Below are 57,671 nucleotides of genomic sequence, written 5' to 3'. Positions count from 1 at the left end.
AAATCCACGTTAATTCGGCGTAAGAAAATTGAGAAAGGTTTTTTAAGAATGTGAGTTCTTATAATTTTAGAATTTATATGTAAAATCGTGAATTGCAGTAGTTCCCACAAATTAAGTCACATTACAAATTTTTAAACATTTACTTTTTGTATGAGTTCCCACATTTTAGGGATTGATCCATAAAGTTCAGATCCAACTTTTTTAGAAAAATAAATTCCTTACACTCTGCTCACGTTAAAGTAACGTGAGTTCGGCATAACAAATGCGAAAGCGATTGTAGCGGAAATTCCGAAGGAATTGGAGCGAAAAGCGCGGTCGTGAGCCATTTTAACTATGAAATTTGCGAGCGATTCGCCCCAATTTTCTTACGTTGAACTCACGTTAAAGTAGGGTTTTGTAATAAAAATTTACGATACTCAATTTTATAGAACGAATAAGAAAAATTTTGAATTCGAAGCGCGATCGCTCGCTTTTGATACGAAAAAATTTTGCGAGCGAATTGCTTCTTAATTTAAAGAGGGAGTTCTCACAACTCCCAAAAAATTTATTTTGTAGTAGTTCCCACACTTTACTCAACTCGTCTATTTTTTGTAATATAAATCAATCCTTTACGGTTCCTGCAATTAGAAGAGAAGCTCCTAAAAGAGAAACATCTTTCAGAAGGGCCACTGTAGAAGCTTGATTGCCTGCAGCCGCGCCCGGAAGATGCACCAAAACGACAAAAATTCCCAAAAGAACCGCCAAAAGTACAGTGGCCAAATGTGTTTTGATTCCTGTAATGATAGAAACCGAAGCCGCAATCAACGCCAATCCGGTTATATAAACCCAAATAATCGGAAAAGGAATGTAAGAAGGAACGATTCCTGACATCGCGGGCCCCGAAATAAAGTGAAATAACCCGAAAATCGCAAATGGAACCGCGTATATAATTTTACCAATTTTTTTCATAGCAACTCCTTGATCATTTCTTTCAGATTTGAATTTCCAAAATCGGTCATTTTATCTGAAAGTTAAGTTTTGAATCTTGATTGAAATATTTGAGTTCTGCAACTATAATTTGACAAAAAATTACAAATGAGTTTCCACCTTGAACATAAAAATTCTAAATAAATCAGACTTAGACTGGCTTTTCAACTTAGAACAAAACTGTTTTGGTAGCCGGGCCTGGACAAAAGAAATGTTATACTCCCATCTTGAGGAGTTTTCCGGTATCGGTTCTACTGACCTTTGTTACATCCTCTACAAGTTGGTAGGCGAAGAAATTGAAATCTTTCGGATCGCGGTTTCTTACCGGAAAAGAAAACAAGGAATTGGAAAAGAACTTTTAGAATCTCTTTTAAATTCCGAAAAAGAAAAAACGTTTTTTCTTGAAGTCGATTCTACAAATTATCCTGCAATCGCTTTATATGATTCCTGTGGGTTCCAAAGAATTCACGTAAGAAAACATTATTACGAAGACGGTTCAAACGCTTTGATTTATAAAAAAGCTCCGGTTGACGTTTTTGAAAGTTTTAGTTTTGAAGTCCCCGAGCCCGATTAAGATCACTTTAAGAATTTTTTATTTTATATTCAAACGTAATTGAAGTTTTTTAGAATCCATTCCAAAAGCTGAATGGAGATTATATCGAGTCGTCTTTTTGTAAGGGAGGTATAAACTTTTAAAACTTAAAGAAGAATCATTCTACAAACGCCTAAAAAGATAATAGTTAACAGAAAGATTTGTTATGGCTTAACTTGATTTTAAATTTTCTATCAACTTTTTAATTTAACAATAGGTTATAATATTTGATTAACTTTTAATTTTCTTAAATACTTTTTTACCAATTCCGAAACTACTAAGACATATAAAAATAACTACGCGTTTATTTTTAAATTTAAGATCTACTTCAAAAAAGCCAACATTTCCGGATTAGATGCAATGAAAACTTCTGCAACTTCCAAGATTGATCATTAATTTTTATACTACTTTTATAAGTACATTTCAGACTTCTTATTCATAACTACATAATAAGTACCTACTTAACACTTTAATCATGTGAATTCAGAAAAAGAAAATCTGAGCGAATAAAAACTCAATGCAACGACTCCCTAAACTCAACTAACTCTTTTTATAGGTCGCAACAAACAATCTCTTTCGGATTGGATTTTATAGAACTTACGTAAAACGACATTTTATAATAAAACATTTAAATAGAGATCAGTAGTAATAATCTTTGCTTGAAAAACATTTAAAATTCATTTTATAGAAATTTTTTAAAACTAAAATTTACTGTAAAAATGCTAAGAGTTTGTCCCAAAACATCAAAATGTAGGAACTACTACGAAAATTGAACAACTTTAGAACTGCTAGAAAGTTTGCAAATTCCCAAATGCGACTTAATTTGTGGGAACTACTGCATTTTATTAAAAATTTCTAAAGAATGATCGCGCAAAATTCTTTGAGATTTTGAGACAAACTCTAAAATGTGGGAACTATTACAAAAATTATAATAGAGTTGTTGAAAAATTTCATAGATTAGATCAACAAAACTGTTTTAATCTACCGTTTTCATGAAACTGATGAAGAATTAGTTTTTCAACAACTCTAATAACAAAAGAATGTTAAAAAACTGTAAATCATACGATATAAGGATTTTTGTAGGAACCAACACATTTTACCCAAAAATTCAAAAACGATTTTTTCTAAGGTTTTGGGTTGATATCATTTTCATATATCCGAGTATATTTCAAGACCTCTGTACTAAAAGAACCGAACAAAAAGTTCCAATTCCCTCTTGTCTACCCAAGGCACCCATTTTTTCGGTTGTGGTGGCTTTTACAGAAACACAATCCAAAGGGAGATTCAACAAACTACTTAAAGATTTTGTAATTTTCTCCTTGAGAGGAGCAATCTTAGGTTTTTCTCCGATCACGGTACAATCTACATTGACAAGATTAAAATTCTTTTCCTTCATCAGCTCGATGCATTTGGCAAGAATCACCTTACTGTCCATGTTTTTTAGACTTTGATCTGTATCCGGAAAATACTGACCAATGTCGCCTAACGCAAGTGCTCCTAAAATTGCATCCGAAATCGCGTGTAAAATGATGTCAGCATCCGAATGTCCAACAAGAGCAAATTCTGATTCACATTCCAGCCCGCCCAACATCAAAGAACGGCTTGAATTGATTTCTAATTTATGAAAATCAATTCCGTTTCCAATTCTATACATTCAATATTCCTAAATTATATTATTTTTATCGATTTGGTTTAAAAAAATGTCTATAATTTTTTCTTTCCACCTTAGTTCCTTTCTCAAGTAATCCTCTTTAGAAAGATTAAAATTGAGTTCAATTGATCTTTTTTTATTTTCTTTTGCTTTATTCCATTCCAAAAGATGATAATTGCAGATAGATAAACCTGCATATGTTTCTCCCAATAAAAATGGCTCCGATGGTTTTAATTCAATTGAACGTAGAAAATATTTTTTTGCTTCCGAAAAATCGTCTTTTTGTATATAAATAAAACCTAAATTATTTACCGGATATGCAAACGTAGGATTGAGTTGAATTGCTTTTTCAAAGTGTGAGATTGAGTTTTCTATTTGCCCGTCGTTATAATAACTAATTCCAAGATTGTTCCAAATATCCGGATAATCGGGATCTATCTTTAGTGCGGACTTGTAGTATCGAATCGCAGATTTAAAATTTCCACTCGAATCGTATAAATAACCTAGAGATAAGTACGAAAGAGAATATCCCGGATCACTTTTAATCGCATTTTTAAAAAGATGGATCGCCTCCGCAGACTTACCTAGATAAAAATAAATCCATCCAGTAGATATATCAGCGCTTGCAGACGAGACTACTAAAAAAGTATCAGGAAAATTCTCCCGAGTTGCTTCTAGTTTTTCCAAATTTTTTGCAGAGATCGCATTCTGAAGTAGAATATAATTTTTTTCCGCAATTTTATAATTTGGATTTTCTGTTTTAGAAAGATTAAAATAATAAAGCGAATTTTTGTAATCGCCTATATAAAAATAACAAGCTCCAAGATTGTTATAGATTTCATACTTGTAAGGTACATCAGGCAAAAGTTTTAAAAACTCATCCAAAGCATTGTTATATTCTTTTAATTGAAAGTAAGAATGAGCACGAGTATAATTTAAGGCTAACTTTTGAGAATCGGTCAACTTTCCGACTCGGTTCATTAACTTGAGAGTTTCACTAAAATTCTTTAACTTATATTGAGTCAAAATTTCACTCAGAGAAATTTCTCGATCGGAATAAGGTGGGGCGTAAAGAAATCTTCCGAAACAAAAAAGAAGAACAAATAAGTTTTTTTTATAATTCATTGAATGCGATTAACAAGATCAAAATGGATCTATTCTTTGTAGGAGTGTTCGATTGTAAAGAGCTTAAAGTTTCTAAAAACTTTCTAAGAAACTCCCATAGAATCAATTTCTAATTTGTTAGAAATCCCTAAAACGACGCCTTGATACAGATCGGGTTTTTACTTTTAAATTTTATAGAGAATCTCATGATAAAAATACAAAAATAAATCAGCGTATATCGATCTAACCGCTTCAAAATCAAAAAATAAATTCTACTTGATTCTTCAAAAAGCCAATCTTTCGAAATTTTTTCAGCCGGAATAGAATTGGATTTGATTTGAGAATCTCCTCCACTGTAAGAACCTGGACAAATTAAGAGACGTTTTCAGTTGGAAGGAGGTCCTTTGGAACCTTTAGAGGATTTATCTGGAATTGAAGAAAATTCAATCATTCCATTGGATTCAATTTTACCGCCGGAATTATTTTTAGTTCCGATTAAGTCCAGACCCGTGTTTCCGGGCATTATCACTCCTTTGATCGTTCCCAGCGGCAAATTTGCAAAAGCCGTAGAGGAAACCGTCAAAGGAAATTCTTTTTTGGGTCTTGTTCTTTTAAAAGACGAAGAAAACGAAAAAGAAACTTCCGAAAACATTTATCAGTTCGGTGTTGTCGCTAAGGTATTAAAAAAAGTGAATCTACCCGACAATGCCGTCAACATTCTCGTCAATACAATCCGTCGTTTTAAAATCGAATCTTTCGTAAGTAAAGATCCTTTGGTCGCAAGAGTTTCGTATCCGGAAGAAGAACCCGGAGCTCCGAAAAACATCACTAAGGCGATGATGAGAACCTTACTCGTTATGACCAGAGAACTCGCGCAAAACAATCCTCTGTTTACAGAAGAAATGAAACTTACCATGCTCAACGTAAATGAGCCCGGAAAAATGGCCGACTTTGTATGTTCCATTCTCAATTTAGAAAAAGAAGAATATCAATCCGTAATCGAATCCAATATTCTCAAGACTAGAATTGAAAAGGTTCTTCTCTTTTTAAAGAAAGAAATCGAACTCGTGTCCATCCAAAGAGAGATTTCGGACCAGATCCAAGACAAGATAGACAAACAACAAAGACAATTTTTCTTAAGAGAACAACTCAAAGCGATTCAAAACGAACTCGGTATCAAAGACGATAAGTTTGAAAAGAAATACGAAAAATTTTTAGAACGACTCAAAAACCTAAACGCAGATCCGGAAGTAATCGAAGAAGTAACTAGAGAACTGGATAAGTTTTCTTATGCGGATCCTAACACAGGAGATTATAACGTTATCCGAAACTACTTGGACATCTTAGAATCTCTTCCTTGGGAAGCGGCGCCGGTTCGAGAAATCGATTTAGAAAAAGCTAAAAAAACCTTAGACAGAGATCATTATAAACTCGAAGACGTAAAAGACAGAATCTTAGAATTTCTAGCGGTTAAAAAACTTAAAAACGACGAAAAAGGCACCATATTGCTGTTAGTCGGACCTCCAGGCGTGGGAAAAACTTCAATCGCGAGATCGATCGCCGAGGCCATGGGAAGAAAGTTTTTTCGATTTTCAGTCGGGGGAATGAGAGACGAAGCAGAAATCAAAGGACATAGGAGAACTTACATAGGATCTATGCCTGGTAAGATCATTTCAGCACTTCGCATAACAAAAGAAAGAGACTGTGTCATTTTGCTGGACGAAATCGATAAACTTTCGGTAGGTATTCAAGGTGACCCCGCTTCCGCTCTTTTAGAAGTTTTAGACCCGGAACAAAATAAAAATTTTAGAGATCATTATTTAGATCTTCCATTCGATATTTCGAATGTATTTTTTATTGCTACCGCCAACACGTTAGACTCTATTTCCAGAATTCTTTTAGACAGAATGGAAATTATCAATCTTTCCGGTTATATCACGGACGAGAAGGTTCAAATTTTTCAGAAATACCTTTGGAAAAAAGTTCTCCACAAAAATGGAATTACTCCCTACGGCATCGAATTTGATAAAAAAGCGATCGTAACTTTGATCGATTCCTATTCGAGAGAATCCGGAGTTAGAGGTCTGGAAAAAGTAACAGATAAATTGGTCCGTAAAATAGCGATCAAAATCGTTCGTAAGGAATCGTTTCCTAAAATCATTCAGGAAAAAGACCTGGAAACTTTTTTAGGAGTTCCAAAATTTACGGACGAAAGAATGGTTCGTGCTTCCGTTCCTGGCACTGCTCTCGGTTTGGCCTGGACTTCGGTCGGGGGAGCAACCCTTCTTATCGAAGCGCTTTTTGTAAAAGGCAAAGGTGGAATTCTTCTTACGGGAATGATCGGTAAAACGATGGAAGAGTCTTCCAACATCGCCTTGAGTTATATTAAGAATTTCTTACATAAGGACGAGTTATTCAACGATCGAATGATTCATTTACACGTTCCAGACGGAGCGACTCCCAAAGACGGTCCTTCCGCTGGAATTACGATGGCGTCTGCAATTTTATCTCTCGCTCTGAATACAAAAGTAAAATCTGGTTTTGGAATGACCGGAGAACTTACTCTTACAGGAGAAGTTCTTGCGATCGGTGGTTTACGCGAAAAAATCGTAGCCGCCAAAAGAGTGGGGATTCATAAGATCATCTATCCTAAGGATAATCTTCAACATTTGCAAGAAATACCGGATTACGTTAAAAAAGGAATGTATTTTTTTCCTGTGAGTCGTTACGAGGAAGTCGCCTTATTGTTGTTTGACGAAAAAGTTATCTCCAAAATAAATCCATCTTTTCTGGAAAATTTGAAATCGAATGGTGATCCGATCAATAAACTTTCCCCTAAGAAAAAGACGACCAAAAAACGAAAAACGCCTCTTTCCAAACAAAAAGGAATCAGTCGAAAGAAGAAGTAGTATTTTAGAATATTCTTAAACATAAATTAACTCAGGAGAGCCAAAATGGGCGTTCCATTTATAGACATTAAAAGATTTGAACCGGGTTTACTAGAAGAATGGGAAGAAAAAGTAAAAGTTCTTAGTAAAAACGCTAGTTTTATTGGCGGTGAAGAAATTTCTATTTTAGAAAAGAATTTATCTTCCCTTACGGAAACTAAGTTTTCCATTGCTTGTGCGAACGGTACGGACGCCCTTCAACTCGCTTTACGTGCATTAGGTGTTGGTAAAGGAGATTCCGTCATTCTTCCTGATTCTACTTTTTGGGCTACTTTTGAATCCGTAGTAAACGTTGGCGCTGACCCTTATACAGTTGATACCGATCCAAACGATCTTCAGATGGACTTTATAGAATTTGAAAAAGCTCTGGATAAGGTCAAACCCAAGGCGGCAATTATCGTACATCTTTACGGCTGGGGTTCTTCCCGCATTGAAGATTTTCGTAAAATCTGTAAGTCAAAAGGAATTCCTTTGTTAGAAGACGGAGCCCAATGTTTCGGCGTAAAATACAAAGGAAATTCCATCTACAAGGACGCTCTTATTTCTACCACTTCCTTTTATCCGGCAAAGGTGTTAGGTGGTGCGGGAGACGGTGGCGCAGTTTTTACAAACGACGAAACACTCGCCAATAAAGTAAAAATGCTCGCTAATCACGGTAGAATTTCTCATTACGCTTACGGGGACGTGGGTTGGAATTCCAGACTGGATACCCTACAAGCAGCATTTCTAAACATCAACCTAAAACATCTAGAAGTTAGAATCGCTTCTCGTAAAAAAGCTGTTCAAAAATATTATGATATACTCCCAAACCTAGGCATTCAAGTAATCCACCCACCTAAGGATTATGAAGAAAACGGTTATTGCAACGTTACACTTTCTACTCCTGAAGAACGTCCTCTGATTCAAGAAGTTCTCAAAGAAAATGAAATCGGTTTTGGTAATATTTACCCAGGTGCTATGAGCGATCAACCAGGTGCAAAACCTTATATCAAAGGAAAATTCGGTGATAAACATACAACCGGTAGAATCTGTTCTTCCGTCCTCAACTATCCTTTATTCCCTTACATGAAGGAAGAAGAATTGGAAGAAGTTTTTTCCGCAATTCGGGTGTACAATTCTAGGAAAAAATAAAAATCTGAATTTGTCCCGAAAAACGTAAGCGCCAAAGATACGAGACGCTGAATTGTCAGTTTTATCTCTTTGTTAAATTAAAACTGAGTTTCGGGACACGTTCTCAATAGAGTTTTGTTAAAAAATTCCATAGTTCAATTGAACAAACTGCTTCAATCGACCGTTTCCATGTGATAGAAAACAGTTGGAGAATTAACTCTAATTTCCATTTTCTCTTTAAAATCCTCGCGCAAGGGATCGAAGCGGGGTCAATAAATTTGTGACTCGTGGCATTTTGATTTTCCAAAAGTTTTGAAATTTATTGACCAGAGCTGAGAGCCTGGTGGTCGGACGGTTTTGAAATCTTTTTTTGTATTTCTATAAAACATGACCGACCATGCGCCCCGATTTTTACAAAGTATTACTTTATTATTGTATTTTTTATTTGGTAAAAAAATTATTTTTTGATTGATAACTTTAAAGCAAAACTATGAACGAACGATTATTTGAAATATGTTTTTGGACAGGTAATAAGTTTTTTCTTGTTCTTTTATGTTTTCAGTCTATTATTAACAGGGGGATTTGTATATGAAAGAAATAGATATAGGGATATCCGAAAAAAATAGGGAAGCAATCAACTCGGGATTACAAAAACTTTTAGCTGATACTTACATTTTATATTTTAAAACGCATAGTTATCACTGGAATGTTACCGGTCCACAATTTAACACTCTTCACCAGATGTTTCAGACTCAATACAACGAACTCTGGCTTTCTATCGATTTGATCGCTGAAAGAATTCGCGCTCTCGGTTTTTACGCACCTAGTTCTTCGCATCAATTAGGAAAGCTCACTTCCATTCATGAAGAAGGTGGAGTTCCTCACGCTGATGATATGATTCGTCATTTGGTTAGCGGTCATGAAACCGTTATTAGAACTGCGCGTTCTTTACTTCCTGCCGCTGACGAAGGTGGGGACGAGGTTACTTTAGATCTTCTGACCCAAAGATTAGAAGTTCATGAAAAAACGGCTTGGATGCTTCGTAGTCTTCTGTTCGTTGATAACGCTTAAAAAATTATAACGATAATTTTTTAGCTTCGATAGTAGTTATAGTTTATTTAATAAGTTGCAGAAGTTTTTTTATTTCGTGGAAAGATATTGCAGATTTGAATCGTTGTAGTATTTTTCCACAACGACTGATTTTCGTTTAACGCCGGTTAATCTTATTTCCCCAACAGCCAATCTTAGAAAAATATTCGTTGAGTTTCTATGATTGTTTCAGAAATCCGATCGATTTGATCCAAACACAGAATATTATTTTTTTCTTCTATAAAATTTTAAGCCGGACCATATTTCTGATACCGCGCAGACCTTTACGTCCACAATCCCTAATTCTAATCCTATTTCACGAACGACATTTTCGTTTATGTCGGTTGGAACCTTCGACGATCCTTTGGGCCAGGAAATCCAAATCATTCCTTTCTCCGCCAGATTTTCTACCAATTTCGGAAATTGCTTTTTTAATTCTTTGATTTCTTTTTCAAATGTATGCAAATAATCGAATGAACCTTTTAAGGTGTTTTTGATTTCCACCTCTTTCAGTTGATCTCTAAGTTCTTTTTGAACTTCTTCTGGAAGGTTCTTGAAATATACTTTCATCCCCGCTTTGAGTCCTAACTTATCCCCTAAAGATTTTGCTGAATACCCTGACATAATTTCCCTGATCTATTTTTTAATTTCTACCGCGCATTCTCAAAATTTTTCTGTGAAATCTGAATTTGCAGTAGTTCCCACAGATTTTGTCTCATTATAAATTTTTAAACATCCATTTTCCGATACCGTAGTCTTATGAGTTCCCACATTCTCAAAATTTTTCTGTGAAATCTGAATTTGCAGTAGTTCCTACAGATTTTGTCACATTACAAATTTTTAAACATCCATTTTCCGATACCATAGTCTTATGAGTTCCTACATTCTCAAAATTTTTCTGCGAAATCTGAATTTGCAGTAGTTCCCACATTTTATGAAACTAAAGCAAACACTTCCTGAACTCAGCATCTCGCTTCTATTGGCGCTCGAAGTAACTCAGCAAACACCTATCGGTGTTTAGGTTTTGGGACAAGCTCTTATATTTTTACTTCGTTTTTTGAATCTCCTGAATTTTCTGATCCATAAAGCCTAGATATTCTTTTATCGTAGAGGAATGACCAAAAACAAATTTAGAAAAAAAACGAAAAACTGGAGAATACACTTTTCCGTTTTCTGTGATTTTTAATTTTGTTCCTTCGGGAACAGAACTCAATTCGAAAGTCCAAGAGCCGCCAAAAGGTTTATCTTCGTCCATAATTTTAGATTCGAGAAACGTATTTTTACGATCTTGAATGAATGCAAAAGTTATCACATCATCGTGAGCATCCGTTTCTTTCCAAGAAGTAGAAGTAATTTCTTTTACCTCTTTTACGTTCTGTCTCCAAGACGGATATTGTTTAAAATCGCGGATTGACGAATAAACATTTTCTGGAGAAACTTTGTAAATACGTTCCATAGAAACGGAATGTTCAATCGGTAGACTTGCACCAACCGCATAAATCATCAAAACCAAAAGAACTAAAAAACCGATTAGATATATTAGAATTTTATAAACCATTTTAAAACCTCCAAATTCAAAAAATGTAAATTGTATTTACTAGACCTTACACTTTTATTGCAAAACATAGTTTAACGTGAATTCGACGTAAGAAAATTGGGGCGAATAATAAACTCAATGCAACGACTCCCTGAACGCTGACCCATAGGTAGGCGTTCACTGAGTTTCCCGGGTCGTCGCAGCAGCTCGCAAATTTCATAGTTAAAATGGCTCACGACCTGTCGAGCGACCGTAGAAGCGAGACGCTGAGTTAACGCGACCCATAGGAAAGCGTTGTGCTGAGTTCTTTTCGCTCCAATTCCTTCGGAATTTTTCAAACTCAATGCTGCTCGCTATGGATCGCAGCATAATAATCGCTTTCGCATTAGTTATACCGAACTCACGTTAGTTTAAATGCAAAATATCAGATACTCTATTATACAGCTCTGAGTCAAATTCCCAAATCTAAAATCAACCGTTTTTGAATCTTCAATAAAATTAGAGTTGTCGAAAAATGATTCTCCATCTGTTTCATGGAAACAGATCAATTGAAGAAGTTTTATTAAATTGAATTTTTCAACAAATCTATTAAAACAGTTTTGTTAATCTGAACTCAACAACTTTAATATGTGAGTTCCCACAGATTAAATTGTATAATGGATTTCTAAATACTTTCTTCACTGGCTTACAATAGAACACACCTGCCCCTCTTACACTGATTTACGGACGCGCTGGTTGGGTATTGTCCCGAACCTCTTCTGTCTTCCCCTTCTCCAGTACAATTCCTATTAGAAACCATGATACTAAAAGCATTTTCATAAGTCCCTACCGGTTGTATAGTTGTAAGTCTTATCATAGTCCTTCCTTGTTCTAGCAAATTCATTATCTGGTTGGGATCCATAGTAGGAGTTAATAATTGAATATAGGTATTCAAAGATGTGTTAGTTAAATTCGTTGGAATAACCACTATCCCCCGAGAGGTTCTTAGAATGGGAACGGCATGCCCCGAAGATCCGCTTACACCTTGCCTCCTCAACAATGCTAACCAAATGCTTCCAGGGGGAGAATTGATGAGAGAATTAATATGAGATAACATTTCAGACCGAATATTGAATTGAGAAGAAGACACCCATTCATACTGAGGTAACATGAGTATAGTAGATATAAATGAACGGGGTCTAGTTCCGTAAGAGTTAATCTCAGGTACATTCGTCAGTAATTCTTCTAATTCTGGAGAATGTTGTCTAAAAGAGTCAAAAGGATCGGTATCAGTAGCTGTATCAAAAAAATAACCTCCACTCGTAAGAGGTCCTTGAGAATGATATTCTAGTATTTCTGCTATCATTTGTAAACTATGAAGCATACAAATACCGCATGACCCAAGCCTCTGTGGAGCTGCAACAGAACCAACATTAGTTGATCTAGCTATCGCATAAAGTCTATTCATCCAATCTTCAGTTAATTGAAAATCAGAAGGTAAGGTCCTTTTAACTCTTTTATATCCAAGACTTTCTTGATTACCAGCCGGACAATATAGCCCTGTTTTTCCAAGATTAGAGGACGTATAACGTGTCCAATCCAGTAAGCTTCTATCAACAGCAAATAAAGAAGTGGGGCTATGGGTAGTGTCCTTTTCTAAATAAGAAGGTTTGGCAGCATAAGCAACACCCTTATTGAATCCGTATCTGGTAACTCTGAGGATATTACCTTTATAGTCAGTAATCATTCCTCCTTCTTTCGTTTCAAAAAATACATTCCAAAAAGCTGGATTATCCTTACTGATCGCTGCGTCACTACAAGATGCCCATTTCACCCAATTCCAATTCGATTTTCCCACCTGAGAATACATACAATAGAGTAAACCACTTACTGGATCATACTGAGCAAGATGCCCACTTTCAGGATTGTAATAGAGAGGTGTAGTATTTTTATCCGAACCTCCCCAACGAACAAAGTAACGTTCATTTCCTTGAGTAGTTTGCAAATCCCAAGCAATGGAAGTTTGAATACTGATGTTTCCAGGAGTGGTTATTGTTTTAATCCAATCATTCATAGAAGAATCTAATGTATGATTATATTTATCTCCAGAGTTTCTAGAGATATAACCATACCAATTTGTATCTTTTAAACGGTAATGTCCATCTGCGGTCCAAAAAGAATTGTCTTTTACAATCCATCTCTGTAAAGGATCATTGATTGTACAAGGTCTAAGATGAACATAGTCCCAATTTTTCTCTGCATGAATGACTGTCTCTGGAGCAGTAATGCATAACCAAGTGTCTTCGATATAATAAGAAATTCTTTGAAACACGTCGTATCTCGCATTCATAACGTGTCGTTCCCAGCATTGTTCAATTATAATGTAACTCTCACCTCCGCTAAAAATGGGGCCGTAACAAAATTCCCCTCCGTCATGAATAAGTATCTTGATCGCTTTATCTTTTGGTTTATCGGTAGGTTTTTGAACGATCGAGTAATTGCTCTTTGATGATGAAGCGGCGTGTACACGAGTATGGCTTTCACCATACTCGAAACCAACTCCAATCGAGATTAACAGAACTACTATGAACACTTTCTTCCAATTACACATCTTTTATCCCTCTCTTTTTTCAATTTAATAAAGCAATTTCTTATACAATTTAAATCTAACGATCTTAGAATCCTTACGTAAAATCACCGCTTTACAGTTTCAGTAATATTAAAAATCTATTTCATAAATAACTTTCTATAAATCATACGATCCTATTACTATAAGTAGTAACCCATTATTTGAAACAGCCCTTCTCAAAGCGAAAAATTTCATTAAGTGAAAAACAATAATCCTATCTTATTCTAAATCACTCGAAGAAATGACAGACAACGCAAATTATATAGAAGGTTCAACTTGAGTAAATCCAGATGACTTTAAAAACCTAAACAAAATATTAAAGCCACAAAAGTCTCTCGATCAAATTCCGAAGTACCAATAAAAAGAAAATAATTTAAATTGTTATAAACATTTTATCTTTTCTTAAAATACAGATTCCGATTATTCTAAGATATTTTCGAGACGGCTTCTACTACTCGGATGCATAAATAGAATACCTGAGTTAGATTGTTTCAATAACTTGAATATTTTGGCCCTACTCCAAAATGCCGTAAATCCCGTATTTGCATCATTTTTTAATTACTGCTCTTTTTCCCAAATTTGGCCTCTAATAAACTTGGTACTATTTTTATACGACCGAGCAGCAATTAACTAAAACCAATATATTCACTAATTAGTATATATTAATCAAATGAAATAATAATTAACTTATTTTGAACATATATTCGAATTATATTTGAGTTCAAATCATGATGATTAAATCAATTGAACTTACTATTTAGACAATTGAATAAAATAGAGTTATTGAAAAATGAATCGCCACTTAGTTTCTGTTTTATAGAAACGGTCAATTGAAAAAGTTTTGTTGATCTGAACTCAACAACTCTAACAAGTTCAAATGCTTATAAAATTCCTTCACAAAACCAATATCTCTAAGTTAAACACAATTTTGAGAACTTTACATCTTTGTAAAATCAAGCATTAATTCTTTGAGCTGCTTTTATACATACAAATGTTGAATTTGTGTGAGAGTTTACAAAACAATAGATCAAAAATTAAAATTCTAAAGAGTAATAGGATTAAAAATGCGAGTAGAACGGATTGATAAAGCCAACAGAATCACTGACAAAAAATTTTAGGAAGATCTAAATCAAAAATTACTGATGGATATAACCCCAACTTTCCAGGATCTTACGCACTTCTTGCCCCATAGCCGCCGCCTCTTCTGTTTCTTTACCTCCAGAAAAACCAGTATGGTAGTATACGAACGGAATCTCGGAAGAAGAATATCGATATGGAATTTTATCCAAAGAAACATAATCCGGCTCATCTCTCAAAATTTTCAAAGAGACATCCGATCGAATTCCCCATTTACCTATACGATAATTTTCTAATATTCCATTTTTCAGGATTTCAAGTTTAAAAATAGGAGAAGGGTCCACTGTTTTTACTTCAAGCACTTGGTCAAAAGCGCCCGAAGTATTCAAAATTTTTAAAACAATGTTTTTAGAATCCTCTTGAAGAACTTTTAAATCCCCTGTAAAATCGTAACGATAGATCCCCCCCTTAGAAAAAAATCGAATTTCTCGTTCGCAAACATTCTCACATTTAGGTAACCTCAAAAAAAAAGAATTTTTAGAAAGTTGATTTTCTTTTAAAATAGATCGAGCCTCACCTAACAGCATAAAGTTTGAATTTGCAAGGTTTTCCAATTCTATCGGATCTTTAATTAAATCGTAGAGTTCTTCAGGCATTTTATGAGAAATACCTTCACGAGTTCTTCGAACCGAATCATAACCGGGATATCTACGTATATATTTTAAATTGGGTGTAAGAACGGATTCGGAAAATCTTCCTTCCGTATAAATGACCGGTTCTGATTTCGGACCTTCCTTTCCAAAAATCGACTTGGAATAATCGTTCCCCTTCAATTTATCTATCGGATACGAAATTTGATTTAAACCCAACAAAGTAGGCATCAAAGAGAGAAGAGAAACTTGATCACTAAATTCATTTTTTTGAATACGATTTAAAAAAGACTTAGGAGGATGAATGATCCAAGGAACTCGAATCTCCTTTTCATAATGAGTTTCTCCGTGTGCATAAACTTTTTCGGCGATAAAATGATGATGATGATAATGAGAAGTTTCTAATAACTCGCCGTGATCACTCGTGACTACAATCCAAGAATCCTCAAAAAGCCCTTGCCTTTTTAACTCATCAAAAATTTTTCCTAAAAGAAAATCTGTATAACGAACTTCCCCTAAATATTTTTGTTGATATTCGTCTAGCTGATTCCACAACAATGGATCGGATTTTTCCTTTAACTCCTGAAAAAACTGAGAAGGAGGTCTATAACCCCAATGAGGAGTGTTTAGATTGAGATGTAAAAAGAACAAGTCCTCTTTGTGATCCCGAAAAAAAGTCTCCGCTCTCGAAACCAATTCTTCCGTGTCCAAATTATCTTTCCCCACTTGCTGTATTTTATGAAATCCTAAATCCACTCCTACGGAAGTATAATCCATTAGAAAAACGTTATTCATAATACTTTCCGTAAAATAACCTTCTTTTCGAAATGCGTTTGGCAACGTAAAAGGTTTTTTAGAATAGAAAATTTTTCTTTGTTGGGCGCTCGTATAAAACCAAGCGTTTCCAAGACCAAGGTTAGAAGCAATCTCCGAAGTAAAAAAAGAAAGCATGGAAGGTTTTGTCCAATTTCCATTTGCAATCGTTTTTTTGAATACAATCGAATCCTTAGAAAAAGAATCTAAAACGGGAGTTGTAGGAAACGGGGAACCACCGGAAGACAAAGAATCCTGTCTCAGAGCATCGATCACGATTAAAATCACATTCTTTTTTTCTGTATTTCTTTTTTCTAATATATAAGGAGAACCTAAAAATAATCCTGAGCCGGATTTAGAATCCCATCGAATCTTAATAAAAGCGCCTGGATTACAATTTTTTTCTTCCTTCCGTTCTGTTTGGTTCCAAATTTCCGAACTTTGCAAATCGGTTTTTACAATCGTTTTAAAATTTCCGACGTTTTTAAATTCTAAAGTGGCACTGTAAGGATTCCATTCTAACTTTTGCGATTTCAAGTTTTGTTCAAAAATTTGTTTATCATCTAAAAAAATCCTCAACTCACCTTCACCCGAAAATTCTCCGATTCCTTTAGAAAGACTCGCAGCGTAAAATCGAAAAACGTCTCCGCAGAACTCCTCGTCCAACTTCAAAATACATTCTCCACCCGCGGGAACAAATAAAGAATCCTGTGACTCGTTGATAAAAAGAGATTCATCCGTATAAAGAGTCAATTGAACGTTCTTCCAACGATCCTTAGGATTGAGATCGGAATATCTTCCCGGATTTTTTTTCCAATAATAACGAAACGTTTCTATTTCTCGATTTGTATCACCCGTACATTCCAATTCTTTGTTTTTCAAAATACGAGTTAAATCTTTTTTAATTACGTTCTTATCCGAACTCGAAACCCGATTACATCCTTCTAAAATCGGAATCGAAAGTAACAAAATCAAAAACACCCAGCATCGAATAAATAACATGAATCCAGAAAAATCGTTTTGTATCTTGAGACAACAGAAAAGAACCATTTCTTAGGATGAATTTTTCCTAAATGAAATTTTTTTCTCTTTTCAAAGTATCATTCGCATTTATAACACGTTTCGCTATGTCATGGATGAATTCTTACAATTTAAAAGACGATACCTTTGCGGGAAGCGGAGGATCTAAAATTTTCTATCGAACCTACCAACCCAAAGAAGGCAGGAAAGGAAACCGAGTTATCGTAGTACAACACGGAATCGGAGAACACAGCGGTCGTTATGAATTTTTAGTGGAAGCGCTTTCCGGAACTGGAACAGCGTTGTACCTAATCGATTCTCAAGGACACGGACGCTCTGAAGGAAAAAGAGGCGCGATCAATTCATTTTCAGATTTTCTTTTCGATTTAGATAAACTGATTTCAATCGCAAAAGAAAAAGAAAACATATCAAAGGTAACACTGCTCGGTCATTCGATGGGGGCCGCAATTTCCACGTTCTACGCAGAAGAAAGTACGAATCAAGGAAATCTAAACTCTCTCATCATCTCCGCACTTCCGATCCGAGTAAAAACGGATTTAGTCATGAAGGTCAAAAAAGGAATCGCTCCCTTGATGTCCGATCTTTTACCCAATCTGACCCTTCCTACAGGACTCAATATTCACTTCTTAAGTCATGATAAATCGGTAGTAGAAGCATATAGAAAAGACCCGCTCGTTCATGGAATGGCTTCCGCTTATTTAGGAAATATGCTTTTGAACAGTGAGGAACCGATTTTATCCAATGCAGGAAAAATCAAAATTCCAGTTTATATCTTTCACGGAAAAGAAGACCAAATCGCAGACTATACAGGAAGCGAAAGTTTCTTCGAAGTAGTAGGTTCTTCGGATAAGTCCATAAAAATTTACGAAGGACTTTATCACGAAACGATGAACGAACGTCTAGAAGACAGAACCAAGGTTTTAACCGATTTAAAAAAATGGTTTGAATCCCACTCAAATTAACAGACAGAACGTTTGTTCTGTTTTTCTCTAAAAAAATCATCGACCGGATTCTTCCATTTTGGTAGGATTGAATCCGGTCAAAGGCCCTTTTTAAAAACAAACCTCAGGAACTTTATATGTCAGCAAAAGGAATATCCAAAGACCTGATCGGAACCAAACTGGATCACTACGAATTTGACGTAGAAAGAGGAAAGATCCGAGAGTTCTGTCAGGCAATCGGAGAAACCAATCCGATTTATTTTGATGTAGAAGCGGCTAAAAAAGCGGGTTACGAAGATACACCCGCTCCCCCGACGTATCCAACCGTAATTCAATTTTGGGGTTATCCTAAAATTTGGCAGGATATGGAAAACATGGGAGTAGACACTTCCAGAATTCTACATTTAAAGGAAAAATACACCTATCTAAAACCGATCTATCCCGGAAAAGTTTCTTCCCAGGGAGAATGTATCAACGTCACGGTGGGCAAAATGGATACGATGACTTTTAAAACTACCATCAAAAACTCAAAAGGTGAAACGATCGTAGAACAGGAAATGTCTATCTTTATTAGAAAACCGGAGGCATAATATGAGTAAAATTGAATATGATAAAATGGAAGTAGGACAAGAGCTTCCTCCTTTAAAAACAGAAGTAATTACTCACGCAAATCTAGTGCGTTATGCGGGAGCTTCCGGAGATTTTAACCCGATTCATAACGACCCGGACTTCGCTCGCAAAACCGGATTAGATGGAACGATCGCGCACGGTATGTATGTAATGGCCCAGCTCGGAAGACTTTGTACTTCTTGGGCGGATCAAAAACAAATCAAAGAATTTGGAGTTACGTTTAAGAACATGACCAAACCAGGTCAAAAACTTACATGCACCGGAAAAATAAAACGTAAAAAAGAAGAAAACGGAGAAAAATTGATTACGGTTGTGTTAGAAGCTTCCGACGAATCCGGAGAAGTCAAATGTTCCGGTGAAATGGTAGTGATCGGCTAAAACCCAATCTTAGAAAAGAACAGGTTCTAAATCTTTTTAGTTGAATAAAATTCCACGGCTATGACGGTAATATCGTCGTAACGTGGGTTTTCTCCTCTTGTTAATTCCTCTATTTTAATAATTTCTTGGATTAAAATCTTTAACTCGCTTTCTCTTCCTTCATGAAGCGTTTTTGTAATCAGTTCCATATTATGCTGTTTTGTATTTAAGGAATCTTTCATACGATTTTCGATCAGACCATCTGAAAATAATAAAATCCTAGAACCCTCTGGGAATATAATCGTTTTGGAAACTACCTCAAGAGATTCAAACAAACCTAAAATAGGTCCGGTCTTTTGAAGTAAGGAAGGAAATTCTCCGGGTAACTGTAAAATTTGATCCGGATGTCCTGCGGATGCATAAGTAAACTCTTCTTTTTCCGTATCAATATCCCCGATCATACAAGGAAATATACTTTCCAAAGAATCGAATTTCTTTAAAAACCTAAAATTCAATTCCTTGAGAATCTGAGCTGGGTTCTCCAAATTTTTTAATTCTTCATATTCCGTTTTTAAAGCCATGGTCATCAAAGAAGCCTGTACTCCGTGACCCACGGCATCTGCGATCAATACTCTCGTTTTTCCGGGAGAAATTTCGGAAATATCCAAAAAGTCGCCCCCTACCTTTTCAAGAGGTTTATATTCGTAATAAAATCGTATTCCCGGAATATTTCGATCCAAAGGAGTTAGGATTTTTCTTTGAACGTTCTGCGCGATCTCTAATTCCCGATTGATCTGAACGATATTATCGTTCAAAACCTTGGTTCTATCCTCAATTTTTTGAACCAACTGTTCTTTCATTTCGAAAAGTTCTAAGTTGGAAGTTCTAAGATTTAAAGCCAATTCTCTAGTTTCTGCAAACTTTCTGGATCTTTCGGAAGCGAGCAAAAGGGATTGTAGAAAAACAAAAAACACGAGGGCGTAATGTGAAGTTTGAATACTTCCGGTTTTTAAAACTCTCGCATAAAAAAGATCCACAAGCACCGCGATAAAAAGAATTCCAGAACCGTAAAGAATATAAGTGTAATTTCTTTCCTTATCGAAATCGATTTTTAAAATCGTATAAAATAAATAACATATAACTATGATAATAAAATAATGATAAATAGAAATTGTCTGATTATTAAACTTCATGTCTCCAAACAAAGTCACGATGGAAAACAAAATTGAAAATACAACCCCCACATTGATAAACTTTCGACTTACATAAGGAGAAAATATAGAACTAAAAAATAAAAGAAAAAACGGAACTCCTATGGACAAGGTCAAGTGATTAATTTTATGAACCCAGGCCCAAGGAATTTGTGGAAAAAATAGCATTAGTATTTTAGAATTTATTAAAGAAGTCCTTAGACAAATAACCAAACTATACATTCCAAAATAAAGAGGAGAAACGCTGCTTCTCAAATAAAGATATTGGAATATATGATAAATTCCCATAATCAGAAGACTACTAAAAGAGAATATGTCAAAAAATAATGGAATCGCTTTCGAAACACTGGCGTAATCGGAAGCTCCGATAGAAATCGGAAGTAAAATTCCAGGCATCGTGGAAGTATAATTAGAAACAAAAATTTCGATTTGGATTTCGTCTTCCTCCGCAAAAAATAAAAAATCTCTCGGTTCAATTCTAGAAACTACCGAGTCGGCATCAACGCCGGGAGTGCCACATTCACCGATCATTTGTCCGTTGATTTTAATTCGATACGCGGATGCGATCGCTCCTAAAGATACGGAAAGAATTTTCTTTTTCCATATCTCTGGAAGAAACACTTTCAATCTGTAAGTCGCATAACCGAATTTAGGATAGGCTTGATTGCTTTTAGATTCGTTGGTCCAAGAACCGGGAACCCCTATAAATTCTACGGAATGATTTTTCTCGGATTCTTGAAGCCAACTAAATTCCCATTCTCCGTTGAGTTTAGTGTCTGGATCTTGAATTCCTCTAAGATCAATTTTACCTTGATAGGCTCTGAGTCCATCCCCCGCTTGCCACGGAGAAGAAATCATAACAAGTATGATCAATGCAAACGGACCGATTAAGAAAAAAAATATTTTTGAAAATTGCATCTCGAACTCAAATCCGTTCCAAATTAAAATTGAAATTCAGTTCAATGCCGTCAATTGCATATAGGAACAGACGCAAGATTAAACTTAAAAAATCTGTAGGATTTGTTTTTTTAGAGAATCCTGCGAGAAAAGAGGCGAGACCATTAAAAAAGATAAAATTTATTTCTAATTAAAATCAAATGAGACTAATTTAAGACTTTTTAGTGAAATTAATTCAATTAGAAAGAATGACTCATGATTATTACGTTTCAATCATAGAAATTAACTTTCATCTTATCATTTTTATAATTTAGGAATTCCTATATTTTAAGAATCAACAAGCAAATTTTAGATATCAAAAGGTTGATACTACAAATATAAGTTCTTAATTGTTAAAAACATAAAAAACAACTTTAGTAAACTTATCTCTACAATAATAACTTTCTCTATTCATCAAAACTATAGAATAGAGTTCCCAATATTTCGTATTGAAACAGGGTTTTACGATTAAAATTCGCGGTATTTAATTTATAGGAATCAGTAAAAAATCATTCCTTACTACTTCGGATGAATGACAATCGTACTAAAAGTTCCAAAGTCTACTTTATCAAAGATGTGACGTTTTTCAAAACTTGCATTTAACTCCAATTTATTGGTTTTTTGAAAGAGATCTCACATTTTGAATTAAGTTCATTTTTATACGTCCGAGTAGTAAATTTGATCGCAAGCACAAGTTTTGGAAAATCAATTCTAATCATTTTTCCGGATTGCGTTCTAAACAATCCGAGTTAGATTCAAAACAATTTATGAATCAACTTCAATCTAAATTTATCTTAACTTTGATCCTATTCGTTTTATCAGTCGCCAACTGCAATAAAAAAGAGCCAATTTCCATTTTGGAAATTAGAGATCTCATCGAAAAAGAAAATCTTGTAGAAGAACTTCGACAAGCGGAAGAAAATCTTAAACTGAAAGGTGACAACGCGGCATTACTTTATGTACGAGGTTGGATTCGTTATTTACAAAAAAACCAAAACGCCGCTATGAACGATTTTAAAAAATGTTTGAGACTTGATCCTAAGTCCTTAGATTGCAAAAGAGGGCTCGGTCTCGTATACGAATCCAATAAAGAATACAAAGAAGCCGAATTGATCTATAAAGAAGCTCTTTCTTTTGCAAAAGAAAAAGGGCCGGACTCAGAAGCTCTCATTCATGAGAATATTGGAATACTTTATCTCAGACAAAATCTTAGAAAAGAAAGTTTAGAAGAATTTCAAAACGCAATTTCACTTTCTGATAAAGGAGACGCTTATTACGGTTTTAGTTTGTGTATGATTATGGAAGGAAATTCGGAAGACGCGATCTCTTCTTTAGAAAAAGGTATTTCTAAACCGTTTCGTTCTAAAGCATTCCAATCGGAATCTCACTTTTTATTATCTAAATTCTACTTTGAAAAAAGAAAAGACATCACCAAAGCGGAATCAGAAATCAAAAAGGCGATCGAAATATTTCCTCTTCATAAAGAATACCTAAACACATTACAAATTTATATAAAAGAAAGAATTAAAAATCTTTAAAGAATTTATACCAAAAAGCAGAAACATAATATAATTTTACATATGGAATAGACAAGTCATCTAAAAAAATAACTTAACTTCGACTCAAGAACTTGAGAAAGAATTTTCTAAAAGTATGAGTCCCTACATTAGAGTTGTTGAAAAATTAATTCTCCATTCATTTCTGTTTCATAGAAACGGTCGATTAAAGCAATTTCGTTAAGCTGAGCTATGAAATTTTTAAAAAACTCTATTTTATAATTTGTTCTTAAATCGCAATTCGTGAGAGTTCCCACAGATTAAATCGCATTATAAATTTCTACATTCATTTTTTGTAATTTGAATCGGGCAATTTCCACATTTCAAAGTTTTATCGTAATGTGTGAGGGTTTCCACGTTTATTTTTATGGGAAATCAAGTTTTTATAAAATGAATCTCTTATATAGAATTTCAGTTAATTTAAATTCATCTTTAATTTTTCGGCAAGTTCTTCCGGGCTTAGATTTAAAATTTGAGGATTTAACTCCGCTTCTTTGATCAATCGTACAATTTCCCTGTTGAAAGGAGCGGGATGACCCATCACGTCCGCAAGTTTAATAATTTCCCCGTTGAGAGAATCGATTTCAGTCGGTCTCTTTTTGATCAAATCCTCCCACATAGATGATCTGGCTTGAGGATCAATCTTAACCATTCCGGATGCAATTCTAAAAAATAGAAAATCCGGAAGATCCAAGATAATAGGAGCTAAACTAGGAATCATATTTCCGGAACGAATCGGTCTAATTTCCGCAAGTCTCAAAATTTCAAGAGATTCTTTCATAAGTTTGGAAAGAATTTTTCGATAACCTCGTTTTGATATTTCCACTTTTAATGTAAGTCCAGAAAGGGCGTTTAAGGAATTGTTCAAATTAAAGATCAATTTTCCCCAAAGAATTCCAAAGATGTTTTTATGTGTGTTGATAGAAAGCCCGGCCCGTTTGAAAATCTGGACCAACGTCTGTGAACATTTAGAATCTTCGATTACTAAATTCCCACTTGTACCTCTATGAAAATGACCGTTACCTTTAGATACTACATTAAAAGGAACCATCCCGGCAAGGACTTCAACGGGAAGATCTCTCAGTTCTTTTTTTAAAATTTCCGCATTTCGAACTCCGTTTTGGAAACTGACTACAATCGGAACGGTTTGAGATTTGTTTTGTCTTTTTTCAAGAATTCCATTGAGTTCTCTGGCAAGATCTTTTGTGTCTTTGGATTTTACAGTAACTAAAAAAACATCTGCATCCGAAATATCAGTAAAAGAAGTAGTAAAAGAAATTGTGTTAGGAGGAAGAATAATTTCTTGATTTGTATAATCAGTAATTTTCGCACCGAAAGTTTTCAATTCGTTCTGAATCCTTGCTCGGCCATAGAATGTGACCGTATTTCCAGTCGCCAAAAGTTTACAACCAATGTATGTTCCAATACTTCCGGAACCTAAAATTGCAATAGAAAGATTCATCTGTTACACATCTTATTGGAATTTAAGATTTAATTCTACAACTATTGTTTGTTAGTCGGGAAAAATATGATTTTCTTTTTTGACCCTCAATACACTCTTTAAGATATGAAAATTCAAGTCCATTTTCTAGGTGCCTCGGGAACTGTAACAGGATCCAAATATCTAATTGATACGGGATCTTATAAAATTCTTGTGGATTGTGGTTTATTTCAAGGTATCAAAGAACTTAGGCTTTTAAATTGGTCTCAACTTCCTATACTACCTTCCGAAATCGATGTTATCCTTTTGACACATGGTCATCTGGATCATGTGGGTTATATTCCTAGGTTGGTCAAGCAAGGATTTCGCGGTAAAATTTTGGCGAGCTCTCCTACTTTAGAAATTACTGAAATTATTCTCAAAGATTCCGGTAAAATTCAGGAAGAAGAAGCAGATCGAGCCAATCGAGAAGGTTATTCTAAACATAAACCGGCAGTTCCATTATATAATCTTAAAGAAGCAACGGATTCTCTTCCTTATTTTCATTCCATCGAGTTGAATCGTTGGAGAGATCTTTCAGATGGAATTCGAGTTCGTTTTCAGTACAACGGACATATATTAGGAGCAACTTATATAGAATTAGAAGTATTTGGAAAATTATTCGTATTTTCGGGAGACATTGGTCGTCCCGAAGACATTCTTCTGCATCCTCCCAATCGCCCCGAAAACGCAGATTATCTTTTTATAGAAAGCACCTACGGGGACAGAATTCATCCGGCAAATTCTGAAACTAAACTTCTCGAAGTGTTAAACGAAACTTTAACAAAAGAAGGTACTGTTATTCTTCCCAGTTTCGCGGTAGAAAGGGCTCAAAGTCTTATGTATCTTCTTTGGAAATTAAAATCCACTTCTAAAATTCCCAACATTCCTATGATTTTAGATAGCCCTATAGGACGAAACGTCTTTGAAGTTTTTCAAACTCATACAAAATGGCACAAACTTTCTTCGCAGGAATGTTCTCAAATCTGGGATTATTTTCAAAAAACCGAATCAGTAAAAGATACATACAAAATTGCCGAGAATCGCTCTCCTAAAATTATTATTGCAGGCAGTGGTATGGCTACCGGTGGCAGAGTGCTTACATATCTTCAACATTATTTAGAAGATTTGAATACAACAATTTTGTTATGCGGTTTTCAAGCAATCGGCACAAGAGGGAGACAGATTCAAGACGGGAATCACGAAATCAAGATTTATGGAAAATTCTATAAAGTCAAAGCAAGAGTCTGTTTCTTAGAAGGATTATCTTCTCACGCAGATCAGAATGAAATACTACACTGGTTAGGTGAATTAAAAAGAAAACCAGAAAAGGTTTTTATCGTTCACGGCGAAAAGGGTTCATCGGACACCCTCCGAGTCAGGCTCAGCGCCCTTAAATTTACATGCGAAATTCCTAAACTATTTGATATAGTAGAACTTCATATTTAAGCAATACAATGTCAGAAAAAAACGAGCCCCTTACTCTTAAAAATCTAGGTATTGATACCAATCAGGAATATGTCGTTTTTTTACGTAGGGATTGTCCTGTTTGTACATCGGAAGGATTCGTTGCGCTCAATCGAATTGAGGTCAAAGTAGGCAGCAAAAAAATCATCGCTTCTCTAAATATTATAGAAACTGAAATTCTTCAGATTGGTCAAGTAGGCCTATCTGAAAGCGCTTGGAAAGCAATCCATGCAAAAGAAGGTGATAAAGTTATACTTTCCCATCTCCAGCCGGTCTTGTCTATGCACGACGTCAGAGCCAAAATCTATGAAAATCGCCTCAATGAAGATTCCTTTCGAAGAATCATCCAAGACATTAAAGATGAAAAATATTCTAATATTGAAATTGCGTCTTTTATAACTGCGTGTTCAGGCGATCACCTTAATTTAGAAGAGATAAAATCTCTTACCAAAGCTATGATCGGAACCGGATTAGTTTTAAAATGGAAGAATCATCCTGTAGTCGATAAACACTGCGTAGGTGGTCTTCCGGGTAACAGAACCACACCAATCGTAGTTTCTATCATCACAGCTATGGGTCTTACCTTTCCTAAAACTTCCTCCAGGGCCATCACTTCTCCGGCAGGAACAGCTGACACTCTAGAATCTATTACCAAAGTAAATTTAAACGTATCAGAAATGAAATCCGTTGTAGAACAAGAAGGAGGTTGTATCGTTTGGGGAGGATCGATCGGGCTCAGTCCGGTTGACGATATTTTAATTCGAGTAGAAAGGGCCTTAGAAGTAGACAGTGTGGGACAAATGATCGCTTCCGTATTATCCAAAAAAGCTGCTGCCGGTTCTTCACACGTAGTTATTGATATTCCAGTCGGCAAAACCGCAAAAATTCGTTCTGAAGAAGATGCAGAAAAACTGAAATATTATTTTACCGTGGTAGGAAAATCAATCGGTTTAAAAATTAAAGTTATAATCTCCGACGGCTCCCAACCAGTAGGAAGAGGAATTGGCCCTTCTTTGGAAATCAAAGATTGTATTGAAGTTTTGAATAATGATCCTTTGGCCCCTCAAGATCTAAAAAAAAGGGCATTATCAATTGCAGGTGCAATGTTGGAATTTGCACAACCACATCGATATAAAAACGGAGACGGGCTTCAAGCGGCTCTTGATATTTTAGAATCTGGTAAAGCATTTAAAAAATTCGAAAGTATTTGTAAAGCTCAAGGCGATTTTAAGATTCCCCCTACTTCTAAATTTCGTCGTGATATAGTTTCTAAAATTTCAGGAGTGGTTCTCGAAATAGACAATCGAAAAATTGCCAAAGTAGCTAGATTAGCTGGAGCACCTAACAGTGCTTCTGCGGGAGTCGACTTTCTTTCTCCTATTGGAAAAAAAATCGAAAAAGGAGATATTCTCTACACGGTTCATTCTGATTCCGAAGGAGAATTGGAATATGCTTTTGAATATATGAATTCACAAGAAAATATCATTGTAATTTCTTAAAGATCAATCATGAACAAAATTTTATTCCACTTTCCTGAAAATCCGTCTCTGGCAAAATCGATTTCGCAATTTTCGGGAATTCGAATCGGCAATGCCGAATTTGGAAGATTCCCAGACGGTGAATCTAAACTCAGAATCTTAGAAGATCTGAGCGGATCAGAAGTTTATATACTTTGTTCACTAGATCACCCAGATTCTAAAATCGTTACATTGATTTTCTTCTGCGAAACCGCTAGATCTTTAGGAGCAATAAAAATTCACCTTATAGCACCTTATCTTTGTTATATGAGACAAGATAAAATTTTCCGTTCGGGAGAAGGGATAAATGCAAAAATTTTCGCGACGCTAATTTCCCGTTATATAGATTCAATTTTGACAATCGATCCGCACCTTCATAGAATCCATAATTTAGAGGAAATTTTTAACGTCCCTTCTAAAGTTTTACATTCTACAAAACTTTTTGCAGAGTATATTCAAAATAACGTAAGTAATCCCATACTAATTGGCCCCGACAGCGAAAGCGATCAATGGGTTCGGGAAGTGGCGGATATTTACGATTTTCCTTTCACGGTACTTGAAAAAAATAGAAAAGGAGATCGAGAGGTAAATATTAGCATGCCTAAAATAGAAAAATATTTAAACCACACTCCCGTACTGATCGATGATATTATTTCTACGGGAAAAACTCTGATTCAAACGATTCTTCATTTAAAGAAGATGCAAATGTCACCTCCCGTTTGTATCTGTGTACACGGAATTTTTGCCGATAATTCATTTCAGGAATTAATGGAAAATGGCGTTCTTGTAATGATCACCACAAATTCAATTGAACATCATAGCAATGCAATTGACTTAGGGAAATTAATAGCTGATCACAAATTTTAACCGTTTTGATAATCAGAAACTAACTGTTCTAATTGTGATCGAATTTTTTGAGAGTACAAATGATCCGGATCCAAACATTCAATTTTTTCTAACAAACCAAAGACCTTTTCCTTTTCGTAGATCAAAATATAAGATTCTGCAAGATTTACAATGTTATTTAAAAAATCGGGTTCCCTTAATAGAATCCGTTCTCCTAATTCGATCGACTGATGATACCGTTTGATTTTTTTGTAAATCAAAGAAGCGTTAAATATAATTTCAACGTCCTCCGGAAATTCCGAAATCAGCTCTTCAAATAAAAAAAGCGCTTCTTCATACATTCCAATTTTATAATATACTTTAGCTAGTTCTTTTTTAAAAACTGGGGGTAGAAACTCTTGAGATATTTTGCTTTTGATATTTTCTAGATGGTAAATTGCACGTTCCCAATTTTCATCTTGTATATATTTTAAATAAGTTTCGTCCGGAAATTGAAAGGATGACAAATTTGCAACGGAACCTAAACGAACTGGTTCTTTAATATAAGTCAGCTTAACTATGCTTAAATCATCCGTCAATTCTCCATAATTTTCAAGACCTTGGACTAACAATTCTAGATCTCCTCCCGACTCCTCTACCCTTCTTAAAAATTGGCATTCGTCTTCGTTGATCAACGGTATTTCGTCTTGATCTACTCCAAGGAATATGTCATCTCTTCCATCAGAACCTACGATGATAGTATCTCCTTTTTCTAGAAAAAAAGTTTTTACCTTCATCTTACTTTCTAAACCAGTAATTCCTATTTTACGAAGTTCTAATTTACTTTCTATAAAAGTTGCAACTCCATTTCTATAAAGAACCGTAGGAGGATGTTCCGCGTTCAAAAAGAACAAAATCCCGGATTCTAAATCCACTAAACCCAAAACGACGGATACCAACATAGAACCGTCAAAGGATTCAAAAATATTTTGAAGTTCTAAAAAACATTCCTTAAGCCATAACTCAGGCGGTTTTGAGTGATAAGAAAAAACGGTTTTTGTTCTAGCTATAAAAGAACGAAATACAACGCCTAAAACTAAAGCTCCGCTCGCTCCTTGAATGGATTTTCCCATCGCATCCCCGTTTACAAAAACGAGATATTTTCTATCCTTTAAATAAATCTCATCTGCGATAATGATGTCTCCGCCGATTTCTTTTTTCCACTGCTTGAACTGAAATCTTTTTTTCTGTCTACTAAACCCTTCCAAAATTATAAAATCATTTTCTACATGATTTTGATTTAAAGGGTCCAAAATTAAAGAGGTTAAAAAATAATCTCCGTCTTGTTGAATTTTAAGTTCTCGAATTTGATCTAACGTATTTTCCAATTGTTTCGTTCTTTCTTTTACTTTTTGATCCAAGTCTAAGTTTAATTCTTCAGCCTCTTTGTGAACCCTCAAAAACCGGTTTGCCAATATAAAGACCATTCCAACTTCAAACACAAAAAAACCATATTTTAAAATTCCATAATTTTCTAAATTACTAATCAACCCCATGGAGCCGATCAGATCCAAGAGACCCGAAATCATCAAAACTAAAAAACCGAAAATCATACGAATGGCATCCGGATTTTTTAGTTTCAAAGATTCATATATTATAAAAAAAGAATATATTATAAATATAAATATAGAAAACTGCCAGATTTTCAATAGAAATAAGCAATCAGACCTGTTCGAAAAAGGAATCAGCAGAGTAAGCACAAGTGTAAAAATTTGATATAATTTAGAAATAAAACTTAATCTATACTGGAAAAACGTATTCAAAAACAAAAGAAAAAGTGAAGTTATGTTAAAAATCACCATGTATTCCAACTTCATTTGAAGAAGTGGATCTAAATCAAGTTCATAGACTGCGTTGCTTCTAAGATAGATATAAAAGGAAAAAAACGTGGAAAAAAGTCCAAAGAACAAATTATATTTTTCTTGGGGACGTTTGAAATACAATAAGAAGTGATAAAATCCAACAAATAGATATAAGAACGCAAGTATCCATCTAGGACGTTCCGATAATATCAAAACATTCCTGGACTGTAAGTCTACTACAAGAGGTGCGGAATCAAAACTGGCATATACATTCAATTCTTCTCCGACGTTAGATGATAAAATCAATCTGATTTCATTCTTTCCAATTTGAACTTTGTCCTCTGGAATCGCAAGGATCACGTGTCTTTTAAATCCGTTTTTTACGATTTTTCCGTTTAAAACAACTCCGCCACTTCCGATTTTTTCTCCGTTGAAATAAACTTCATAGACATTTGTCAATAAAGGAAAGTGGATCGAAAGCCCATCTAAGGTGAGTTTTTGAAAGTCATTTGCGGACACTTCAAAAGTTTTCAATAATGTTAAAGTATATATATCTTCAGAAAAAGAGATGAAATCCTCGGGAATCGGAAGAGATTTTATTTTTTTCCAGGAAGCGTCTTCAATAGAAACGTTTAGATTTTTTCCGGAAATTAATTTCCAATCTTTTGTGAGATCAATCGGAAATGCAAAAACCGGAGTAGATAGAAAAAATATAAAAATCCAAACAAACTGATTGTAAAATAATTTCCAATCAAATTTTATAACGTCATTTATCATTCTGGCCGTCAAAAAACCCTAAACAAGATAACAGAAGATTTTGATTTTGCAAGAATTAATAAACGACTTTCTGACTAAAATGAAAATCTACAATTTCAGTTTGAAAATCAGTTTTAAAAAAATATGTTACTTAACGTTAGTCGATTTTTTTAATGCGACAATATATTTTATGGAATAATTTTTTTCTAATAATATTCCATTTTTTTAACTTATTCCATTACGATAGTAATGTCTACTCTGCGATTTTTTTGTCTACCTTGAATTGTAGAGTTATCTGCAATTGGTTTTGATTTTCCATATCCTTCGTAAGACATTCTTTTTTCTTCCAAACCTTGTCCATCTCTAAGTTCTTTTAAAACGGAAAGCGCTCTTTCTCTGGAAAGTTTTCGGTTGTATTCTTCTCCGCCGGAATTATCTGTGTGTCCGCTGATTCTAATTTCCCTATCCACGTATTTTTTTAATACAGACGCAATTCTTTTTAATTCTAGTTTTGCTTCTTCTTTAAGTTCTGAACTGTTATGATCAAACAACACTGAATTTAAAGAAATCGCGATCCCTTCTTCCGTCCTTCTAATTTCTACCGGAGGTTCGGTCCGATTATCTTCTTCTTCCGGCCATGAAATGGTTTCTTTTTTCGATTTTTTTAAATTCTTTTTTGGGTCGGAACCTGGTTCTATTCCTGTTGGAAGTTCTCCTCCTAAAATTTTACGAATTTCTTCTGCAAATTTATCTTTGTCCTCATCCGTAAGTTTTACATTTTTATTATATACTCCGTGAATGTCGAACGACATCTCCTGTGCCATTCCGTTTTCATAGATAAAAGTGTACGACAACTGAACCCTTTTGTATTGCGGGATTCCCAGTTCACGATCAAAAAATACCATCCCACGCGCAAATCCGTAGATTTTAAAAGGAACTCCGGTTCGGTTCATTTGAGAATCATAATATAGATTATAATTGTATTCGATACGATCCCCTTTACCGGATAATTTTTGATATTCCCATTCATCTATTCCGTGATATTTATATTTCGCAAAAACCGTAATCATTACCCTTCCACCGGGAAATTGAAAACTTTCCGTAGCGGGTTGTGTCCATTCTTCTCCAATCGAAACCGGTTTTTCGGAAAAACTAGGAAGAGATCGAAGGTTAGGCATACTATATTCCTGTGGTACTTTATATTGACCTAAATCCGTTATTTGAAATCTGCTCTTAAATGTTTTATCTTTGCGGAATGCAGGATCAACTTCGGGGAAACGAGTGTAAGTATCAAAAAATCCTTCCAACATACATTCTTTATTTTCACAGGAAAGGGTTTGTAGTAGGATTCGATTTTTATCCTCTCTTTTAATCTTTGTGCCTCGACTTACCAACTGGACTCTATGATATTCATTTAACTCTACATTCTCGCCCGGATTTAACTTCCAGCGAAAAAGAACCTTGTCAGACTCTTCCGAAAAAATAGACGTAGATGTAGAAATGATAAAAACGTATAACACGATTTTCAGTAAATGTCCGTTTATAGTATTGGATTTTGAAGGTTGATTAGAAAATTTCCCCATAGTTTTAATTTCGTAAGATTTCTTTAAAACATAAAGAAAGTGTAAAAAACTTTCTAAAAAATACGGATTTAGGACGAAATTTAAAACTGAAATTCCGATTTATTTACGTTAAGGAGAATCCAATGGAAGCGAGACTTGTTTACGTTACAACCAGTAACGAAAAGGAAGCACTTAAAATCGGCAAGACTCTCGTACAAGAAAGACTGGCCGCCTGTGCGAACATTATCCCTAAAATGAAATCAATTTATCATTGGGAGGATAAATTGGTAGAAGAAGACGAAGCGATTCTCATTTTGAAATCGAAAAGTGAGTTGATGACGGAAGTGATCTTAAGGGTCAAATCCTTACATAGTTATTCCGTTCCTTGTGTGGTAAGTCTGCCCTTATTGGAAGGAAATAAGGATTACTTTTCATGGATCTTAAGCGAAGTAATCGCAGATTGAAATACATTCAAAAAAGGTTATATTTTGCAATTTCACGTTAAACAAAAATTTACGGCTCTTACATTTAACTCGGCCTTTTTTGGTTTTTACGCGCATGCGGGTTTTGCCAAAGGGCTTTCCGAAATCGGCTTTTGTCCTTCTAAAATCACCGGTTGTAGTTCCGGTGCGTTAATTGGCTCCCTTGTCGCTGCGGGAATTCCTATCGATACCATGACTAATTTAATTCTGAATTTGAAAAAGAAAGATTTTTGGGAAGGAAATCTGGTTACGAACTTTGTAAAACCGATTCGAAAAGGACTTAAAAATTATTCGGGTATTCTTTCGGGTAAAAAGGTTAAGGAATTACTCAAACCTCATTTAGGTAACAAGAAGATCGAAGAACTTTCCATTCCGATGGGGATCTCTGTTTCAAACATTACAAAACAAATTCGAGAACTCAAAACTAAAGGTGATTTGGTTGATCAGATTCTTGCTTCGATGACGTTTCCTTTTCTTTTTGAAATTCAAAAGTTAGGAGAAGAAGAATTTATAGACGGAGGAGTTGCCGATCAAGAACCGATCAAAGAATTAATTTTAGACAAATCTATTCGTAAAATCGTGATTCACAGCGTTCGTACTAAAAAAGATCATTCGGAAAAAGCTATGATCCGCGCCTTCCATTCTTCGGTACAGATTATAGAAAATGAAACCAGAGAATTGAAAGAACTTCTTGCTAAACATTATAAAAAGCAAATATTAAGAGTAGAAACTTTAACCCCTTATATTGACGCAAACCAACTCAGACACGGTAAAGAAGCGATGGAAGAAGGTAGAAAAAGCGCTCACCACTGGAAGAAAAAAATTCTATCTAACGTTTGATGGATTTTCATAAAATTGAGTATATTAAATTTTTATCTTATTACCCGAACGTTTAAAATCTGGACGACTCCTCTGTAGTAGGCCAGCTATAGTCAATAAATTGCATAAAAGAAACGTAATACACTATTTCGCCTATAGTTTTAATTTAGAACGCGATCCATAGAGAGCGATGTATTGAGTTTCCAGAAGCGAGATGCTGAGTTTGAGAGAACGTTCTGCTGAGCTTCCCCGCATCGATCCCTTTAACGTTACTCAAGTTAAAATAATAAGAAATGTTACTACTCAATCGTTAAAATGGTAAAGGGACGGTCTCCGTGGGAACTACTAGATTTTAAATAACGATGAAAGCCGTTATAAAAAGATACAACCCCTAAAAAGACATAATTTGTAGGAGCTACTGTGTTTATCAAAAAGTTCTCTTGTAAAACAATTGGGGAACTACCACAAACTTAGGTTTGTCTGTAAAATGATGTGGGAACTTATATTTTTAGAAAATTTTTACTCGCGCCGAACTCTCAGATTTAAATTTTGATGATGGTCGTAAAACAGTGGTTTTGTGCAAAAATCAGATTAGATAATGATTCTTTTTATAGTAGTTCCACAATTTTCAAAGTTTAACTGCAAATTCACGATTTGTGAGAGTTCCCACATCTATTTTTTTACGAAAAAATTGACCAAGATTTCTTACACCGAATTCACGTTAAAATAACGTGAGTTCGGCGTAAGGTGGGAAAAAAGAGAAAGATCTTGTACTCAAAAGCGCCAGATCCATATTGAACCAAACTTTCAGCAAAAAGGAGTTCAATATGGATCTGACATCAATATTTTGTGCAATAGACGATTATTGTACACAACAAAAAATAAATTGGAACGGGAAAATATTGAGTCCCGTGGCAGGAAAAAGAAATCGTAAATTTCAGCTCAGCCTGAGTGAGGTAGCAACAATCGTAGTTTATTTTCATCTTTCTCATTATAGAGAATTTAAAAATTTTTATTTGATAGAAATAAAAAAGAATCTGAAATCCGAATTCCCAAAAGCGGTAAGTTACAATCGTTTCGTTGAACTGATGCCTAACGTGTTAGCTGTTATAGCTTCCTTTCTATCCAACACTTGTATGGGAAAATGTTCCGGAATATCGTTCATTGATTCTACAATTCTCAAAGTATGCGACAACAGAAGAATCCATTCTCATAAAGTATTTAAAAACATTGCACAACGAGGGAAATCAAGCACAGGCTGGTTTTACGGCTTTAAATTACATTTAATCGTAAATGATCAAGGTGAAATATTATCATTTATGGTCACTCCTGGAAACGTCGACGACAGAAACTCGAAAGTGATTTTCCCACTTGTTAAAAAGATTTACGATAAACTTTTCGGAGATAGAGGATACATCAGTCAATCTCTATTTGAAAGTCTTTATGAAAAGGGAATTCAACTCATTACAAAACTTAAAAAGAATATGAAAAATAAATTAATGCCCTTGGTTGATAAAATTCTTCTAAGAAAAAGAGCTATCATTGAATCGGTTAACGATGAACTTAAAAATATCTGCCAAATTCAACATACTAGACATCGGAGTTTTTGCAATTGGGCTGTTAATCTTTTAAGTGGTTTAGTTGCATTTTCATTCTTTCCAAAAAAACCGTCTTTGAATTTGAGATCTAAAGACAATTTACAACTTTTAATCTCTCCTTAGACCGAATTCACGTTAAAATAGTAAAACGACGTTTCCTGTGTGTAGGAACTACTACAAATTACATTTTTTAAATTCCGGAATTATTACCTTTTTATAATAATCTTTTTGAAATCACTTTATCCAGGAATCAATTCTTGAGAGGAATTTTGTTCTACTATAAAATTTCGAACGAGTGAATTGAGAATTTCAGCGAGTTGTTTTAAAAACTCACCTGTTGCGTTCAGTTCTTCCGATTGTGCGGAAATTTCATGAAATGCGCCGTTGATAAGGTCCACCGATTCGTAAAGATTACCAATTTCAGAAAATCGTCTATCGATGTCCGTCATGATAATTTCGCTCTGATTTGTAATGGAAACATTCAAACGATTTAAGTTCGTAATTAAATTAGAATAATGTGAACTACTTTTTCGGATCGTTATGTAAATCTCCGCTAAAAATCTAAATTCTTCCGTTAAGTTTTTAAAAAATTCTACAGAAGTTTGGACCGTATTTTTTCCGCGCGAAACTGTAGATTGAATTTCGCCTAAAATTTCCGAAGCCTTTTTTGTACTTTCTTGCGTGCTCGAAGCGAGTTTACTAATTTCTTCCGCAACCACTCCAAAACCTTTTCCTACCGATCCGGAACGTGCAGCTTCGATAGAGGCGTTGATAGATAACATTCCCAACTTAGCAGATATATCGCCTAATAATTTTACTAGACCTTCTACTTTTTTAACGGAAGATCCTATATCGTTAATATCGGTTTCTAAATGATTGAGTTCTTTTCTACTCAGGTCGATCGTTTTGACGGATTCTTCCGATTTTTCGGAACTATTCTTCAAATCAGAATCGAACTTTTGAAATCCAAATACGAGTTCGTTTAATAATTTACTCGCGCTTGTTTCCATTTCCTTTTGTTGAGCCGCTGAAGAAGAAATCCTTTGAAAAGATTCTCTAAAAGAATCAAATATAGAAGTAACTTCTCCTAAATTTGCGGCTTGTTTTTGAATTCCTTGGCTCATTTTTCCCCAAGCAACCGAAATTTCAGAGGAAGAATGTTCCAGTTCGATAGACTTTTCTTTGATCGTATAAATCATCTGTCCTAAATTTGCAAGATAACGATTCATTAAAAACGCGATTGCTCCCGCTTCTGTTCCTGAATCCACATGAATCTTTCGAGTCAGATCACCTCCTCCTTTAGAGAGATCTTTAAGAGAATGTATGAGGTCGATCCAACTGGAACCTGCCCCATGCTCCGTGACGTTCAATCCTTTTTCTTCGAACTCTTCGTTCACTCTGATTCCGATTGAAATCTTTAATATTAAAAACAGAATCATCCCCAAACCGAAAGCCCAGAAAGAACAAGTTAAAACCCCAATCAGCTGAGGGTATATTCGAATATCTTGATTTTCTGATAGAATTGGTAATAAAAGTGTTCCTATTATTCCACAAACTCCGTGAACCGGAAACGCTCCTACCACGTCGTCCAATTTCAGGATTTTTTCTAATACCCAAGAAGTGGCCACAACAGAAAGCCCTGCAGTGGCACCTACTATCAAAGACGCGTAGGGTTGAAAAGCGTGACAACCGGCGGTTATCGCGACCAAACCACCTAACACCCCGTTCATGCAGTCTTCTACCGATGCAACTCTATAAAAAATCCAAGAGAAAGTGATCGCGACAATTCCTCCGACACTTCCGGCAAGACTTGTATTCAAAATGATCAAAGGAACTTCGTCCGTAAAAGAAAGTGCACTTCCTCCGTTAAATCCGTACCAACCAAACCAAAGTATAAAAACGCCTAACACTGAAAAGGTTAGATTATGTCCGTGAATTTTTCTAGGAGTTCCGTCTTCCTTAAATTTATCCTTTCTAGGTCCTAAAACGATCACCCCGGCCAAAGCGATCCAACCACCTAATGAGTGTACAACGGTAGAACCGGCAAAGTCCACAAATCCGATCTTTGCTATCCAACCTCCTCCCCAAGTCCAGTGTCCAAAAACCGGATAGATAAATAAGGAAACCACAACAGATACAATTAAATATGCGGAAAATTTAATACGTTCAGCTACCGCTCCCGAAACAATCGTGGCCGCCGTTCCCATAAACGCGACTTGAAATAAAAAAAAGGAAAAATCTTTACCAGTTTTTAAACCGCCTAAAAAGAAATGATTGGTTCCTACCCAACCTTCATAAGAAAGTCCGAACATCAAAGCAAAACCTACGGAGAAAAACGCGATCGTTCCTACGATATAGTCCATAAGATTTTTTACAGCTACGTTGATCGTGTTTTTTAATCTAGAAAGTCCGGTTTCCAACATCAAAAATCCGGCCTGCATAAAAAACACTAACGCGGCGCAGAGAATGAGCCAGGTCGGATCCACGGTTTTAGATAATTCCAAGGCTGGAGATTCGGAAAATAACGGAAGATCGATTCCTAAAAAAAAGATCCAGACAATTCTATTTGTAATACGGTTTTTCATAAAGTTTCCAAATGATTCATTCTTTCGAAGTTTTATAGGTAACGTTTTTCTAGGATTCCGTTTCTTCGAGTTCCTGATTTGTAGGGTAATTCCAAAATAAATTCTTTCCAACTACGAAAAAGTAAAAGATTTTTATTTTACAGATTTAAATCGAAGGATTCTATTTTTTCGAAGACCTTTTCATGGAGAGAATCCGGATTGTCCTTAGAATCAACGATTTATTCTTTGTATAGAATTTTTTTATTGTGGGTTTTGTATGAGTTCCCACAAATTTTGTCTCGTTTCAAATTTTTTGAAACATTCATTTTTCGTGATTCAGTTCCCACATCTTAAAGTTTTACTGTAAAATTGTAGTAGTTCCCACATTTCAGAATTTATCTGTAAAATCCAGATTTGTGAGAATTCCCACATCTTAGCTTTTACTGAGAGTTTCCCGAATTAAGGACTATTTAGAATAGAGTTGTTGAAAAATTAATTTTCTTTTGTTTTTTTTCATTAAAACAAATGGATAAAATCGTTTGTAGATATGGATTTTTTCAACAACTCTAATGTTCAATTTCTTTCCAAAAACGGGAATCGCTTCAAAATTTACAAAACTCTATCGCAAAGAGATCAGTAGTAAGTCCTTAAAAAATCGTAAGTGACTTAACTATTAGAAGCCGTCTCAAAAATACTTTATCTTTGCTTAAAATACCAAATTCTAAGATATTTTTTAGACAGCTTGTAGGTAAAATCAAACACTGTCCTTTCAACCTGCGATCAAAATAGAAAATCATAAGTTAACGTGAGTTCGACGTAAGAAAATTGGGGCGAATCGCTCGCAAATTTCATAGTTAAAATGGCTCACGACCGCGCTTTTCGCTCCAATTCCTTCGGAATTTCCGCTACAATCGCTTTCGCATTTGTTATGCCGAACTCACGTTAAGTTACTATTGCATTCTAATTTCATTGATTAGAAAATACGATTTTACCTTTTTTCCAAACGGAAAAATCACCCGGTTTACAAATGGTCCATTCTTCATTAGAGGTAAGTGGACAGGTTGCAATTACCGTGACTTGATCGCCCGGTGTAGTTACCTTTCGAAAATCCACACTTAAGTCTGCGTCTACAAGTCTGGCTTTTCCGAATGGGGATTTTCTTGTAATCCAAGAAAGTTTTGTGGAACAAAACGCGTATAAGTTTTTAGAATCGCTTAATAGAATATTAGAAACTCCTTTTTGATGGAGTTCCCCCAACAAAGACTCAATTGTTTTGAATAGTTCTGTTTCCTTTTTAGGATAAGTTTTGAAACTTCTCTTCAACTTTCCCAACAGCCAACAAAAAGCATGTTCCGAATCCGTACTTCCGACCGGACGAAAATCACCTAAAGGTTCTTGTTTAATTTTTTTAAATTGTCCGTTATGTGCAAAGGTCCAGTAGGAACCCAAAAATTCTCGAATAAAAGGATGAGTGTTTTTCAATTCCACTTTTCCATGATTTGCTTTGCGGATATGACTAATTACAGTTTCGCTTTTGATAGGAAGCTTTTGAACAAAGGCTGCAATTTTAGATTCCACTCCTGGTTCGGGATCGTGAAACACTCTTAGACCTTTCCCTTCATAAAATGCAATTCCCCAACCATCTCTATGAGGCCCTGTTTTTCCGCCCCTTTGTACAAGTCCGGTCAGACTGAAACATATATCTGTCGGAACATTAGCGCTCATCCCTAACAGTTCACACATTTCGTTTTTCCTCAGCAGTTCGTTCCAAATCTCAATCCATTCCTTTTAAATTTTTAATAAAACCTGAGTTAGACATAAAAAAATTTGGGAGAATCACTCACAAATTTTACAGTTTAGATGACTTATGAACCACATCAAAACTTAATACCGTTTGCTTTGGATAAATCGCAATATTAACATAGAGCCTCAATCCCTTTTAAAATTTAACTTTGAGCGTTGCTTTACTCAACATAACATATTTATCGGTTACTCTACGTTAATCAAACGTGGTAGTTCCCACATCTTAAAATTTTACTGTAAAATCCTAGACTTGCAGTAGTTCCCACAAATTTTGTCTCATTCAGAATGATTTATGAATTTTTAAACTGTTTTTTATAATAAAATTATCAGAAGCTTTTACAGTTTAAGTTTTAGGACGGCCCTTAAAGAGAACTTCTATAAGATCCTAAAAGAATTATCGTCCAATCAAATTTCTGCATAAAACCGCCGTATTGTGGTTATGACAAAAATGTGGGAACTACCACGTTTGATTTCATTAAAATTTTTGTAAAATCCTAAAGAACCCCGACTTGAATCATTCCAAAAACTAATTAGAATCCATATTTTACGGAAAATTGTAAGAACTAACAGTTTATAAAGTTTTATATAAAACGAACAGATAAATTTCTAAATTAGATTTGTTAAAAAATAAATTATCTCTCGGTTGCTGTATTATGGAAATGATCGATTGAAACAGTTTTGCCAATCTGAACTATGGAATTTTTCAATAACTTCGTTTTATACACTTTCCAAAAAAACATTTTAATATATCAAATTTTCAGAATATACTAATTGTCGAATTTTCTAAGAGAAAAACAACTTTATGTTTACTATCTTCTGATCACCAATCGATTGGAAAGTAATCTTTTAAAAACTTACCGCACCAATGTTTGCCGGTAAGAATTCCGTCAAAGATAGGATCACAAACTCTCGCGGCTCCGTCTACTATATCTAACGGAGGTTGAAAATCGTGAAGGTCCTGCTTTTTTTGGGACAATTCCACAGGATCCTCGTCGGTCACCCAACCAGTATCTACCGCGTTCATATAAATCCCATCTTTTGCAAAATCACTCGCAGAAGTATGTGTAAGCATGTTCAAAGCGGCTTTTGCCATATTGGTATGAGGATGTCTGTCTTCTTTTTTAAAACGATGAAATTTACCTTCCATTGCGGAAACGTTTACGATATGCTTTTGCCCCGTATTTTCCTTTCGCATAACAGATACAAGGCGGTTACAAAGAACAAAAGGAGCAACAGAATTTACAAGTTGAACTTCCAACATTTCCGAAGTTTGAATTTCACCCAACTTAAGCCTCCAACTGTTTGTTTTTCTAAGATCAACCTGTTGTAGATCCGCGTCCATTTGACCTTCCGGAAAAACGGTCTCCAACTCAAAAGAGTTATCGTGTGAATAAGGAATTTGAGAAAGTTGTGCGGAAGAACGGATTCCAACTCCTGGAATTTTTCCATTCCAACTTACGGGAAGAGCCACTTCGTTGGCAAGGTTCGACTCGCCGAAAGATTCGAGCTTTTCCTTACAATCCTTATGAAGTTTCAAAAGTTGCGCCGCTTCCTTTGGTATATCATGAAAATCTAATAATTCCGATTTCATCAAATGAGAATAAAAACCGGGAGGTCTTCGAACCGTCTGAGCCGCATTATTGATAATAATATCTAAACGATCCACTGTTTGTTCAATATAACTCGCAAAAAGTTCCACACTCGGAGTATGCCTTAGATCCAAGCCAAAAACCTGAAGACGCTCAGACCACTCCGAAAAATCGACTTCTTTAGAAAAACGTAATGCTGCATCCACTGGGAAACGAGTAGTAGCAATTACTGTCGCTCCAGCTCTCAAAAGCATTAGAGTTGCCTGATAACCTATCTTCAATCTGGAACCGGTAATCAAAGCAACTTGTCCGTGTAAGGACGCGATTTGAAATCTTTTTTTATAATTCAACTCTCCACATTCCAGACACATAGAATCATAAAAAAAATGAAGACGAGTATATTCCTTTTTACACACATAACAGTTACGTGGAGAAGAAAGTTTAGGTGCATTTTCGTTTTTCCAAATATCGGTTTGATCCGAAATTTGAAGAGGAGCTTTAAATACGGGAGTTGTTCGAGCCAATCGAATTCCAGTCGCCGCCCTCGCCTGTCTTTCTTGAACGACAATTTCTTTTCTTTTCGAATGTTTGATTGTTTTATTTCGAATTCTTATTTCATTTCGATCGGGACGGGAAATTTTTCCCGCAACGATCATCAAAGCGATCCGTTCTTTTTCGGGAAGAGAAGTAAGTAGCTGAAGATTCTCCGTTAAAGTTTCCAGAAGCAAAATACAGTTTCTAATCTCTTCAAGAGAAATATCTATTTTATTTTCTTTTCGCGGCTCATTCATATTCATCGTCTCATTAAAAATACAAATTGAAATTGAAATCAAAAATAGCTTAAACTTCCTTTTAACTATTTCATAAAAATCGATTCCGAAACAACTTGCATTTCCAAACTTATACTTATAGGAAGTCTTAGAAACTATAATTTCAAAGTATTATCACAAGATAGATTCAATTTACATAGGCTCACATTTTTTAATCTAAAAATGTAACAGTAAACTTGTATTTTTTTAACAAAACAACATTCTTTTTAAACCTAAAAGTTTACATCAGTAGACATCTTTATTTCTATAAATTAAATTTTTTTCATATAAAAATTCTAAGTTGAAAGTGTAGACATCTTTCAGAATAGTTCCTTATTTGTTTTTTAGAGCAAAATCAAATGATATTATATGAGCGGCAAAAGTAAAAATGAAAGAGATTATCCATTGGTTATCCACTCACGAATCCAGAATCTTAGAGGCCAAAGAACTAATAGAAGTTTTAAACCGCAAAATGATGGAAGCCGGAATTCCTATCTGGAGATTTTTTACAAGCATCCCCACAATGCACCCGGAAGTGATGGTGAGATCAATCATTTGGACAAGAGGAGAAGAAACTCAAATTGTATTCATTCCACACAATGGTCTACAACAACCACAATATAAAGATAGTCCGATCTATCTCATTCGGGAAAAAGAAGTCGACTTTATTCGTTGTAAATTAACCGGCCCAGAAGCAAATCTTTCGTACCCGATCTGTGTCGACTTACACGAAAAAGGTGGAACAGATTATTGTATCTTCGCTTCCGTTTTTGGAAATAATATCCGAAACGCCATTTCTTGGAGCACCGATACACCCGGCGGTTTTACAGATGAACAAATCGATTGTTTGAATTCGATTCGAAATATTTTGTCATTACGTTTGGATTTAGAATCTAGAAAATTTTCAATCAATGAACTTTTAGAAGTTTATTTAGGTTCCAACGCTTCTAAAAGAGTTTTATCCGGAGAATTTAGAAGAGGCACTGGAGAAACCATCTACGCGTCAATTCTTTGCGCAGACTTACGAGACTTTTCACTTTTAAGCGAAAATAATTCTCCAAAAAGAATTGTGGAAATTTTAGACAATTATTTTGAACTAACCGCACAACCAATCCAAGAAGAAAAAGGGGAAATTCTAAAATTTATAGGGGACGCTATTCTAGCCATTTTTCCCGCCGAAGCCGATTCGCATAAGGCGTGTTTGGCGGCTCTCAATGCGGCTCAAAAAATTCAGAATTCCGCAATACGATGGAACGAAGAACATCCGGATTTACAAATTCATCTGGGAATGGCGTTAAACGTCGGAGACGTCGTTTACGGTAATGTAGGCGCAAAAGACAGACTTGATTTTACAGTAATTGGCAACGCGGTCAATCAAGCTTTTAGAATTGAGTCGTTGTGTAAAGGTTTAGGAAAGAATATTCTTGCCACCGAAGAATTTGCCCTCAAAGCAGGAAAAGAACATTTCGAATTTGTAGGAGCTAAACAACTCAAAGGAATTTCTGGAGAACGGAATATCTATTCTCCTCGGAGTTGATATCTAACAAAAATTTTAAGAGAGCCTTTAAGAATCTATCCAATAGACAACTCAATCGCGTTTGATAGGGACGGGGTTCTAGAAGTTTTATTTTGGATTTCATAAAAATAATAAAAACCTGATATTTATTATTTTACCTTCGGTCTTTTTATCTCTGAGATGCGGAAAGATGTCGAGTTACTCAAAGAATTTCGATTCGATATTCGTCCACTTATCCAAAATACAAAAGGTAAAGTCGATTCGTATTATAAACATACTTTCTCTATATATCATTATGAAAGTAATACATTAAAAAAATAGAATGTATAAGAATTTCTGAGGGAATTCAAGGGTTACCGTAATCTTTTTAGGGTAAAACCATTCCATTGGAGAAGATTGGAATATTTCCATAGAAGAAAAAGGATCTCTTTATGTAAATAAAAGAAAGTATAAAGAACCAATTATGATTCTGGAAGCTTGGATAGATGAGCTGATTGAAAAAGCGCGGCATAAAGGAAACCTGGCGTTATAAACATATTAACGACAATACTACCAAATATATCTATATTAATATCGGACGCAGACCTTACAACAAATCATAAAGTTCTTGTAGTTCCCAAAGATTCACTCAATATACTTTTAATCTTGCCAGCATCCGCAATATCCCAAATCCGATTCAAGATCAAAATTTCGTTTCGATTATTCAATATGCAATAAATAGAATATGATTCTTTAAAAGAATTTTCGGAAGTATGGTCTTCTGCTGTTACGATTATTTTCTGAATATCTTGTTTTCGTATTTTTTTTCTCCATTGTGTTGGAATTGGAAACGAATATACAACCACATACCACATTTCTATTTTTATATGTATAGAATTGAATGAACGATGAACCGTAACTAAAAAGATCACTCCAAAAAACAATATGCCGGATATTTTTTCGTAAGTATAATTTGATCCTTCTGTTTCGAACTCGGCCATATCAAAAAAAATAGCCACGATAATTAACAGAGAAATAAAAATTCCAATTAAGGACGTATATTCAAATCGATCGTAAGAACATAGAACTCGTCCTGGTTTTCTTTTTAAGGCTACCTTGCTCATTTTTATGGATTTCATTTTTTGAGAATCTATTTTCAAGCGTGGCTTTACTACTTACTGTCTTCTATCCTTTTAAACGTAATAGTCAAAAAAAATTTATTTCTTATAAAATATGTAAAAAAATACAATCTCATTTGTTAGATTCGCAAAAGATGCGAGAAATATGAATCCTTTATGCTTTTTAAGTCAATTGATATTAGATTCAGAATTTTTTGTAATTTTAGGAGTAAATCAACAATTATGAAAATTAAATACAAAGTTGCGATTGTATCAGCCTTTAGTTTGGTATTTGTCGCGTGTTTAAATCAATCATCTGGTAACAACAATACGGTTTTAGGCGGATTGATCTCGCTTATCTCCGACAAACAGACGTTAGATTCTACGACGTTAAATAGGAACCAACTCAGTAGACAAAATCTACAATCAGCTTTTCCAGAAGGTTACATTCCGTATATCTTTACTACATCCTCTTTGGGCCTTGATAGTATTGGAAATTTTGGAGGAATTTCCGGAGCAGATGCATATTGTCAGAGTCGTATTCCCTCTAACATTCCTTCTGGAATATACAAGGCAATGCTTGTGGACGGAGTCAATAGAGTTGCAACGACGGTAGGACCAAATTCTAAAGTAGGACAAAGAGACTGGGTATTTCTACCGAACCAACAATATCGTAGAGCAGAAGACAGTGTGAACGTAATGACTACAAACAGTGCTGGTATGGTCGATTTTTCAAATGGCGCAACACTGAATAATCCTATTTCAAAAGTTGCAACTGCTGGTCAGTGGACAGGCTTAAATTCGAATTGGACTGCTAGGCTGTCGTCTGGAGGAATCCCCCTTAACTGTGGTTCTTGGAATTCATCTGGTGGTCGTGGAGTGATTGGAGTCTCGACTAGAACAGATTCAGAAATGCTAATTGCGACTAATTCGACGTATCAATATGAGCCATATTGTTACTATAGCTACGTTTATGGTCCATATAACTTAGGATTGGTTTGCGTAGAACAACCAATCGCTCCCAAATATATATTCGTTACTTCGAGTACAGAGGAATGGCATGACGGAAATTTTGGGGGAATTGCCGGTGCGGATGCATACTGCCAAAGTCAAGTTCCTACAAATCTTCCTACTGGGGGAATATACAAGGCAATGATCGTAGACGGAATCAATAGAGTTGCAACGACGGTAGGACCGAATTCTAAAGTAGGACAAAGAGATTGGGTATTGCGAGGGATTCAAAAATATATAAGAGCAGAAGACGGTGCAACCATAATGATTACGAATAGTTCTGGTATGGTTGATTTGACATACTTTGGAAGTAGTTTGGAAAATTCATTTTCGCAAATAGCAGCTACACAATGGACTGGTCTAAATTCAGATTGGACCACTTGGCAAGTCGGAGGGGTTCCTACTACTTGCAATACTTGGAATACTTCTAAAATTGATCGTTATGGAGTATACGGCATGTCAAATAGTAAAGACTCAAATGCTCTTAAAGCAGAATCGAATGGACAATTTACGGTGTCTTGTTCCAATAAATTGACTTCCTATGGTAATTATAGACTAGGCCTCGTTTGTGTGGAACAATAAAATTCTGTTCTTTAATCGGGAGATGATTCTTTTAAACTTATATTTTTTTGATAAAACAAAATTAAGCTTTGAGATAAGCCGTAAGTAAAAAAAGAAATCGTTTTTTATATTTAATTTTGTAAAAATATTATAAAATTTGAATTTTATAAATGATTTCAATAGAGGGATCAGAAATGGTCCCTCTTTTATTTTCCTTGTATTTTAATGTGAATTCGATATAACGCGAAAGAGATCAACTCGCGTTAATTTAAAATTCTTCGTTTAAACGAATATTATTGTAAAATTTCTAAGACTGATCGTATAGAAACTTACGGATTATTTAATACATTCTAATAAAAGAAAATAATAATCCTGATCCGGATTTTTTCAAGTTCAGAAAATTGGCTTAAGTTTAATTAAAACTTGTCTCAAAACTTATAGATACGACCCAATATCAATTTTAGAATTGTTATTCTAACACAGCGTATCATTCAATTTCCCTTCTTTCAAAAAAACAGAAAATTTTTGTTGGTTTTTGGCAAAGGACAAAATTATATGCACAAATACAAATGTATATTCGAAATTTAGAATATAGTTTGAAAAATCAGATTTTAGAATCAATAGCAAACTTTATGAAACTTACTGAGAAATATCTTCTTCACAACTTACTTTTCGAAGGGAAGCAATAGTGACTCTTGGGCCGCTATTGCTATCAGTTTTTTGATTCCTCGAATTGGGTTGTTAGTGTTTTTTACGCTCCCGTGTATTGATCCATTAGAGATTTTGCAATTACTCTCAAGGCCATCACTTCTTCTGCACCTTCAAAGATGGAAAAAACACGAGCATCCACAAAATAGCGAGAGACCGCGTATTCTTCTGCGTAACCCATTCCACCGTGGATTTGCATCGCTTCTCTTGTTACCCATTCTGCCACTTTAGACGCGTAAAATTTAATCAGAGTCGCTTCCATCTGTCCTTTGTGGTTATCTAACAAATTGGCTACATGATTTGCATATTGACGAGACGCTTGTAAGATTACGGCCATTCTCGCAATTTTATATTTTGTTAAATTATATTCGTAGATTGGCTTTTGAAACACGGATCTCTCTTGCGCATAACGTAATGCTGCCTCCAATGCGGCTTGCATCACTCCGTGCGCACGAGCGGCGGTCTGAATTCTTCCTCCCGCAAACCCTTCCATCTGAAAATAAAATCCTTTCCCTCTTCCAGCTTCTCCACCTAACAGGTTTTCTGCGGGAACAAAGTAATTGTCAAAAGAAACTTCAAAAGAATGCATTCCTCTATAACCGATGGTTCCAATCGCTTTCCCTTCTATCTTTCCACCTTCTGGTTGTGTGTATGTAAATTCGTGTCCATTAAAGGTTGGTTTTTCAGCCAGTAAAATTGATAATCCCTTGTGTTTTAAAGAAGGATCCGATTCCGTTCTACAAAGAATCAATAGTAGGTTTGCGTAACCCGCAAACGTACACCATGTTTTGACTCCGTTGATCACCCAACCGCCGTTAGTTGGTTTCGCAGTAACGGAAACTCCTGCAACGTCTGATCCGTAATTCGGTTCCGTTACCATGATCCCTGCCATCTTTTCTCCAGATGCGAGTAACGGAAGCCACTTGTCTTTCTGTTCCTGAGTTCCACCCTTAAGTAGCGCCTTGGACATGATCTCTGGTCTTGTAATCAATGAACCTGCAATTCCTAAACCACCTCTGGATAATTCTTCGGTTACTACGAGCATGGAAAGATTATCCGGTTTATCGTTCGGTTGTATTCCACCATAAGACTCAGGAATACAAAGTCCAAAACATCCCATGTCTTTTAATCCACCAATGATGTCTTCTGGAATAATATCATCGTGCCTGTGAACGTGTTCCGCATGAGGCATCACCACGTCTTCCGCAAACTTTTTAAATGTTTCTCGAAACATCTCATGATCTTCGTCCAGACCATAAGCTCCGAAATGACCTTTCGCAACGATCTTCTCAGCGATCTCATTGTAGTTTTGAATCGCCATCGCGTTTTCTAAAAATTGATTGATTTCATTGTTAAAAATTTTAGAAACCAAATCGGAAGATTTGATTCCGTATTCGGAAGGACGAGAACTGATTTCAGATCGTATGTGGTTTACGGTTTCCGCCGCAAATACAACCGCCATTTCTTGTTCCAGATCTCCAGTGCCACGGGAAGAGTCCCAAGCGTATTCAATAAATTTTTCTGCTATTCTTTGTTCGGAAGTAAGCCAAGCGATCTGGTATTGAACGAGTTGATTTTCGTCCATCTTATCCACAGAAACTTTTCCGTTTACACTACAACGTGCCGCAAGTGCCTTTGTAACTTCTTCGATCACTCCTGCGGAAACAGTAAGTGCTTTTTTAGCGATTGTTTGATCGATTGCGCTCATGAGTTTTGAATCCTGATAATATAATATTCAAAGTTGGAATCCGTTTACTAGAAAATCAAAACTTATCCCTCTGTCATTTGCTTTTTGATCCATCTTCACGAGAACAATCGACCTCAAAATAAGGCCTGGATCGCACTTAAAAGATTTGTGTTTTCGAAATAAGTTCATTTTCTTATGAATCAAAATAACGTTAAGCAGATGCAAAAAAGAATGAACAAAACCCTATTTTTATTTATTAGAAAATTTTACGCCGGACTTACAGATATGAGAATACCAAAACAGATTGAATCGGAGCAATCTAATGTAATCGAGAACAATAGAAAATGAAAATCTTGTTCAGAATGATGATAACGATCTCGATGGCCGCTCAGATGGATTGTGCCACAATCCTAATGCTTCAAGAAGCCCAAATTTTACCCACACCCGTTTGGTCCATGGCAAGATACGCAGATAAAACCATCTCTCCGCAAGTGTCTAAAAATCGTAGCGCCTTGGATCCTCCTCTCTGGATTTATCCAGGGATACGACTCTACTGGATGATTGGTATAGATAAGAATTTTCCTTTTAGTATTATTGATCTTCCTTTGTCCTTCTTGGCGGATACGATCCTACTTCCTATTACGATTCCGTTGACGATATATTACTATTCGAGAATCCCTGAGGCCTGGGAGTCAGGTCTTCTGATCGGAAGTATCGAGAACAACGATCTATCCGGGGTTCGCCGTTGTATTGAGACTAGCGCCGCAATTGTAAATTCTACATTCATTGGTCCGTCTCCATTGTATTTTGCTATTAAGAAAGAGAATGTTGAAATCGTGAGACTACTCTTAGAGAAAGGTGCAGATGTACATTTCCAAAACAACGCCATCTATGATAAATCTTTATTATATTTTGCTATTGAGAAAGAGAACGTTGAAATCGTTGAGCTTCTTTTAGAGAAAGGCGCCGATGCAAATGAAAAGATTTGCGATCTTTTTCGTCGTTGTAATTATCTATTCTTCAACCTGATAGAACGTTATTCTAATCTTCCGCCAAAAAATGATAGAAGACTCAAAATTATTAGCCTGCTCTTAGAAAAAGGAAGAGTCAATGTCAATGCTACTTTGGCGGAAGACGGGCGTAGTCCTCTACACTACGCAGTAGAGAATAAACACAACATTGAAATTGTAAAGCAATTAGTAGAACACGGCGCCAATGTAAACGGTAAGAATGTTTATCAGCAGACCCCACTGTATGATGCAAGCTCGAAAGAAATTGTGCAGTATCTTTTGCAACAAGGCGCAGACCCAACCGTGAAAAACGGCTCTGGGGAAACCCCTCTGGAACGTGCAAAATATTTAATGAACTTGGACAGAAAAAATAATTATGATGCGCTCAGGTTTCTTGAAGACGCTCCATAGCTTGCCGGAGGTAGTACGGATATTTTTAGCAAATTCATTTTTAAAAGGTCTTGGCTTTCTATTTACCTAAATATCTATCACAAAGTGTAGTTTAATGGAAATTCGGCATAATCCAATGCGAGAAAACTCAGCAGAACACTCTCTATGGATCGCGTTGAACTCAGCAGAACGCTCTCTATGGATCGCGTTCTAAATTGAAACTAAAAACGATATATTGCATAACGTTTCCTATATACAATTTATTAATCAGTTTTGAAATCTCCAAAACAGAACGCCCGCAGGGTTCCGCATATTTTGCAAAATATAAACGATCCAAAGAATTTTCGGAAACGGAATCTATATTGACTTCATTTCCAAATTTGTTTTTAGAAAAAAAATCTTTAAATCGATCACAGCCCCAAACAAAACATACAAATAGCATAAAAAAGTAGATACGTTTTTTTAAATTAAAAGTCATTACAAACCTCATTTTAACTTAAAGTTTTCGTTAAACAAGTAAGTCAAATTTGATTTCTTAGTTTTGATTCTATTTTATTAAAGATCCAAAAATTGCGAATATAAATGTTGATAGTTGATAAGACAGAACGCGGAACGTATCACGTTGATCTCAAATAGCTAAAAAACTTTTCATAAAATAAATTTCATTTTATGGCGACACCGAACTATGATTTCATGATAAATTACTGAGAATTGCATAATAGGTGCTTTTACTACTCGGATGGATGAAAATATTTTTTTCCAAAAAAATTAAAAAGTGAGATTTTCTTCATAAAGCTCTGAATTCCATGATAGGTGCAATTTTTGAGAACTTCTATAGCTTCGCAAAATCGTCCATTCATTTTGGGTACGGTTAGTAAATGACGATTTATCCACAAATTTAATAATCTATTACGCAGACGTGAATGACATTCAACGTTATTCTCTCTTGTGAGATTAATACTTTTAATATTACCTTCTTATCAAATATAAAAGTTATCTTTCGATTTTTTTAAATTTTACAAAGGCCTTTTTATTTTAAACTACAACACAGATTAACTCGGCGAATTTTTACTTTCAATTTTAAATAGGGAATTACAATTGAACCGCCAAATAAGCAGGTGTTCCTTGGACTTAAAGAAAATACAAAAACGTTTAGATGAGTTGGAAGCGGAAATCCTATCTCTCAAAAAAGAGATTTCAACTCATCCAAACATTTTGGAATCAAACGAACCTTCATCAACGTTGGAAATTCATCCAACCGTTTCAGAAAAGATTCCTAAAAAGAGAAGTCCGGAATGGGAACTTTTTTTAGGTGGAAACTTTTTAGGGAAACTAGGTTTATTCTCTATTTTGCTTGCAAGCGTATGGTTCATCAAATACGCCTTTGACAATCGTTGGGTAAACGAGTCTGGTCGAATTTTAATCGGCTTATCAATTGGTTTTGGAGTTTGTCTTATAGGCATTCAATTAGCTCGAAAGAAATTTCGGATTTTACCCGAATCGGTTTTAGGAGCTGGGTTTTCAATCGTCTATATCAGTTTATTCGGCGGATATTATTACTACGATTTATTCTCTCTTTCGGAAGCATTTTTATATCTTTCTTTGTTAAGTGTATTTTCTTCTGGTTTGGCCTATTGGATTCGAAAGGAAATTTTATATATTTTTGCGTTGATCGGCTCTATTTTATCACCGGTATTGATCTCACAAGGAGAAAACTCCTATCAATTCTTATTTGGATATTTAGGTTTTTTAAATATACTACTTTTCTTAATTTCCAGAAAAATACCTTGGATCGTATCTTCCTTTTTCCTATTGAACGCTAATTTTGTATTGTATTATTTTTGGGCGATAAAAAACGCCAACCAAAGCAGCTTTACTGTTCCATTTTCATTTATTAATATTACATATTTATTATTTGTTTACGGAAAAATTTTCTTCTTTCCAAAACTTTTACAAAAAAGCCAAAACTCAGGTGGAATTTTTCCTCAATGGAATCGGATATTTTATCCTATCTTTCTAATTTTAAATTCCCTAAGTTTCGGATTTATGGGATATATACAACTACAAGAATCTTATCCGAAATTCGGTTCCCATTTTATATTGTTTGGCGCCATTCTTTTTTCGTTATGGATTTTGTTAGGTCGGAAAAAATCCGAATCTTTTGACCCATTACAACTTGAAATATTTGAAACGATTCATTTGTATCTTCTTTTAGGATTCACCTTGGCGGCTCTTTTAGACTTTTCGGAAGGGAACTGGCTTACTTTTTCCTGGATCACTTTTGCAGGAGTAGTTTCTCTTTTGAGTTCAAAATACGGAAATATACATCTCCGATACGTTTCGGCCAGTTTTTGGATCATAGCATTGTTCAAATTGTATTTTTTCAATCCGATGGACGACGTAAATCGTTTGTTTTTGTTAAACGAACGATTTGCTTTATACTTTCTTTCTTCCTTATTTCTTTTCGGAACTTACTACATTCAAAAAAATAGGGGCCCATTCTGGTCCCATCAAGGATTTATCTATATGGGAATATTTACTTTTATTTTAGGCACTCTGATAGACGTTTATCATACCGTCCATAACGAACACTATAGAAATTTAGGATATTCTTATGTTCTCGCCTTTTATGCAGCCGTATTTTTATTTATAGGATTTAAATACTCTTTTCGATCCCTTCGAATCGCGGGATTCATCGTTACGACCGTGTTAGTTGGAAAATTCTATTTTTATGATATATGGACGATGAGTAAAATCGTTAGAATTATAGCCGGATTTACCCTGGGCGCTGGTTTTATTCTGGTAAGTTTATTTTATCAGAAGTTTAAGGAAAAGATTATAAACTACCAAAATACCTCAGGGTTATTACTACTTTTATTAGCAACATTCGCGTCCTCTTTCCCTTTAAACGCGGAGAAGATCGACACAAAAGGATATCGGTATTATAAGGAAATCCAAATACCAAAACTTTCCAATAAAGCTGGCAATGTTGGAGAAGAAGAAAACCTATTTTACCAAAAAATAAAATTAGACGAGGACATCGTTAGACATTCCGGAATCAACGATAGAAGGATTGTTCATAATGGTAAAACGATTCCTTTTATCTCTAGAAACGTAATGGGAGCGTACGAAGGAGGAGAAAAAAAAGTAAACCTACTTTTCCAAGAAAAAGACGAAGACATGAATAGTATTTACGTTTTAAAACTTCCTAAAATTCCTTCTAAAACGAGATATAAATCCATAGTCGCAAAAGGTCCGGGAGAATACGAAATCAAAGGGAGAATCTACTTAGGGGAAACTTTAGAAGATTGGAAACTAGATTCCGACTTTACGATCTATAGTTATTACGGAGGAAATGTATCAAACGAAATTAAATTCAACTCGGATGATGAAAAATTTGTTCGTATCGAGATTGATCAGAACCCCTCCAACATAAATTTAGAATTTACTAAAGTTCTTTACGAATCCGTTTCCGAAGAAATGGAATTCAAAAAAACCGTAGAAAAATCCGATTTAGAGTTCGGCTTTAATTCGGATAATAGATCCAGCGTATTCTATTTTAGAAATCCTATGAAAGTCCCGATTCATAGAGCTTTGTTATTCATCAAGGAAAAAAAGTTTGAAAGAAAATTGAACATATTTTTTAAAAATTCCTCTAAAGAATTTGAACTATTAGGAGACGGAGCAATATTCTATAAACAGAATGGATCATCGGATACAAATTTAGTTTTTGCAAAACCGATTTCTTCCGAATTAAAAATAGAAATTTTTGACGGAGACGACGATCCTCTTACATTAGAAAAGATGGAAGTTTTTATTCTTCAAGAAGAAATAATATTTCCTCTAAAGTTAGAAAATGATTCAGAGTCGATTCAAAATTTAAGAATTTATTATGGAAATCCTTACGCATTTTATCCAGAGTTCGACTTTGAAAAAACTTTTTCGGAATCTACATATCTAAACGAAGCTATCATTCAAAAAGAACATGAAAATGAAAATTTTGGTTATTCAATTGGAGAACCTCCTGTTTCTACTTGGATCATTCGAGGTTTCTTTTTTTTCGGTTTAACTATTTTGGCTTTTTTAACCTATAAAGTCTTTCGTTCTAAAACTTTAGATTTAGAGGGACCGGTTATATAACCAACGGTTTCGAGTTAGATACAATTTTTTAAGAACTTCTGTATTTTTGTAAAATCGGTCATTCATTTCCGGTACTTTTTATTCGCCCAAATAACGATTAGAGAATTATTCTTTTTGAATTTGATAAGGGTTTTCTTATAATGAAGTTAGCCAAAACCTTTAAAATGTGAAAACTCATACAAAAATTTAACGATGTAGAGTTCACCAATTACGGGATCTGACAGTCTTTGTAGGAACTACTATATTTTACTAAAAGTTTCTAAAAAATGATCACGCAAATTTTTTAAGGTTTTGCGACCACTTTCATTAGAGTTGTTGAAAAATTCCATAGTTCAGATCCACAAAACTGCTTCAATCGACCGTTCCCATAAAACAGAAACCTATGGAGAATTCATTGTTCAAGAACCTTATTATTTATAAAAAATTTAATTATTTAGAATATTCTAAATAATTAAATTTTACCAAATAACGTAAATTAACGCGAAAGGGATCAATGCGGGGGAACTAAAGCAGAACGCTCTCTATGGATCGCGTTAAACTCAGCAGAACGCTCTCTATGGATCGCGTTAAACTCAGCAGAACACTCTCTATGGATCGCGTTAAACTCAGCAGAACACTCTCTATGGATCGCGTTCTAAATTGAAATCTACGAAGATAAGTCGTATAACGTTCCTGTATGCAATTTATTAACCAGAGCAGAGAGCCCGGTCCGGCTGCCTGTGGCAAGCCGGATTCGCCCAGTTTTTTTATGCCGAACTCAAGTTAAATAACTGCCTAAAATTCCCAAAGAAATGAATAAATTCAGTCTTTAGGTTTGAAAAAACTGATTAGATGATATTTATAAAAAGACTCGACCAATAAAAACAAGTAATTTCTATAATGATTCTTTCAAAAACTTTTGAATTCAACTGATCTATTGTTACGAAAATTCTTATTTAAAAAATAAAACGAATTTTTGATTGGATGATATTCACAAAATAGCCGTTTGGTGATGAGACCATTTTCTAATTTCAAATTGATTGATTACGAACCAAAGAAGCGCTGATCCGAAGTAGATTATTTTTAATTCTTCTTTTTTGATCTTCGGTTAAAAATATTTCCTTCTTTTCAGCCCTTTGAATGACTAAGTCTGCTTTGGTGACAAACTCAATTGCCGCGTCGTCTAAAGATTCCCGATTTTTTTGTTTTTCCCGAAAAACATCTAAAGCTTTTTGAACTTCTATTAGTTCCCGAGCTACGTTTTTGATTTCTAGATCCCGAGTTGGCATTTTATTTTTCCTGATCGATTTTAAGGAACCGATCACCTTACTTTTAAATTCGTCCCTACAACGTTTTTTGTACAGTAAATTTTTTAATCTGAGTTAGAACTTTGTTGCAACCTATTTTAAAAGGATTCAAATGTTCTCAATAAATACAAAATACTTTTAAACCGTCTAACGTAATAATTTGACACAAAGGCGTTAAAAAAATATTTCGAGAACAATAGTTACTACAACTTAGAAATAAAATTGCGCGTTAGTCAGGTAAGTTTTAACAATAAAACAACAAATAATTTGAAATTAACTCGCACTCTACCCCAATCTACAAACGCAAAAACTTTAGTTTTACAAAAAATGTGGGAGCTAATACAGAAAACTCCTTATAAAAACCTCGTTTAAAACTTCAAACAACATAACAAGACGTAATTTGTGGGAACTATTACAAATTGCGATTTTGCAGATGAATTTTGAAAATATAAGAACTCATACAAAAACCATAACAATATAAGAATATTTAAAAACTATAATGCGACGGTTTCTGTGGGAACTCATATTTTACCAAAGATTCAAAAATGATTGATTCTAAGTTTTTAGACAAACTCTTATACAAAAGTTTGAAGATAAAATCCATTAACTAATCGTAAAGTACGTCAATATACTTCTTTTTGGCTTCTAAGTGTTCTTTGAGAGATTTCGCGAAATAGTGATAACCATCTCCCTTTAAAAGAAAAAACAGATAATCGGTTTCCTTAGGATAAAAAGCCGCTTCCAACGCTGGAAAACCAGGATTAGAAATTGGCCCGGGAGGAAATCCTTTATTTAGATACGTATTATACGGAGATACTATCTTGAGATCTTTTTCAAAAATCCTACTATGAGGTTTATCAAAAAGATATTGTATCGTTGCGCAAGATTCTAAAGGCATATCCTTTTTTAAACGATTGTTAAAAACTCCTGCCATAAGAGGTCTTTCTTCGTTTCGTTTTGCCTCTCGTTCTACTACCGAAGCAAGAATTACAAATTTATGAAGTTCTAAAGGAGAAAGATTTTTAGATTTTTCTATCTTTGTAATTCGAACGTAAAATCTTTTAATCATCATTCGAACAATTTTATCAACCGGATAATTGATTGGAACGCTATAAGTTTCGGGAAAAAGATAACCTTCTGCGGAAGTAGATGGAATTTTGAACTCTCTCAATAATTGAGATTCACTGGCAGCGAGTAAAAAATCCTGACGTTTAGAAATAATTTTTTTAGAAACGAGTAAATCTCCGATCTGTCTATTGTTATAACCTTCTGGAATCGTAAAATTTACGAGTTTGACTTTTCCTTCCGTAATTACTTGTAGGATTTTTCTAGAATCCATTCCGTCGTTAATCTCATAAAGCCCTTGTTTGATCTTGCCAGCGCTACGAGTAAACCGTACTAAATAAAGAAAATATTTGGAAGACTTGATCATTCCATGTGTGGATAACGTTTCTACAATCTTTCCGGAAGTATCTCCAGATTCGATTAGAAGTTCCATTTTATTTTGACCAGATCCAACCGCACCTCCTTTGAGTTCGTCCACAATAAAAAAAGTAACGGTCGCAATTAAAAGCAGAACTCCGATAGTAAATCCGGAGAAAATCAAAAATTTCTTAATATTCATAAATCCATTTATATCCTTCGACAGGTTTCCAAAAGGCAAAATACAATTTTAGTTCTTTTCTGGAAGAAAATTTCTTGGGACTGAGAGTAGTTTCCAAGTATCCCCTTCTATTCTCTCTCTAAAAAAACAACTGTAGTAACCTTCATGGCAAGCAGCCACCTCTTGTTCCACTTGATAGACTAAAAAAGAACGATCCCTAGGAGATAAAATTTGAAATATTTTTTGAGTATGTCCCGAAGTATCTCCCTTTTTCCAAAGTTGATTTCTAGATCGGCTAAAGTAATGCGCGTATCCGGTTTTTAAAGATAAAGTTTGACTTTCTTCATTCCCAAAGGCTTGCATAAGAATCTGACCTTGAAGATCGATTGCCACAACCGGAACTAAGTCATTTATTCCTGAGGAAATTTGTTCCGTCGTTTTTTGAAAATCTAATGGTACAAAATCAGTATGTAAAAATAAAACCGTGTCTTCATCACAATCCACTTCTTCTCGAAAACCTTTAGGAAGTGTCTTTCTATACTGTGGTAATTTTTCTTCCATAATCCGAGCCAGAGATGCAATCGACTTGGTCGGTTCTTGTATTTTTAAAATTGTAATTTCTCTAGAACTCATCTTCGTTTTTTCAGACCCACTTGTACCTTTCTAAATTATAAGGAATATTTAAAAATTTGTAATGCGACTTAATCTATGG

38 protein-coding genes and 1 pseudogene are annotated in these 57,671 nt (G+C 35.0%); 19 read left to right on the top strand and 20 right to left on the bottom strand.

The window, feature by feature from the left end:
• Positions 1-600: 600 nt before the first annotated feature.
• The gene (locus LEP1GSC059_RS15145) at positions 601-948 is read right to left on the bottom strand and encodes a DoxX family protein (RefSeq protein ID WP_002146786.1); all 348 of its coding nucleotides are present in this window, start codon (positions 946-948) and stop codon (positions 601-603) included.
• Between the two features lie 139 nt (positions 949-1,087).
• Between LEP1GSC059_RS15145 and LEP1GSC059_RS15140 the strand changes: the two genes are divergently transcribed.
• On the top strand, positions 1,088-1,540 hold the full coding sequence (locus LEP1GSC059_RS15140) for a GNAT family N-acetyltransferase (protein ID WP_002180193.1): 453 nt from the start codon (positions 1,088-1,090) through the stop codon (positions 1,538-1,540).
• Between the two features lie 1,186 nt (positions 1,541-2,726).
• Here the strand turns inward: LEP1GSC059_RS15140 and ispF are convergent.
• Positions 2,727-3,212: a 2-C-methyl-D-erythritol 2,4-cyclodiphosphate synthase gene (gene ispF, locus LEP1GSC059_RS15135; protein WP_002180121.1), complete on the bottom strand. Its 486-nt coding sequence runs from the start codon at positions 3,210-3,212 to the stop codon at positions 2,727-2,729.
• A gap of 9 nt (positions 3,213-3,221) precedes the next feature.
• Positions 3,222-4,334, bottom strand: coding sequence for a tetratricopeptide repeat protein (locus tag LEP1GSC059_RS15130; protein ID WP_002180145.1), 1,113 nt, complete (start codon positions 4,332-4,334; stop codon positions 3,222-3,224).
• A gap of 368 nt (positions 4,335-4,702) precedes the next feature.
• On the opposite strand from LEP1GSC059_RS15130, the gene lon reads away from it, so the two are divergent.
• From lon to LEP1GSC059_RS15115, 3 genes are all read left to right on the top strand, one after another.
• The gene (gene lon / locus LEP1GSC059_RS15125; RefSeq protein ID WP_017214039.1) at positions 4,703-7,222 is read left to right on the top strand and encodes an endopeptidase La; all 2,520 of its coding nucleotides are present in this window, start codon (positions 4,703-4,705) and stop codon (positions 7,220-7,222) included.
• 45 nt (positions 7,223-7,267) lie between these two features.
• Positions 7,268-8,392 (top strand): DegT/DnrJ/EryC1/StrS aminotransferase family protein, encoded by a 1,125-nt coding sequence (locus tag LEP1GSC059_RS15120; RefSeq protein WP_017214038.1) that lies wholly within the window; start codon positions 7,268-7,270, stop codon positions 8,390-8,392.
• Between the two features lie 567 nt (positions 8,393-8,959).
• Positions 8,960-9,442 carry a Dps family protein gene (locus LEP1GSC059_RS15115; RefSeq protein WP_002180236.1) on the top strand — a complete coding sequence of 161 codons (483 nt, stop codon included), beginning with the start codon at positions 8,960-8,962 and terminating at the stop codon, positions 9,440-9,442.
• 243 nt (positions 9,443-9,685) lie between these two features.
• Here the strand turns inward: LEP1GSC059_RS15115 and LEP1GSC059_RS15110 are convergent, their stop codons facing one another.
• The 4 genes from LEP1GSC059_RS15110 to LEP1GSC059_RS15095 form a co-directional block, all read right to left on the bottom strand.
• Positions 9,686-10,084, bottom strand: a complete 399-nt coding sequence (locus LEP1GSC059_RS15110; RefSeq protein WP_002180209.1) for a DUF3052 family protein — start codon at positions 10,082-10,084, stop codon at positions 9,686-9,688.
• Positions 10,085-10,505: 421 nt separating this feature from the next.
• Positions 10,506-11,018, bottom strand: coding sequence for an LIC10604 family protein (locus tag LEP1GSC059_RS15105; RefSeq protein WP_020981001.1), 513 nt, complete (start codon positions 11,016-11,018; stop codon positions 10,506-10,508).
• 664 nt (positions 11,019-11,682) lie between these two features.
• Positions 11,683-13,587 carry a DUF1561 domain-containing protein gene (locus LEP1GSC059_RS15100; protein ID WP_017214035.1) on the bottom strand — a complete coding sequence of 635 codons (1,905 nt, stop codon included), beginning with the start codon at positions 13,585-13,587 and terminating at the stop codon, positions 11,683-11,685.
• A gap of 1,154 nt (positions 13,588-14,741) precedes the next feature.
• Positions 14,742-17,114, bottom strand: coding sequence for a sulfatase (locus tag LEP1GSC059_RS15095; RefSeq protein WP_020981034.1), 2,373 nt, complete (start codon positions 17,112-17,114; stop codon positions 14,742-14,744).
• Between the two features lie 158 nt (positions 17,115-17,272).
• On the opposite strand from LEP1GSC059_RS15095, the gene LEP1GSC059_RS15090 reads away from it, so the two are divergent.
• The 3 genes from LEP1GSC059_RS15090 to LEP1GSC059_RS15080 all read left to right on the top strand — a co-directional run bounded on the left by LEP1GSC059_RS15090 (position 17,273) and on the right by LEP1GSC059_RS15080 (position 19,135).
• Positions 17,273-18,148 (top strand): alpha/beta hydrolase, encoded by an 876-nt coding sequence (locus LEP1GSC059_RS15090; RefSeq protein ID WP_036068308.1) that lies wholly within the window; start codon positions 17,273-17,275, stop codon positions 18,146-18,148.
• A gap of 116 nt (positions 18,149-18,264) precedes the next feature.
• Complete coding sequence (locus tag LEP1GSC059_RS15085; RefSeq protein ID WP_002180155.1) at positions 18,265-18,717, top strand: FAS1-like dehydratase domain-containing protein; 453 nt, start codon at positions 18,265-18,267, stop codon at positions 18,715-18,717.
• Position 18,718: 1 nt separating this feature from the next.
• Entirely contained in the window at positions 18,719-19,135 is a 417-nt protein-coding gene (locus LEP1GSC059_RS15080) for a MaoC family dehydratase (protein ID WP_017214032.1), read from the top strand.
• Positions 19,136-19,161: 26 nt separating this feature from the next.
• On the opposite strand, the gene LEP1GSC059_RS15075 is transcribed toward LEP1GSC059_RS15080, so the two are convergent.
• Entirely contained in the window at positions 19,162-21,243 is a 2,082-nt protein-coding gene (locus LEP1GSC059_RS15075) for a SpoIIE family protein phosphatase (RefSeq protein WP_020981006.1), read from the bottom strand.
• Here LEP1GSC059_RS15075 and LEP1GSC059_RS24360 point away from each other — a divergent pair.
• Positions 21,231-21,416, top strand: coding sequence for a hypothetical protein (locus LEP1GSC059_RS24360; protein ID WP_002180171.1), 186 nt, complete (start codon positions 21,231-21,233; stop codon positions 21,414-21,416). The two genes, LEP1GSC059_RS15075 and LEP1GSC059_RS24360, sit on opposite strands and share 13 nt — an antisense overlap.
• Before the next feature lie 612 nt (positions 21,417-22,028).
• Entirely contained in the window at positions 22,029-22,799 is a 771-nt protein-coding gene (locus tag LEP1GSC059_RS15065) for a tetratricopeptide repeat protein (protein ID WP_036057776.1), read from the top strand.
• A gap of 433 nt (positions 22,800-23,232) precedes the next feature.
• Here LEP1GSC059_RS15065 and LEP1GSC059_RS15060 read toward each other — a convergent pair whose 3' ends face one another.
• A complete protein-coding gene (locus LEP1GSC059_RS15060; RefSeq protein WP_002180149.1) occupies positions 23,233-24,279 on the bottom strand; it encodes a 2-dehydropantoate 2-reductase in 1,047 nt (348 codons plus the stop codon).
• Between the two features lie 105 nt (positions 24,280-24,384).
• Between LEP1GSC059_RS15060 and LEP1GSC059_RS15055 the strand changes: the two genes are divergently transcribed.
• From LEP1GSC059_RS15055 to LEP1GSC059_RS15045, 3 genes are read left to right on the top strand one after another with little or no spacing between them, the layout of a single operon-like run.
• The gene (locus LEP1GSC059_RS15055) at positions 24,385-25,746 is read left to right on the top strand and encodes an MBL fold metallo-hydrolase RNA specificity domain-containing protein (RefSeq protein WP_017214029.1); all 1,362 of its coding nucleotides are present in this window, start codon (positions 24,385-24,387) and stop codon (positions 25,744-25,746) included.
• A gap of 8 nt (positions 25,747-25,754) precedes the next feature.
• Positions 25,755-27,263: a thymidine phosphorylase family protein gene (locus LEP1GSC059_RS15050; RefSeq protein ID WP_017214028.1), complete on the top strand. Its 1,509-nt coding sequence runs from the start codon at positions 25,755-25,757 to the stop codon at positions 27,261-27,263.
• Between the two features lie 9 nt (positions 27,264-27,272).
• Complete coding sequence (locus LEP1GSC059_RS15045) at positions 27,273-28,148, top strand: ribose-phosphate diphosphokinase (protein ID WP_017214027.1); 876 nt, start codon at positions 27,273-27,275, stop codon at positions 28,146-28,148.
• On the opposite strand, the gene LEP1GSC059_RS15040 is transcribed toward LEP1GSC059_RS15045, so the two are convergent.
• Entirely contained in the window at positions 28,145-30,757 is a 2,613-nt protein-coding gene (locus tag LEP1GSC059_RS15040) for a SpoIIE family protein phosphatase (protein ID WP_201028170.1), read from the bottom strand. The two genes, LEP1GSC059_RS15045 and LEP1GSC059_RS15040, sit on opposite strands and share 4 nt — an antisense overlap.
• Positions 30,758-30,954: 197 nt before the next feature.
• The gene (locus LEP1GSC059_RS15035) at positions 30,955-32,307 is read right to left on the bottom strand and encodes an OmpA family protein (RefSeq protein ID WP_017214025.1); all 1,353 of its coding nucleotides are present in this window, start codon (positions 32,305-32,307) and stop codon (positions 30,955-30,957) included.
• A gap of 122 nt (positions 32,308-32,429) precedes the next feature.
• Between LEP1GSC059_RS15035 and cutA the strand changes: the two genes are divergently transcribed.
• From cutA to LEP1GSC059_RS15020, 3 genes are all read left to right on the top strand, one after another.
• The gene (gene cutA, locus LEP1GSC059_RS15030) at positions 32,430-32,750 is read left to right on the top strand and encodes a divalent-cation tolerance protein CutA (RefSeq protein ID WP_002155196.1); all 321 of its coding nucleotides are present in this window, start codon (positions 32,430-32,432) and stop codon (positions 32,748-32,750) included.
• A gap of 24 nt (positions 32,751-32,774) precedes the next feature.
• On the top strand, positions 32,775-33,608 hold the full coding sequence (locus tag LEP1GSC059_RS15025) for a patatin-like phospholipase family protein (protein WP_020981033.1): 834 nt from the start codon (positions 32,775-32,777) through the stop codon (positions 33,606-33,608).
• Between the two features lie 806 nt (positions 33,609-34,414).
• Positions 34,415-35,308, top strand: a complete 894-nt coding sequence (locus LEP1GSC059_RS15020) for an IS982 family transposase (protein ID WP_017213826.1) — start codon at positions 34,415-34,417, stop codon at positions 35,306-35,308.
• A 116-nt stretch (positions 35,309-35,424) separates the two neighbouring features.
• On the opposite strand, the gene amt is transcribed toward LEP1GSC059_RS15020, so the two are convergent.
• The 3 genes from amt to LEP1GSC059_RS15005 form a co-directional block, all read right to left on the bottom strand.
• Positions 35,425-37,770 carry an ammonium transporter gene (amt, locus tag LEP1GSC059_RS15015; protein ID WP_020981035.1) on the bottom strand — a complete coding sequence of 782 codons (2,346 nt, stop codon included), beginning with the start codon at positions 37,768-37,770 and terminating at the stop codon, positions 35,425-35,427.
• A gap of 945 nt (positions 37,771-38,715) precedes the next feature.
• Positions 38,716-39,492 carry a class II glutamine amidotransferase gene (locus LEP1GSC059_RS15010; RefSeq protein WP_020981011.1) on the bottom strand — a complete coding sequence of 259 codons (777 nt, stop codon included), beginning with the start codon at positions 39,490-39,492 and terminating at the stop codon, positions 38,716-38,718.
• 880 nt (positions 39,493-40,372) lie between these two features.
• Positions 40,373-41,932, bottom strand: a complete 1,560-nt coding sequence (locus LEP1GSC059_RS15005; RefSeq protein ID WP_017214021.1) for an SDR family oxidoreductase — start codon at positions 41,930-41,932, stop codon at positions 40,373-40,375.
• A gap of 406 nt (positions 41,933-42,338) precedes the next feature.
• Between LEP1GSC059_RS15005 and LEP1GSC059_RS15000 the strand changes: the two genes are divergently transcribed.
• Positions 42,339-43,487 (top strand): adenylate/guanylate cyclase domain-containing protein, encoded by a 1,149-nt coding sequence (locus LEP1GSC059_RS15000; RefSeq protein WP_002180258.1) that lies wholly within the window; start codon positions 42,339-42,341, stop codon positions 43,485-43,487.
• Positions 43,488-44,062: 575 nt separating this feature from the next.
• On the opposite strand, the gene LEP1GSC059_RS14995 is transcribed toward LEP1GSC059_RS15000, so the two are convergent.
• Complete coding sequence (locus LEP1GSC059_RS14995; protein WP_036057773.1) at positions 44,063-44,569, bottom strand: hypothetical protein; 507 nt, start codon at positions 44,567-44,569, stop codon at positions 44,063-44,065.
• Between the two features lie 237 nt (positions 44,570-44,806).
• Between LEP1GSC059_RS14995 and lenC the strand changes: the two genes are divergently transcribed.
• Positions 44,807-46,156 carry an endostatin-like outer membrane lipoprotein LenC gene (gene lenC / locus LEP1GSC059_RS14990; protein WP_017214019.1) on the top strand — a complete coding sequence of 450 codons (1,350 nt, stop codon included), beginning with the start codon at positions 44,807-44,809 and terminating at the stop codon, positions 46,154-46,156.
• 730 nt (positions 46,157-46,886) lie between these two features.
• Here the strand turns inward: lenC and LEP1GSC059_RS14985 are convergent.
• Positions 46,887-48,551: an acyl-CoA dehydrogenase family protein gene (locus LEP1GSC059_RS14985; protein WP_002180152.1), complete on the bottom strand. Its 1,665-nt coding sequence runs from the start codon at positions 48,549-48,551 to the stop codon at positions 46,887-46,889.
• A gap of 323 nt (positions 48,552-48,874) precedes the next feature.
• Here LEP1GSC059_RS14985 and LEP1GSC059_RS14980 point away from each other — a divergent pair, with 323 nt between their 5' ends.
• Complete coding sequence (locus LEP1GSC059_RS14980) at positions 48,875-49,951, top strand: ankyrin repeat domain-containing protein (protein ID WP_017214016.1); 1,077 nt, start codon at positions 48,875-48,877, stop codon at positions 49,949-49,951.
• Positions 49,952-50,201: 250 nt separating this feature from the next.
• Here the strand turns inward: LEP1GSC059_RS14980 and LEP1GSC059_RS14975 are convergent.
• Positions 50,202-50,408, bottom strand: a pseudogene (locus tag LEP1GSC059_RS14975) (hypothetical protein); the annotation flags it as partial.
• Between the two features lie 647 nt (positions 50,409-51,055).
• Here LEP1GSC059_RS14975 and LEP1GSC059_RS14970 point away from each other — a divergent pair.
• Positions 51,056-54,070: a DUF2339 domain-containing protein gene (locus LEP1GSC059_RS14970; protein ID WP_020981024.1), complete on the top strand. Its 3,015-nt coding sequence runs from the start codon at positions 51,056-51,058 to the stop codon at positions 54,068-54,070.
• A gap of 1,010 nt (positions 54,071-55,080) precedes the next feature.
• On the opposite strand, the gene LEP1GSC059_RS14965 is transcribed toward LEP1GSC059_RS14970, so the two are convergent.
• The 3 genes from LEP1GSC059_RS14965 to LEP1GSC059_RS14955 form a co-directional block, all read right to left on the bottom strand.
• Positions 55,081-55,338 (bottom strand): hypothetical protein, encoded by a 258-nt coding sequence (locus tag LEP1GSC059_RS14965; RefSeq protein WP_002180247.1) that lies wholly within the window; start codon positions 55,336-55,338, stop codon positions 55,081-55,083.
• Positions 55,339-55,963: 625 nt separating this feature from the next.
• Positions 55,964-56,980: an endolytic transglycosylase MltG gene (gene mltG / locus LEP1GSC059_RS14960; RefSeq protein WP_002180168.1), complete on the bottom strand. Its 1,017-nt coding sequence runs from the start codon at positions 56,978-56,980 to the stop codon at positions 55,964-55,966.
• 48 nt (positions 56,981-57,028) lie between these two features.
• Positions 57,029-57,592, bottom strand: coding sequence for a phosphoribosyl-AMP cyclohydrolase (locus tag LEP1GSC059_RS14955; RefSeq protein WP_002180232.1), 564 nt, complete (start codon positions 57,590-57,592; stop codon positions 57,029-57,031).
• Positions 57,593-57,671: the final 79 nt, after the last annotated feature.

This window comes from Leptospira noguchii serovar Panama str. CZ214 (assembly GCF_000306255.2).
Lineage (GTDB): Bacteria > Spirochaetota > Leptospiria > Leptospirales > Leptospiraceae > Leptospira > Leptospira noguchii.
The sequence above is the reverse complement of the archived record's forward strand: the minus strand, read 5'-3'. Positions and strand labels throughout refer to the sequence as shown.

Bases quoted from the DNA above. Each gene is read 5' to 3' on its own strand.
- LEP1GSC059_RS15000 (WP_002180258.1), top strand. From the start codon at position 42,339: ATGAAAGAGATTATCCATTGGTTATCCACTCACGAATCCAGAATCTTA.
- LEP1GSC059_RS15090 (WP_036068308.1), top strand. From the start codon at position 17,273: ATGTCATGGATGAATTCTTACAATTTAAAAGACGATACCTTTGCGGGA.
- LEP1GSC059_RS15055 (WP_017214029.1), top strand. From the start codon at position 24,385: ATGAAAATTCAAGTCCATTTTCTAGGTGCCTCGGGAACTGTAACAGGA.
- LEP1GSC059_RS15120 (WP_017214038.1), top strand. From the start codon at position 7,268: ATGGGCGTTCCATTTATAGACATTAAAAGATTTGAACCGGGTTTACTA.
- mltG (WP_002180168.1), bottom strand. From the start codon at position 56,980: ATGAATATTAAGAAATTTTTGATTTTCTCCGGATTTACTATCGGAGTT.
- LEP1GSC059_RS15130 (WP_002180145.1), bottom strand. From the start codon at position 4,334: ATGAATTATAAAAAAAACTTATTTGTTCTTCTTTTTTGTTTCGGAAGA.
- cutA (WP_002155196.1), top strand. From the start codon at position 32,430: ATGGAAGCGAGACTTGTTTACGTTACAACCAGTAACGAAAAGGAAGCA.
- LEP1GSC059_RS14980 (WP_017214016.1), top strand. From the start codon at position 48,875: ATGAAAATCTTGTTCAGAATGATGATAACGATCTCGATGGCCGCTCAG.
- LEP1GSC059_RS15020 (WP_017213826.1), top strand. From the start codon at position 34,415: ATGGATCTGACATCAATATTTTGTGCAATAGACGATTATTGTACACAA.
- LEP1GSC059_RS15105 (WP_020981001.1), bottom strand. From the start codon at position 11,018: ATGGTTTATAAAATTCTAATATATCTAATCGGTTTTTTAGTTCTTTTG.
- LEP1GSC059_RS15050 (WP_017214028.1), top strand. From the start codon at position 25,755: ATGTCAGAAAAAAACGAGCCCCTTACTCTTAAAAATCTAGGTATTGAT.
- LEP1GSC059_RS15065 (WP_036057776.1), top strand. From the start codon at position 22,029: ATGAATCAACTTCAATCTAAATTTATCTTAACTTTGATCCTATTCGTT.
- LEP1GSC059_RS15085 (WP_002180155.1), top strand. From the start codon at position 18,265: ATGTCAGCAAAAGGAATATCCAAAGACCTGATCGGAACCAAACTGGAT.
- LEP1GSC059_RS15145 (WP_002146786.1), bottom strand. From the start codon at position 948: ATGAAAAAAATTGGTAAAATTATATACGCGGTTCCATTTGCGATTTTC.
- LEP1GSC059_RS14955 (WP_002180232.1), bottom strand. From the start codon at position 57,592: ATGAGTTCTAGAGAAATTACAATTTTAAAAATACAAGAACCGACCAAG.
- LEP1GSC059_RS15100 (WP_017214035.1), bottom strand. From the start codon at position 13,587: ATGTGTAATTGGAAGAAAGTGTTCATAGTAGTTCTGTTAATCTCGATT.
- LEP1GSC059_RS15045 (WP_017214027.1), top strand. From the start codon at position 27,273: ATGAACAAAATTTTATTCCACTTTCCTGAAAATCCGTCTCTGGCAAAA.
- ispF (WP_002180121.1), bottom strand. From the start codon at position 3,212: ATGTATAGAATTGGAAACGGAATTGATTTTCATAAATTAGAAATCAAT.
- LEP1GSC059_RS15080 (WP_017214032.1), top strand. From the start codon at position 18,719: ATGAGTAAAATTGAATATGATAAAATGGAAGTAGGACAAGAGCTTCCT.
- LEP1GSC059_RS15060 (WP_002180149.1), bottom strand. From the start codon at position 24,279: ATGAATCTTTCTATTGCAATTTTAGGTTCCGGAAGTATTGGAACATAC.
- amt (WP_020981035.1), bottom strand. From the start codon at position 37,770: ATGAAAAACCGTATTACAAATAGAATTGTCTGGATCTTTTTTTTAGGA.
- LEP1GSC059_RS14965 (WP_002180247.1), bottom strand. From the start codon at position 55,338: ATGCCAACTCGGGATCTAGAAATCAAAAACGTAGCTCGGGAACTAATA.
- LEP1GSC059_RS14985 (WP_002180152.1), bottom strand. From the start codon at position 48,551: ATGAGCGCAATCGATCAAACAATCGCTAAAAAAGCACTTACTGTTTCC.
- LEP1GSC059_RS15115 (WP_002180236.1), top strand. From the start codon at position 8,960: ATGAAAGAAATAGATATAGGGATATCCGAAAAAAATAGGGAAGCAATC.
- LEP1GSC059_RS15010 (WP_020981011.1), bottom strand. From the start codon at position 39,492: ATGTGTGAACTGTTAGGGATGAGCGCTAATGTTCCGACAGATATATGT.
- LEP1GSC059_RS15035 (WP_017214025.1), bottom strand. From the start codon at position 32,307: ATGGGGAAATTTTCTAATCAACCTTCAAAATCCAATACTATAAACGGA.
- lenC (WP_017214019.1), top strand. From the start codon at position 44,807: ATGAAAATTAAATACAAAGTTGCGATTGTATCAGCCTTTAGTTTGGTA.
- LEP1GSC059_RS14995 (WP_036057773.1), bottom strand. From the start codon at position 44,569: ATGAGCAAGGTAGCCTTAAAAAGAAAACCAGGACGAGTTCTATGTTCT.
- LEP1GSC059_RS15075 (WP_020981006.1), bottom strand. From the start codon at position 21,243: ATGCAATTTTCAAAAATATTTTTTTTCTTAATCGGTCCGTTTGCATTG.
- LEP1GSC059_RS15110 (WP_002180209.1), bottom strand. From the start codon at position 10,084: ATGTCAGGGTATTCAGCAAAATCTTTAGGGGATAAGTTAGGACTCAAA.
- LEP1GSC059_RS15005 (WP_017214021.1), bottom strand. From the start codon at position 41,932: ATGAATGAGCCGCGAAAAGAAAATAAAATAGATATTTCTCTTGAAGAG.